The sequence below is a fragment of the Alkalimonas amylolytica genome (assembly GCF_900107845.1).
Taxonomy (GTDB): Bacteria; Pseudomonadota; Gammaproteobacteria; order Enterobacterales; family Alteromonadaceae; genus Alkalimonas; species Alkalimonas amylolytica.
The window spans coordinates 170,780-212,408 of sequence record NZ_FNRM01000007.1 but is presented as its reverse complement, the minus strand read 5'-3'; the positions used below and the strand labels follow the sequence as shown (position 1 = coordinate 212,408).

General features: G+C 54.8%; 35 protein-coding genes and 1 tRNA gene (1 of these 36 only partly in view). 13 read left to right on the top strand and 23 right to left on the bottom strand.

The window, feature by feature from the left end; genetic code table 11:
* Nucleotides 1-60: 60 nt before the first annotated feature.
* From BLW37_RS14525 to mbhE, 7 genes are all read right to left on the bottom strand, one after another.
* Nucleotides 61-137 (bottom strand) — tRNA-Arg (locus BLW37_RS14525).
* A gap of 87 nt (nucleotides 138-224) precedes the next feature.
* The gene (locus BLW37_RS14520) at nucleotides 225-587 is read right to left on the bottom strand and encodes a Na+/H+ antiporter subunit G (protein ID WP_091344121.1); all 363 of its coding nucleotides are present in this window, start codon (nucleotides 585-587) and stop codon (nucleotides 225-227) included.
* A gap of 9 nt (nucleotides 588-596) precedes the next feature.
* Nucleotides 597-866, bottom strand: a complete 270-nt coding sequence (locus BLW37_RS14515; protein WP_091344119.1) for a K+/H+ antiporter subunit F — start codon at nucleotides 864-866, stop codon at nucleotides 597-599.
* Nucleotides 860-1,369 carry a Na+/H+ antiporter subunit E gene (locus BLW37_RS14510; protein WP_091344117.1) on the bottom strand — a complete coding sequence of 170 codons (510 nt, stop codon included), beginning with the start codon at nucleotides 1,367-1,369 and terminating at the stop codon, nucleotides 860-862. The genes BLW37_RS14515 and BLW37_RS14510 overlap by 7 nt, the downstream gene beginning before the upstream one ends.
* Nucleotides 1,366-2,865, bottom strand: a complete 1,500-nt coding sequence (locus BLW37_RS14505; protein WP_091344115.1) for a monovalent cation/H+ antiporter subunit D — start codon at nucleotides 2,863-2,865, stop codon at nucleotides 1,366-1,368. Before BLW37_RS14505 ends, BLW37_RS14510 begins: the two co-directional genes overlap by 4 nt.
* A 2-nt stretch (nucleotides 2,866-2,867) precedes the next feature.
* Complete coding sequence (locus BLW37_RS14500; protein ID WP_091344113.1) at nucleotides 2,868-3,206, bottom strand: Na+/H+ antiporter subunit C; 339 nt, start codon at nucleotides 3,204-3,206, stop codon at nucleotides 2,868-2,870.
* Nucleotides 3,206-6,022 (bottom strand): hydrogen gas-evolving membrane-bound hydrogenase subunit E, encoded by a 2,817-nt coding sequence (gene mbhE / locus BLW37_RS14495; RefSeq protein WP_091344111.1) that lies wholly within the window; start codon nucleotides 6,020-6,022, stop codon nucleotides 3,206-3,208. The genes BLW37_RS14500 and mbhE overlap by 1 nt, the downstream gene beginning before the upstream one ends.
* Before the next feature lie 252 nt (nucleotides 6,023-6,274).
* Between mbhE and BLW37_RS14490 the strand changes: the two genes are divergently transcribed.
* The gene (locus BLW37_RS14490; protein WP_091344110.1) at nucleotides 6,275-8,221 is read left to right on the top strand and encodes an ATP-binding protein; all 1,947 of its coding nucleotides are present in this window, start codon (nucleotides 6,275-6,277) and stop codon (nucleotides 8,219-8,221) included.
* Nucleotides 8,222-8,357: 136 nt separating this feature from the next.
* Nucleotides 8,358-10,529 carry a M3 family metallopeptidase gene (locus BLW37_RS14485; RefSeq protein ID WP_091344108.1) on the top strand — a complete coding sequence of 724 codons (2,172 nt, stop codon included), beginning with the start codon at nucleotides 8,358-8,360 and terminating at the stop codon, nucleotides 10,527-10,529.
* 107 nt (nucleotides 10,530-10,636) lie between these two features.
* Here the strand turns inward: BLW37_RS14485 and pckA are convergent, their stop codons facing one another.
* The 3 genes from pckA to nudE all read right to left on the bottom strand — a co-directional run bounded on the left by pckA (nucleotide 10,637) and on the right by nudE (nucleotide 13,845).
* On the bottom strand, nucleotides 10,637-12,235 hold the full coding sequence (pckA, locus tag BLW37_RS14480; RefSeq protein WP_091344106.1) for a phosphoenolpyruvate carboxykinase (ATP): 1,599 nt from the start codon (nucleotides 12,233-12,235) through the stop codon (nucleotides 10,637-10,639).
* A gap of 238 nt (nucleotides 12,236-12,473) precedes the next feature.
* On the bottom strand, nucleotides 12,474-13,280 hold the full coding sequence (gene cysQ / locus BLW37_RS14475) for a 3'(2'),5'-bisphosphate nucleotidase CysQ (protein ID WP_091344104.1): 807 nt from the start codon (nucleotides 13,278-13,280) through the stop codon (nucleotides 12,474-12,476).
* Nucleotides 13,258-13,845, bottom strand: coding sequence for an ADP compounds hydrolase NudE (gene nudE, locus BLW37_RS14470; protein ID WP_091344102.1), 588 nt, complete (start codon nucleotides 13,843-13,845; stop codon nucleotides 13,258-13,260). The genes cysQ and nudE overlap by 23 nt, the downstream gene beginning before the upstream one ends.
* A gap of 94 nt (nucleotides 13,846-13,939) precedes the next feature.
* Between nudE and yrfG the strand changes: the two genes are divergently transcribed.
* Together yrfG and BLW37_RS14460 are read left to right on the top strand one after the other, a co-directional pair.
* Nucleotides 13,940-14,620, top strand: coding sequence for a GMP/IMP nucleotidase (gene yrfG / locus BLW37_RS14465; RefSeq protein ID WP_091344100.1), 681 nt, complete (start codon nucleotides 13,940-13,942; stop codon nucleotides 14,618-14,620).
* An 84-nt stretch (nucleotides 14,621-14,704) separates the two neighbouring features.
* Nucleotides 14,705-16,390 (top strand): M28 family metallopeptidase, encoded by a 1,686-nt coding sequence (locus BLW37_RS14460; protein ID WP_091344098.1) that lies wholly within the window; start codon nucleotides 14,705-14,707, stop codon nucleotides 16,388-16,390.
* Here BLW37_RS14460 and BLW37_RS14455 read toward each other — a convergent pair.
* On the bottom strand, nucleotides 16,387-17,268 hold the full coding sequence (locus BLW37_RS14455; RefSeq protein WP_091344096.1) for a LysR family transcriptional regulator: 882 nt from the start codon (nucleotides 17,266-17,268) through the stop codon (nucleotides 16,387-16,389). The genes BLW37_RS14460 and BLW37_RS14455 overlap by 4 nt on opposite strands.
* Before the next feature lie 128 nt (nucleotides 17,269-17,396).
* Between BLW37_RS14455 and BLW37_RS14450 the strand changes: the two genes are divergently transcribed.
* The 4 genes from BLW37_RS14450 to BLW37_RS14435 all read left to right on the top strand — a co-directional run bounded on the left by BLW37_RS14450 (nucleotide 17,397) and on the right by BLW37_RS14435 (nucleotide 21,721).
* Nucleotides 17,397-18,515, top strand: coding sequence for an S-(hydroxymethyl)glutathione dehydrogenase/class III alcohol dehydrogenase (locus BLW37_RS14450; protein ID WP_091344094.1), 1,119 nt, complete (start codon nucleotides 17,397-17,399; stop codon nucleotides 18,513-18,515).
* A gap of 10 nt (nucleotides 18,516-18,525) precedes the next feature.
* Nucleotides 18,526-19,377 carry an S-formylglutathione hydrolase gene (fghA, locus tag BLW37_RS14445; RefSeq protein ID WP_091344092.1) on the top strand — a complete coding sequence of 284 codons (852 nt, stop codon included), beginning with the start codon at nucleotides 18,526-18,528 and terminating at the stop codon, nucleotides 19,375-19,377.
* A 221-nt stretch (nucleotides 19,378-19,598) separates the two neighbouring features.
* Nucleotides 19,599-20,993, top strand: a complete 1,395-nt coding sequence (locus tag BLW37_RS14440) for a serine hydrolase domain-containing protein (RefSeq protein WP_091344090.1) — start codon at nucleotides 19,599-19,601, stop codon at nucleotides 20,991-20,993.
* A gap of 209 nt (nucleotides 20,994-21,202) precedes the next feature.
* Nucleotides 21,203-21,721: a hypothetical protein gene (locus BLW37_RS14435; protein ID WP_091344088.1), complete on the top strand. Its 519-nt coding sequence runs from the start codon at nucleotides 21,203-21,205 to the stop codon at nucleotides 21,719-21,721.
* Between the two features lie 98 nt (nucleotides 21,722-21,819).
* Here BLW37_RS14435 and BLW37_RS14430 read toward each other — a convergent pair whose 3' ends face one another.
* Together BLW37_RS14430 and BLW37_RS14425 are read right to left on the bottom strand one after the other, a co-directional pair.
* A complete protein-coding gene (locus BLW37_RS14430) occupies nucleotides 21,820-23,121 on the bottom strand; it encodes a sensor histidine kinase (protein WP_091344086.1) in 1,302 nt (433 codons plus the stop codon).
* Nucleotides 23,118-24,497: a sigma-54-dependent transcriptional regulator gene (locus tag BLW37_RS14425; RefSeq protein WP_091344085.1), complete on the bottom strand. Its 1,380-nt coding sequence runs from the start codon at nucleotides 24,495-24,497 to the stop codon at nucleotides 23,118-23,120. Before BLW37_RS14425 ends, BLW37_RS14430 begins: the two co-directional genes overlap by 4 nt.
* A 262-nt stretch (nucleotides 24,498-24,759) precedes the next feature.
* Here BLW37_RS14425 and BLW37_RS14420 point away from each other — a divergent pair, with 262 nt between their 5' ends.
* Genes BLW37_RS14420 through BLW37_RS14405 form a run of 4 tightly spaced genes read left to right on the top strand, consistent with a single transcriptional unit; the run spans nucleotide 24,760 to nucleotide 30,252 of the window.
* Nucleotides 24,760-26,007 (top strand): efflux RND transporter periplasmic adaptor subunit, encoded by a 1,248-nt coding sequence (locus BLW37_RS14420; protein WP_091344083.1) that lies wholly within the window; start codon nucleotides 24,760-24,762, stop codon nucleotides 26,005-26,007.
* A 10-nt stretch (nucleotides 26,008-26,017) separates the two neighbouring features.
* Complete coding sequence (locus BLW37_RS14415) at nucleotides 26,018-26,719, top strand: ABC transporter ATP-binding protein (protein WP_091344081.1); 702 nt, start codon at nucleotides 26,018-26,020, stop codon at nucleotides 26,717-26,719.
* Nucleotides 26,712-29,132, top strand: a complete 2,421-nt coding sequence (locus BLW37_RS14410) for an ABC transporter permease (protein WP_091344079.1) — start codon at nucleotides 26,712-26,714, stop codon at nucleotides 29,130-29,132. The genes BLW37_RS14415 and BLW37_RS14410 overlap by 8 nt, the downstream gene beginning before the upstream one ends.
* A 34-nt stretch (nucleotides 29,133-29,166) precedes the next feature.
* Nucleotides 29,167-30,252, top strand: coding sequence for an MBL fold metallo-hydrolase (locus tag BLW37_RS14405; protein ID WP_091344077.1), 1,086 nt, complete (start codon nucleotides 29,167-29,169; stop codon nucleotides 30,250-30,252).
* Between the two features lie 41 nt (nucleotides 30,253-30,293).
* On the opposite strand, the gene BLW37_RS14400 is transcribed toward BLW37_RS14405, so the two are convergent.
* From BLW37_RS14400 to BLW37_RS14385, 4 genes are all read right to left on the bottom strand, one after another.
* Nucleotides 30,294-30,764, bottom strand: coding sequence for a Dps family protein (locus BLW37_RS14400; RefSeq protein WP_091344075.1), 471 nt, complete (start codon nucleotides 30,762-30,764; stop codon nucleotides 30,294-30,296).
* 122 nt (nucleotides 30,765-30,886) lie between these two features.
* A complete protein-coding gene (locus tag BLW37_RS14395; RefSeq protein ID WP_091344073.1) occupies nucleotides 30,887-31,675 on the bottom strand; it encodes a putative porin in 789 nt (262 codons plus the stop codon).
* A gap of 171 nt (nucleotides 31,676-31,846) precedes the next feature.
* Nucleotides 31,847-32,647 (bottom strand): serine O-acetyltransferase, encoded by an 801-nt coding sequence (cysE, locus tag BLW37_RS14390; RefSeq protein ID WP_091344071.1) that lies wholly within the window; start codon nucleotides 32,645-32,647, stop codon nucleotides 31,847-31,849.
* 148 nt (nucleotides 32,648-32,795) lie between these two features.
* Nucleotides 32,796-34,049 (bottom strand): glycerophosphodiester phosphodiesterase family protein, encoded by a 1,254-nt coding sequence (locus tag BLW37_RS14385; RefSeq protein ID WP_091344068.1) that lies wholly within the window; start codon nucleotides 34,047-34,049, stop codon nucleotides 32,796-32,798.
* A gap of 258 nt (nucleotides 34,050-34,307) precedes the next feature.
* Here BLW37_RS14385 and BLW37_RS14380 point away from each other — a divergent pair, with 258 nt between their 5' ends.
* Nucleotides 34,308-36,644 carry a TonB-dependent receptor gene (locus BLW37_RS14380; RefSeq protein WP_245785749.1) on the top strand — a complete coding sequence of 779 codons (2,337 nt, stop codon included), beginning with the start codon at nucleotides 34,308-34,310 and terminating at the stop codon, nucleotides 36,642-36,644.
* 88 nt (nucleotides 36,645-36,732) lie between these two features.
* On the opposite strand, the gene BLW37_RS14375 is transcribed toward BLW37_RS14380, so the two are convergent.
* The 6 genes from BLW37_RS14375 to gspL form a co-directional block, all read right to left on the bottom strand.
* Nucleotides 36,733-37,098 (bottom strand): hypothetical protein, encoded by a 366-nt coding sequence (locus BLW37_RS14375; RefSeq protein WP_091344065.1) that lies wholly within the window; start codon nucleotides 37,096-37,098, stop codon nucleotides 36,733-36,735.
* Nucleotides 37,099-37,100: 2 nt separating this feature from the next.
* Nucleotides 37,101-38,141 carry a hypothetical protein gene (locus tag BLW37_RS14370; RefSeq protein WP_091344062.1) on the bottom strand — a complete coding sequence of 347 codons (1,041 nt, stop codon included), beginning with the start codon at nucleotides 38,139-38,141 and terminating at the stop codon, nucleotides 37,101-37,103.
* 66 nt (nucleotides 38,142-38,207) lie between these two features.
* Entirely contained in the window at nucleotides 38,208-39,341 is a 1,134-nt protein-coding gene (locus BLW37_RS14365) for a pyridoxal-phosphate-dependent aminotransferase family protein (RefSeq protein ID WP_091344061.1), read from the bottom strand.
* 100 nt (nucleotides 39,342-39,441) lie between these two features.
* Nucleotides 39,442-40,185, bottom strand: coding sequence for a type II secretion system protein N (locus BLW37_RS14360; protein WP_091344059.1), 744 nt, complete (start codon nucleotides 40,183-40,185; stop codon nucleotides 39,442-39,444).
* A 4-nt stretch (nucleotides 40,186-40,189) separates the two neighbouring features.
* A complete protein-coding gene (gspM, locus tag BLW37_RS14355) occupies nucleotides 40,190-40,672 on the bottom strand; it encodes a type II secretion system protein GspM (RefSeq protein WP_245785748.1) in 483 nt (160 codons plus the stop codon).
* Between the two features lie 10 nt (nucleotides 40,673-40,682).
* Nucleotides 40,683-41,629, bottom strand: partial view of a type II secretion system protein GspL gene (gene gspL, locus BLW37_RS14350; protein WP_091344057.1) — the 3' portion only. It continues 244 nt past the right edge of the window; 947 of the gene's 1,191 nt are visible here — the last part of the coding sequence; the start codon falls outside the window, past its right edge; it ends in the stop codon at nucleotides 40,683-40,685.

Sequence of the window (41,629 nt, the reverse complement as noted above, 5' to 3'; positions counted from 1 at the left end):
GAGGTTCAAATCTGAGGGTACAACAAAACAAAAAACCGCCGAAATGGCGGTTGTTTGTTTTGGCGCACCCGTCAGGATTCGAACCTGAGACCTCTGCCTCCGGAGGGCAGCGCTCTATCCAGCTGAGCTACGGGTGCATCATGGGCTGCATGAATGCAGGCGCAGATTGTAGGGAATAACCGATGCTTTGTCCAGCGCTGTTGGCTGGCTTTGCAGCGGGATGCTTAATTTTCCGCCGATTGCTGCTCCGCACCATTGCCAACGGGCTTTGGCGGGTTTTGGGTGCCTTTCACCCAGGGCAGCTGCCGATGCAGAGCGGCCTTGGCCAGCATGTTGGCACTGACCGGCGCTGTGGTAAAAATAAAGGCGGTAATCAGCGCTTCTTGCATGCTAATGCCATCATGGAAAAAGGTAAACACTAAAAAAGAGCCAAACAAGGTGGCACCAACGCCAAGGGTACTGGCTTTGGTTGGGCCATGCAGCCGGCTGTAAATATCAGGCAGCCGTACCAGCCCCAGCGCGCCGATAAAAGCAATCAGGGCACCAAACACCAGACACAGGCTGATGATCAGTTCAACCAGAAACATCGCTACCTCCTATTCAATCAAGTCGCCGCGCAACAGGTAACGGGTTAGCGCTACCGTGCTGATGAACCCCATTAAGGCAATCAGCAAAGCGGCTTCAAACAGAATGTTGCTGCCCATCAGAATCCCGGTGAGCACGATAATGGCGATCAGGTTGATGGCCAGTGTATCCAGCGCCAGAATGCGATCGACAATGTCCGGTCCCCTTAACAGCCGGTACAGACAGAGCAAGATGGCAGCAGCAAACAGCAGCAGGGCGATATAAACCGCATAGGTTAGCATTGGAAGATCTCCTTTAACGGTTTTTCATAGCGCTCGGCGATCTCATGGATCAGCGCCGCTTCGTCTTTGAGGTGCAGTACATGCAGCAATAAAGTTTTTTTATCCCGGCTGATATGGGCTGATACCGTGCCCGGCGTGAGCGTGATGGTACTGGCCAGGATGGTGATGGCGAAATCGTCCCGCAGGCTTAGTGGGTAGCAAACAAAACCAGGCTGCAGCCGTTCCACCGGGCTGACGATTTGCCAAGCCACCAGTAAGTTGGAGCGGGCAATATCAACGGCGAAACGGCCGGCATAACGTAACATCAACAACGGATGATGCATGCTGGACTGCTCGATCCAAAATTGCTGGGTACTGAACGGAATGAGCCAGGCCAGGCCAAGGCCGAGCAGAATTTGTGACATGGCGATGCTTTCTACCATCAACAACCACAGCACCAGCAAAAAAGCGCTAAAACGGGGGTGCGGTAAAAGCTTACGTGGATGATGCGTTGAGTTTTTCATAGCCCGCCCCCCAGTGGAATAGCATGCAGATAACGTTCGGTGGTCAGGATCTGTGTGGCCGTGCTGGTAGCAAAGGTCATCAGGGGTTGGGCCAACACACTGAACAGTACACTCAGCGTCAGCAAACAGACCACCAGCGAGGTTGCGCTGGCCGGCGCTTTGGCTTGCAGTGGCTCCTGCTTACTTTGCCGCCATAACAGGGCACTGCCGGCCCGGCTCAGTGCCACAATAATCACCAGGCTCGACGCCAGCAACAGCGGCCAAAACACCGCATAGCCCCAAAAGCTGGTGACACTGCTCAGCAGCCAGACTTTGCTGATAAAGCCCGATAACGGCGGCAAGCCGGCAAAGGCAACGGCGGCTGTGAAAAACAAGGCGCCAAGCAGCACCGGATGCCGAACCCTGGCGCCGGTCACAAAGTAATCTCGTGGGCCGGGCCGGTAACGCTGCACCAGATCCGCCAGTAAGAAAAAGGTGGCGGTGAGCAGGGTGCTGTGGCACAGATACAACAAAGCTGAGGCCAGCGCCGGAATGCTGGCTTCCGCAATGGCCGCCATCAGAGTACCAACCGAGACAATCACCATCCAGGCGGTTAAACCGCGCAGGCTGCGGGCGCCCAAGGCACCGATAGCGCCAATCACCATGGTGGCCAGCGCCAGTGGCCATAACCATTGCCATAAACTAAGGTGGATGCCGTCCTCGCCGCCAAACACCAGATAAAACACCCGGATCATGGCGTAGATGCCAATTTTGGTCATCACCGCAAACAAGGCCGCCACCGGCGCGGCGGCAGCGGCATAGGCTCGCGGCAACCAGAACAACAGTGGCAACAAAGCCCCCTTGATGCCAAACACCACCAGCAACAGTGCGGCAGCCGCATGGATCAGGGGCCGGTCTGCAGCCGGTAATTGCTGCACTTTCACCGCCATATCAGCCATATTCAAGGTGCCGGTGATGCCGTACAAGACCCCAAGGGCTATCAGGAAAAACGCAGAGCCGACCAGGTTCATAATCACATAACGCAAACCGGCCCGGCTGCGCTCGCGGCCACCACCATGCAGCAGCAAAGCGTACGAGGCGATCAGCAGAATTTCAAAAAACACAAAGAGGTTAAACAGATCCCCGGTGAGCACAGCGCCGTTTAAACCGAGCAGCTGAAACTGAATTAAGGCATGAAAGTGCGCGCCTTTGCGATCATCTCCCACGCAGGCGTACAAGGTGCTGAACAAAGCCAGGCCCGCCAACAGCAGCAGCATCATAGCGCTCAGCTGATCCAGCACCAACACAATGCCAAAAGGCGGCTGCCAGTTGCCGAGCTGATAGAAAAAGTAATCGCCACTCAGCGCCTGCTGCATCAACAGCAGCGCCACCAGCAACTGGCCCAGAATGCTAAGCAGGCTTAAGGCCCGCTGCTGACGCATCGACAGGCCGTACAACAGCGTAAGCAGCGCACCGGCAAACAAGGGGATAAGCACAGGCAGTATCATCAGATGCATGGTCAGATGGGCTCCTCTTCCTTATCGACCCCATCCACATGGTCGTTGCGTAACTCCAGTGCTGAACGCAGCGCCAGCACCACCACAAAGGCAGTCATGGCGAAGCTAATCACAATGGCCGTAAGCACCAGTGCCTGTGGCAGCGGATCGGCATGCTGCTGTGCCGCACCTATCACTGCCGGCGCATTGCTGTGCAAACGCCCCATACTAAATAAAAACAAGTTGACGGCATGCGACAACATGGTCAGCCCCAACACCACCGAAAAGGTACGCGGCCGCAGCACCAGGTAGACACCACAGGTGGTTAACACGCCCAGCATCAGGGCCACCAAAACTTCCATCAGCCGATCTCCTTACCTGGGCCATGAATGGTCATCAGGCGGCCCATATTGGCCAGAATAAGCATGGTCGAGCCCACTACAGTGGCATAGACCCCAAGGTCAAACAGCAAGGCAGTTGCCAGCTCAAACTTTCCGATCACAGGCAGTTCGAAGTAGCTAAACCAGCTGGTCAGGAAGGGGTGATCAAACAGCAGGCTGCCAAGGCCAGTCAGGCCAGCAATCAACAAGCCAGCGCCGATCAGCGGCCGGAACTGAGTGAGCATCCGTACCTGGGCCCAGCGAATGCCGCAGGCCACGTATTGCAGGCTCAGCGCGGCTGCGGTAATCAGGCCGGCGATAAAGCCGCCACCTGGCAGGTTGTGGCCACGCAAAAAGATATAGGCCGATACCAGCAAGGCCATTGGCAGCAAAGGCCTGGCCAGAGTACGCAGGATCAGCGGGTAAGGCTGAGCATAGCCATGCCAGGCATCGATGTGCTCTGCACTGGGGCTATGGCCTTTTAAACGCAGGTTACGGGTTAAGGCAAATACCGCCAGCGCTGCAATGGCCAGTACCGCTATCTCGCCAAGGGTATCGAAGCCACGGAAATCCACCAGGATCACATTGACCACATTGCTGCCGCCACCACCCGGCACGCTGTTGGCTAAGAAGTAGTCGGAAATGCTCTGCTGCGGCCGCGTCATCACGGCAAAGCTCAGCACCGCCACGCCAATACCAGCGACTGTAGCTACCACGGCATCCCGCTTTGCCCGATAGCGAACTTTCTCTTGTGGCGAGCTTTGTGGCAAAAAAGACAGCGCCAGCATCATGATGAAAATCGCCATGACTTCGACCGAGAACTGAGTCAGCGCCAGATCCGGTGCCGAAAACCGCGCGAAACCAACCGTAATCAGCAGGCCGGTGGCACCGGTAAAGAGCAAAGCAATCAGGCGCTGCCGATGCAACACGGCCACTGAAATGGCCATCACCATCAACAGTATCAAGGCGCCAGCAGACATAGCGTCTACCGGCATCAGGGCAAGCTCACCGCGCCATTGCTGTAACTGCCACAGTGGCCAGCTGGTAAAGACCAACGCCGTTAACACCAGATAAATTACATAGCGCTGCAAGGAACCATTCTCAACCAGATGCACACCTTGCTGAGAACGCGCAATCAGCCACTGCATACGACTTTCAAAAATATCCTTAGCATCCACGGTTGGCAAAGCGGCGTGCCAGGCAAACAATGCCTTGCGGGCGCTGTACACCGCCAGACCACCGGCAAAGGTCAGCATAGAAATGGTGGTCAGCCAGGGGTGCTGCTGCAGGATCGCCAAATCGTAAGGGCTGAAATCGGTCGTCAGGGCGACATTGCCCTGTGCCGCCTGCACCACCGGCTGTACCAGTTGATGCAGCAGCACCTCGGGCCAAAAGCCAATCCACAGGCACAGCGCCGCAAAGCAAGCCAGCGGCAGGTAGACCCAGCCACTGATAGCCGGTAAAGGCCAGTTTGGAATATCCCGAGGTTTGCCATTGAAAAAGGTATTGTGAAACAACCGGATGGCATAACCGACCGAGAAAGCAGCACCCAGAATCGCCAGCGCCGGAATAAGCACAGCTAACCAACCTGAGTCGGTACTTTGAAAGCTCTCGACAATAAATAGCTTTTTACTGAAATAACCATTCAGGTACGGCAAACCAGCCATCGCGGCCGTAGGAATAAAGCTGAGCACAGCCAGCCATGGGTAATGCCACGCCAACCCATTGATTTGCCGTAGATCGCGGGTACCAGCGGCTTTATCAATACTGCCAGCCATCATAAAGAGCGGTGCTTTAAACAGGGCATGATTGATCAAATGGAACACTGCCACGGTCAGGGCGGCTTCGCTGCCATAGCCCAGTAGTAAGGTAATCAGACCGAGATGACTGATGGTGGAATACGCCAGCAGCCCCTTCATATCGTGCATAAAAATCGCCACGAAGGAGCCAACCAACAAGGTCATAAAGCCGATAGCCACCACCCAGTAGAACCAAACTTCGGCACCACTGAATACCGGGTAAAGCCGCATCATCAAAAAGATACCGGCTTTGACCATGGTGGCCGAGTGCAGATAGGCCGATACCGGTGTTGGCGCCGACATGGCATGCGGCAACCACAAATGAAAGGGAAACTGCGCCGATTTGGTAAAGACTCCCACTAAAAACAAACCGAGGATCCAAGGGAAAACACTGTGTTGCTGCAGCAGGGCTCGTTCAGCCAGAATATCACTGAGCTGGAAGCTGCCCACAATCGAGCCCATCAGCAAGATGGCCGCCAGCAACGCCAGGCCACCTCCGCCGGTAATAAACAACGACAAACGGGCGCCACGACGGGAAATCTGCTTCTGGCCATAAAAGCCAATCAATAAGAAAGAAATCAGGCTGGTCATTTCCCAGAACACCAGCATAAACAGCAGGTTCTCAGACAACACGATGCCAAGCATCGCCATCATAAAACCAAGGATCATGGCAAAAAAGCGCGGTGCATCCGGTTTACCGGCAAAATAATGGTGGGCATAGAAAATAACGCTGATGCCAATACCGCTGATTAACAGCGCAAACAGAGCCGCCAGCGCATCCAGCCGCAAGGAGACCGCCAGCCCAAGTGCCGGGATCCAATCGTAATGAAACAGCAATACCTGACCCGCCAGCACCGCTGGCAGTAACTGCAGCAACAGGTAAAAGATAATGGCCGGCGCCAGCAGTGCCGACACGACCGCAGCCCGCGGGGCATGACGCAGCACCAAAGGAGCCGGTAGGAAAAGGATGGGCAGCAGTAATATCAGTAATAAAGTCATGTCGAACCTAGTTCTGACAGAGGTTAGCCAGCTTCCAATCAAAAGCCGATTTCTGGATGGAAAGACAGCCATTTGGCCTGGCGGCGCCATTTTCCTGCATTCCTGCTTCAGGTTCAACCCTACCTTAGTTGGATTGTTAGCCATCTTTACATCTTTTTGGAGGTACTACCCCAGCAGGAGTATTTTCAGGCTTGTCTTTTCGAAGCGCTGCTGAACCGCTATGCTAAGGCGTAATCTTGCATCGGAGCCTGCATGGAACCCTCAGGAAAACTGCTGTCTTACTGGCAATGGCTGTTACTACTACTGTGTTTAGTGGCTTGCGTGCTGATTACCGAGAATTTGGTGCGGCAGGATGTTGCTTATGCCAAAGGCCAGCAGCTGGAACAGCAAGTGGCCAATGCCGGCCATCTACGTTCATTTCTGGAAACTGAGCTTAACCGGGCTTTGTACCTGACCTTTGGTTTATCCGCTTATGTGCAGGCCAATAAAGGTGAGGTCTCTGCTACTGAGTTTAATCTGCTGCTGCCAGAGCTGGTGGAGCTGGGGCAGTACATCCGTAATATTGGCGTCGCCCCCGGCAATAGGCTGACGTATGTCTACCCTCTTGAAGGCAACGAAGCCGCTGTTGGTCTTTATTACCCCGACCTGCCAGAACAATGGCCTGCAGTACAAGCGATTATCGAAAGCAGGAAAGCAAGGCTGGTAGGCCCGGTACAGCTGCTGCAGGGCGGTATTGGCTTTATTCACCGCTTACCGGTGTTTATTGACGACCAGTACTGGGGCATTATCAGCATCGTGGTGGACCCTACCGAACTATGGCACGAGCTGCAACTGATCATGGATCGCTATGGCATTGAAGCTGCACTGCGCACCCGGCTGGAGAATGGCCGTTTCAGTGAAAGCTTTGTTGGCAGTAATGCGCTGTTTTATGACGACAGTCTTTTGCTGGATGTCACCATTCGCGGCGCCAACTGGCAGTTGGCCATTCGCTCGAGCGATCCGCTCAAAGGCCGTACCACGGAAATCCGGCTGGTTGGTTACTCGGTGACCTTGCTGTTGTTTGCGCTGATTAGCTGGCTGACCTTTTCCCGCCAGCAACTGCAGCAATCCAGCCGTGAACTGCAGGTGCAACAACAGTATCTCAGTACGGTGATGGACAACGTGGCCGATGCCATCATCACCACCGATGTTCATGGTCATATTGAGCGCATTAACCAGGCAGCGGCTGATATTTTTGGCCTGAGCATGCAGCAGCTGGAAGGCGTGCACTGGTCGTCCCTGCTGGATGACCCACAACAGCAACACCAACTGCTGCTGGCCACCAACACCCCAAGTAAGGTCGCCAAAACCGAGGGACGCAACCGCTTCGATCAACCCTTCCCACTCGAGTTGTCTCGCTCTGAAATTGAGTTTAACCAGCTGATAAAAAACGTCATTTTATTGCGGGATATGACAGAGCGGCATAAAGTGGATCGTCTGAAAAATGAGTTTGTTTCCACCGTCAGCCACGAGCTACGCACACCGCTGACGGCTATTAATGGCAGCATTGGCTTGGTACTGGGCGGGGTGATGGGTTCGGTCAGTCCACAAGTGCAGCAATTGCTGCAAACGGCTTACGACAACTGCAATCAGCTCACCCACCTGATTAATGATTTGCTGGATATGGAACGGCTGGAAGCTGGCAAAATGCGCTTCCAGCTGCAACCTATCGTGCTGGTCGAGCTTATTGAGCAATGTTTGCAACAAAACCGGCCTTTGGCAGCTGAAAATCGACTGCAGCTGAAGCTGGAGACCAGGGAGCATGCCCTGCAGGTGCGGGCAGATCCGCTGCGATTGCAGCAGGTCATCACCAACTTGCTGTCCAATGCCATCAAATACGCACCGCGCGATAGCACTGTAGTGCTGCGGCTGAGTTTGGATGTGAACAAAGTCCGGCTTGACGTGATGGATCAGGGCCCGGGTGTGCCAGAACATTTTCAGCCCTCCCTGTTTCAGAAGTTCGCCCAGGCCGACAGCGCCGATAACAAGCTGCAGCAAGGTTCTGGCCTTGGCCTTGCCATTGCCCGCTCGCTGATGCTGGCAATGGATGGTGACATCGGGTACCAGCCGTTACAGCCCCATGGTAGCTGCTTTTATCTCACCATGCCGTTAAGCGGCTACGCTAAAAAAGCCGTTAACCTCGCGGCACCTGCTGATTGACGGTAAAACATGATTTCTGCCATTTTTTTTGGCATACTCGACCAGATCACCTGCTCGTCTTGTCGTGCATTCACGAACAGGTACCTTAAAAAATAAAACGATGCATTCACAGACTTCGTCCCGAAGGAGAACCATTATGCGCAAGACCCTAATTGCTACTGCAATTGGTGCAGCACTGGCTTTAAGTGCCTGCTCTGAACAACCAAGTACCCCAGCCGACTTATCTGCCGATACTGCTGTTGAAGCCATGGTAGATGTGATCAGCGATAATCCTTTCTTCCAGCCGTTTGCGTTGCAATACGAAGCCCCAGATTTTCGCTTGATTGATGACGCCCACTTTATTCCAGCCTTTGAAGAAGGCATGGCGCGTCACATGGCTGAAATCGAAGCCATCGCCAACAACCCGGAACCAGCGACCTTTGAAAACACCATTGTCGCCATGGAGCGCAGCGGTGACATGCTGACACGGGTATCACGGGTATTCTTTAACTTGTCAGGTACCGACAGCAATGAAAAGCGTCGGGAAATTGCCCGCGAACTGTCGCCTAAATTATCGGCTCACTCCGATAATATCAGCCTGAACCCGGCGTTGTTTGCCCGGGTAGAAGCCATTTACAACCAGCGCGAAAATCTGGGGCTGGATGCCGAATCGGCCCGTTTGCTGGATATTTCTTACGATCGCTTCGTACGCTCTGGTGCTACCTTAACCGAAGAGCAACAAGTGAAAATCCGCGCATTGAACGAAGAGCACTCCCGCCTGACCACCGAGTTTTCGCAAAAACAATTGCAAATCACCCGTGAAATCGCTGTGATTGTCGATAGTGCCGACGAGCTGGATGGTTTGTCTGAGAGTCAAATTCGTAGCGCTGCCAATGCCGCAACAGCTGCGGGCCATGAAGGCAAATACCTGCTCAGCATCACCAATACCACCCGCCAGCCAATTCTGACCTCACTGAACAACCGTGAACTGCGTCAGCGGGTGTGGGAGGCTTCAGCCTTCCGCGGTACTCAGGGTGACCATGATGTACGGCCTATCGTATCGCGCCTGGCGCAAATCCGCGCCGAGCGGGCCCAGTTGCTGGGCTACACCAACTGGGCTGAGTATCAGTTGGAAAATACCATGGCGCAAACATCACAAAATGTATTGGATATGCTGACCAGCATGGTACCGGCCGTGGTTGCCAATACCAAGCAGGAACAAGCCGACATTCAGGAAATGATCCGTCGTCACGGTGGCGATTTTGACGTGCAACCTTGGGACTGGGAATACTACGCCGAACTGGTGCGTCAGGAAAAATACGATCTGGATGAAAACGAAGTGAAGCAGTACTTCGAATTCAACCGCGTGCTACATGACGGCGCGTTCTACACCATGAACCGCCTGTACGGTATTCGTTTCGAGCCACGGCCAGATCTGCCGGTCTACCATCCGGATGTGGAAGCCTACGAGGTGTTTGATCACGACGGCACCAGCCTGGCGATTTTCTACGCCGACTACTTTGCCCGCGAAGGCAAACGTGGTGGTGCCTGGATGACTGCTTTTGTGACCCAATCGCACCTGCTTGGTTCTAAGCCGGTGGTGGTGAATGTGATGAACATTCCAAAGGCACCGGAAGGCGAGCCAACCCTGATCAGTTACGATCACACCACCACCATCTTCCATGAGCTGGGCCATGGTATCCACGGTATGTTCTCCAATGTGAAGTACCCGAGCCTGGCAGGTACTGCTGTATCACGTGACTTTGTAGAATTCCCGTCTACCTTTGAAGAAGATTGGGCCGCCCATCCGGAAGTACTGGCTAATTATGCCAAACACCATGAAACCGGTGAGCCTATCCCAGACGAGCTGCTGGAAAAAATCATGCAGTCACGCAGCTTCAACCAAGGCTTCGACACGCTGGAGTACATCGCTGCTTCCTTCCTGGATATGGAGTGGCATATGCTAAGCGCTGATGCCCCACTGCAGGATGTCGAGCAGTTCGAAGCCGCTGCGCTGGCAAAATACGGTGTTGATTTGCCTGCCGTCCCACCACGTTATAAGTCCACTTACTTTAATCACTCGATTGGCGGTGGTTACTCGGCGGGTTACTACGCCTACATGTGGAGTGAAATTCTGGCTGCCGATGCCTTTGCCTTCGTGCAAAGCCGTGGTGGCTTAACCCGTGAGAACGGTGATCACTACCGCAAAAACATACTGGAAGTGGGTAACACCCGGCCAACCATGGAATCCTACATTCAGTTCCGTGGCCAGGAACCAACCACCGACGCGCTGTTAATTCGTCGCGGATTGAAAACCCAGCTGGATTAATGGTTCTCAGCTAGCAAACGGCGCCTGAGGGCGCCGTTTTTTTGCCGCAACAGCAGGCATAAAAAAACGCAGCGACCAGGCTGCGTTTTTTTATTCTGCGCTAACGCTTACAACTGCGGGCCGGCAGCGACCAGGGCTTTGCCTTCGTCGTTGTCGGTGAATTTCTCGAAGTTGTTGATAAAACGCTGGGCCAAATCTTTGGCTTTGGTATCCCACTGGGCCGCATCGGCATAGGTGTTGCGTGGATCCAGAATGCCATCTTCCACATCGTGCAGATGCGTCGGCACGGCCAGATTAAAGTATGGCAACTGCATAAACTCAGCGTTTTCAATGCTGCCATCTAAAATGGCATCTATGATGGCACGGGTTGCCTTGATGGAGATCCGCTTGCCGGTACCATTCCAGCCGGTATTCACCAGGTAAGCTTCTGCACCGGCCGCTTCCATCCGCTTCACCAATACTTCGGCGTACTTGGTTGGGTGCAGGCTTAAAAAAGCCGCACCAAAGCAGCTGGAGAAGGTAGGTGTTGGCTCGGTAATGCCACGCTCGGTACCCGCCAGTTTGGCAGTAAAGCCAGACAGGAAGTGGTACTTGGTTTGTTCTTTGGTTAGCTTTGAAACCGGCGGCAAGACACCAAAGGCATCGGCCGTCAGGAAGATCACCTTCTTGGCATGACCGGCCTTGGATACAGGCTTGACGATGTTGTCGATGTGGTAAATCGGGTACGACACCCGGGTATTCTCGGTTTTCGAGCCATCGTCAAAATCAACGCTGCCATCGTCACGTACCGTGACGTTTTCCAGCAGGGCATCACGGCGAATGGCTTGGTAGATATCCGGTTCGTTTTCCTGCGACAGATTGATGGTTTTGGCGTAGCAGCCGCCTTCAAAGTTGAAGATGCCATCGTCGTCCCAGCCGTGCTCATCATCACCAATCAGCTTACGCTTCGGATCGGTTGACAGGGTGGTTTTGCCGGTACCGGATAAACCGAAGAACACCGCCACGTTGCCGTCTTCACAGACATTGGCTGAGCAATGCATCGAGGCAATGCCTTTCAGTGGCAGATAGTAGTTCATCAGTGAGAACATGCCTTTTTTCATCTCACCACCGTACCAGGTGCCACCAATCAGCTGGATGCGCTCGGTCAGATTAAAGGCAATAAAGTTCTCGGAGTTCAGGCCATGCTGCTGCCAGTTCGGGTTGGTGCACTTGGCACCGTTCATCACCACAAAGTCCGGCGTGTAATGTTTCAGTTCGTCGTCGCTTGGACGAATAAACATGTTCTTGACGAAATGCGCCTGCCAGGCCACTTCGGTGATAAAACGCACCGATAAGCGGGTGTCCGGGTTGGCACCGCAGAAGGTATCCACCACGAACAAACGCTTGCCAGACAGCTGCTGGGTAACCAGGCCTTTTAAATCGGCCCAGACTTCCGGCGAAATCGGCTTATTGTCGTTTTTGCCCTGATCAGCCCACCACAGTGTATCGCGGGTGGTGTCGTCACGGACGATGTATTTGTCTTTCGGGGAACGGCCGGTAAAGATACCGGTATCCACGGCTACGGCGCCCAGGGTGGTGACTTTCCCCTGCTCATAACCTTCGAGATCCGCACGCGTCTCTTCCGCAAACAACTGGTCGTAACTGGGGTTATATACGACTTCCGTGACATCGGTGATGCCGTATTGGCTCAGATCCAAATCGGACATGATGTAGGCTCCTAAGGGTACTGTAGGTGTAGGGTGCAGTCTCTAGGCGGACTTCAACGTTCATCTTTCAAGGTGCCGGCAGCTCCGCTGCCTAAAAAACACCCGCGCATGATACCGTTTTTGCTGCCAAAAAGATAGGTTTTGATCGCAGCCAAATCGGCGCTAACCAAGGCAGGCCGCGGCCTATGCGGATTTACTGCATAAGCATGCGCATTTTTTTGTTGCAAGGGCTGAAAGTTTACTGGGGTTGTATCAATTGTGGCCAGGGTAAATCCGCCTGCCCCATCACCACAAAGTTCGGGTTGGCCAGACTTTCGCGCTGATTGTAACTGAGTGGTGCAAAGCTGCTATCGAGAATTTTGCCGCCAGCTTCTTCGACGATAATATGCACAGCGCCGGTATCCCATTCACCCGTTGGTCCCAGCCGGACATAACAATCGGCACTACCTTCCGCCACCAGGCAGCTTTTTAGCGAACAGCTGCCAAGCGGAATGTAGTGCACCTGTTGGCCATGCGGTAACAGTTGCTCGATGGGTTCACGGGCCTGGCGCCGACTGACCGCTACCCGCAAGGGGTCGGGTTGCTGATGCTGATGCACCTGAATGCGGCGGATTTTAGAGCCTTGTTGTTTGAAGGCACCATGGCCACGAGTGGCGTAATACAGCACTTGTTCCTTGGGCCAGTAAATCACCCCAAGTGCCGGCCAACCATGCTCTACCAAAGCAATACTGACGGCAAAATCACCGCTACGGGCAACAAATTCCTGGGTGCCATCCATCGGATCAATCAGCCAATAGCGCGGCCAGTGCTGGCGTTTTGCCAACGGCAATAACTGCACTTCTTCAGAAATAATGGGGATAGTTGGAGTCAGCACCTGCAGGTGCTGCATAATGATGTCGTTGGCGGCCAGATCGGCGCTGGTCACCGGGCTCTGGTCGTCTTTGGTTTCTTGCTGATAATCACCACTCTGATACAGCTGCCAGAGCCGATCGCCGGCCTCTTTGGCTGCCGTTTTGATCGGTTCAAGCAGTGAGCTCAAAAACATCGGGATTCCTTGCCAGGTAAGCGTCTGCCAGAAAAAGAGCGGCTACACTGCGGGCTTCGGTAAAGTCAACCTGCTGCAGCAGCTCGTCCAGATGGTGCCGGGGCCAGCTGACCTGCTCCAGCGGTTCGGGTTCATCGCCAGTCAATTGCTCCGGGAATAAATCCAGCGCCAGCACTATATGCATTGTAGCATTAAAATAGCCCGGAGCCAGTGCCACCGACTTCAACGGGATCAAACGCCTGGCACCAAAACCAATCTCTTCTTTCAATTCACGGTTGGCCGCAACCAAAGGATCTTCGCCCGGGTCGATCAGACCTTTTGGAAAACCCAATTGATAATCATGGGTACCGGCACAGTATTCGCGCACCAGATAAAAATGCTCCGGATCCGGCATGGCCACCACCATCACGGCGCCACGACCAGTGCCACGCATGCGTTCATACAGCCGCTCTTCACCATTGCTAAAACGCAGTTGTAATTGCTCAATTTTAAACAGCCGGCTTTGCGCCACCACTTCCTGATGAAGGATCTCTGGTGCTTGTTTTGTCTGCTTTGATTCAGCCATCCGCTTCCCTCTGTTACAATAGCGCCGCCAGGCGGCTGTTGCCTAAGCAACGATGCGCTCTGCCCCATGATAAAACGAATGACAGGAAAAAACGATGCTGAACTGGGATCAAATTGATACCGTGCTGCTGGATATGGATGGCACCCTGCTGGATCTGCACTTTGACAACTACTTCTGGCTGGAGCATCTGCCACGACGCTGGGCCGAGCTGACGGACCGCAGCGTGGAACAAGCCAAGGCAGAGTTACGGGCTGAATACGCCGAGCTGACCGGTAAGCTGGAGTGGTACTGTCTGGATTACTGGGGCAAGCGGCTGCAATTGCCAATCACCGAGTTAAAACGCGAAGTGATGGATAAAATCCGCATGCGCGATGATGTGCCAGCGTTTTTATCGGCCTTAAAAGATAGCGGCCGCCACATTGTACTGGTGACCAATGCCCACCCGGATAGCTTGTCGCTGAAAATTGAGCATACCGATTTGGCCAAGTACATCGAGCAATTGATTTCCACCCACGAATTTGGTGTCACTAAAGAAAGCTGGGCCTTATGGCAAAAGCTGCAGGACCGGCTCGGTTTTGATCCTGAGCGAACCCTGTTCGTGGATGACAGCCTGCCCATTTTGCAAGCCGCTCAGGAGTTTGGCATCCGCCACCTGCTGGCGGTCGCCAACCCGGACAGCCAACAAGCTCTGCGAACTATTGAACAGTACCCGGCCATCAGCGATTACCATCAGTTGCTGGCGGCCATTGTCGCCACACCACGTCATCAGGCGTAACTGCTTGGCGATTGACCGATTCTGACTGGTCTTTCGCTGTCGGGCCAGGTTATAAACCGCTCATTACCCACACAGGTTTCTATTATGAAATATCTTAGTCTGATGGCTGCAGCCTCAGTGTTATTGCTTGGCTGCAGCTCGCTTTCAACCGTTAAGCAGCTTGAGCCGCAAGCCAGTGCCGCTGCCATTGAAGGCCATATGCTGTTTCTGGCCTCGGATGAGCTGGAAGGCCGTGACACCGGCAGTCGTGGTCATGAAATTGCTTCCTTGTACATTGCCACTCAGCTGCAAGCCCTGGGCCTTGAGCCAGCCGGTGATAACGGCACCTTCTATCAACGGGTGCCGCTACGCAGCAGCCGCCTGGTACCGAACAGTGCCCGCATGGTGTTGCACACGGCCGATGGCGATCAGGAGCTGGCCTACCCGAAAGCTTTTTTCAGCGGTGCCGATCCGGTTGCCACCGAGTCCAGCATTACAGCGCCGCTGGTGTTTGTCGGTTATGGCCTGATCTCGGACGAATTTGGCATCAACGATTACCAGGGGCTGGATTTGAACGGTAAAATCGCCATCATGCTGCCGGGTCTGCCAGAGCATATTCCCAGCGAAGAAGCCGCCCATTTAGGCCGTGAGCGCAGTCGTTTTGCTGCCGAGCAAGGCGCTGTGGGCATCATTACCATTCATACGCCGCAGCGAGAGGCGATGCGTCCCTATGCCAACAGTATCCTGTATCTGAATACCCCTTCGATGCGCTGGCTGGATAGCGATGGCCAGCCAGGTGGTGTGCAGCGCCAGCTACGCGGTGGTGCTTATGTGCATCATGAAGCGGCGGAAGCCTTGTTTGCCGAAGCAACCACGCCACTCAGCACTATTTTTGCCATGCTGGATGCTAAAGAAATGCCACAGGGCTTTGAGCTCAATATCAGCGCCACCTTAAGCCGTCAGTCCACGCATGACGACATCAGTAGCCCCAATGTGGTGGCGGTGTTACCTGGCTCAGATCCAAGCTTGCGTCATGAATACGTGGTACTGACGGCGCACTCGGATCACATCGGTGTGATCCAGGATGTCCGTAGCGACAACCGAGTCAATAACGGTGCCATGGACAATGCCGCCGGTGTGGCCATTTTGCTGGAAACTGCCCGCATGTTCACCGAATTGGCAGAACCCCCAAAACGCTCGATTTTATTTCTGGTGGTGACCGGCGAAGAAAAAGGCCTGCTGGGAGCGGATTACTATGCGCACAACCCAACCCGGCCCATTGAGAGCCTGATTGCTAACGTCAATATGGACATGCCGGTGTTGCTGTATCCGTTTGCTGACTTGATTGCTTTTGGTGCCAATCATTCGTCACTTGGCCCGGTGGTAGAGCGTGCCGCCGCCCGGGAAGGCATTCGTCTAAGCCCGGATCCGATGCCAGAGCAGGCTATTTTCACCCGCTCCGATCACTACACGCTGGTACGTCAGGGCATTCCAGCGGTGTTTTTAATGACCGGCTTTCAGTCGCAGGATCCAGAGCAAGATGCAGCCGCCATCTGGGGCAGCTTCTTTAGCAAGCATTACCACAAACCTACCGACTCCATTGCCGATTTAACCCGCGAATACGGTGCCATCCGCTACGATTTTGGGGCTATTTTTACCCAGATTAATTTTAATATTGCCGTGGATTTGGCCAACGAGCCACAGCGCCCTTTCTGGCTGCAACAGAGCTACTTCCACGATGTGGTTGGCCAGCCCCATACGCAGCAAGCAGTGCTGGAGGCCGCCAACTAACTGACATCAAGCGCCAGTTGCTGATGCAGAAAATCTATCAGCAACTGCACTCTCGCTGTCAAATGACGATTTTGCGGATACAAGGCCCAGATCCCTTCGGGTTTGGGCCTGAACTCTGACAAGACTTCAATCAGTTCGCCTTTGGCAAGTGCCGTGCTCAGATAATAATCTGGCAATTGCACCAGGCCAAGGCCACAGCTGGCAGCATCCAACAAAGCCAAACCACTGTTGCACTGCACCCGGCCCCGAGGGCGGAAGCTGACCGCTTTCCCTGCTTCCTGAAACCGCCAGTGATCCAAAGTACCCGGCAAACAAGAGTGATGTTGCAGCTCGGTCAAATTTTTTGGCGTACCGGCGGTTGCCAGGTAAGCCGGTGCAGCCACCAGATGCAACTGACGGGAGGTTAAGCGCCGGGCCATCAGACTGGAGTCCTCCAACTGCCCCAATCGTATCGCCAAATCGTAGCTGCCCTGGATCAGATCCAGTCGCTCGTTACTGAGCTGCAGTTGCAGTTCCAGCTCGGGGTACTGCCGTAAAAACTGATGCAGCAAAGGCGCAATGCGGTACTCGCCATAATACACCGGTGCGGTAATACGCAAGCGGCCCCGCGGGGTCTGATTAAAGTCAGCCAGTAGCTGATTGGCTTCCTGCAAACCGGTAACCAAATGCCGGCAATGCTGCAAATACAACTCACCTTCTTTGGTCAAGGTGACACTGCGGGTCGAGCGAAACAACAACTTTAAACCTAACCTGTGCTCCAGCGCGGCCACATTGCGACTGACTTGTGCCACCGAACAGTCCAGCTGCCTGGCAGCTGCGGTAAAACTGTGCCGCTCGGCCACAGCAACAAATTCACTGATGCCCTGCCAATCACTCATACAACCTCATTTATTGCATATATGCAAAACTGATTTGATAAACAGCCAGATTATCCTGCAATCAGAAAAAATTACAATGCACTAAACTTAGAGCACAACGACAAAATCACTGATTACAGGAACAGAGTATGCAACCGATTAAAACCCGTGCGGCGGTAGCTTGGGGCCCAGGCCAGCCCCTTTCGATAGAAGAAGTTGATTTAATGCCCCCCCAGCAAGGTGAAGTGCTGGTACGCATCATCGCCACCGGGGTCTGCCATACCGATGCTTATACCTTGTCTGGCGATGATCCGGAAGGCATTTTCCCGGTCATATTAGGTCACGAAGGCGGTGGCATTGTGGAGGCCGTTGGCGAGGGCGTCACCTCGGTGGCCGTGGGTGATCATGTGATCCCGCTGTACACTCCGGAATGCGGCAAATGCAAGTTCTGCTTATCCGGCAAAACCAATTTATGCCAGGCCATCCGGGCTACCCAGGGCAAAGGCCTGATGCCGGATGGCACCAGCCGTTTTTCCAAAGATGGCAAGCCGATTTACCATTACATGGGCACCTCGACCTTTTCCGAGTACACCGTGCTGCCGGAAATCTCGCTGGCCAAGATCAACAAAAGTGCGCCACTGGAAAAAGTCTGTTTGCTGGGCTGCGGGGTCACCACCGGCATGGGCGCCGTGATGAATACCGCCAAAGTACAACCAGGCGATACCGTGGCCGTATTTGGCCTGGGAGGCATTGGTTTGTCGGCCATTATTGGTGCTGTGATGGCCAAAGCAAGCCGCATCATCGCCATCGACATCAATGAAAGCAAGTTTGCTATCGCCAGGCAGCTTGGCGCGACCGATGTGGTCAACCCTAAAAAGTACGACAAACCCATTCAGGAGGTGATCGTGGAGATGACCGATGGTGGTGTGGACTTTTCCTTTGAATGCATTGGCAATGTGCAGGTGATGCGCTCGGCGCTGGAATGCTGCCACAAAGGCTGGGGCGAGTCGGTGATCATCGGCGTGGCAGGAGCTGGCCAGGAAATTTCCACCCGGCCATTTCAGCTGGTGACAGGCCGGGTTTGGCGTGGCACTGCCTTTGGTGGGGTCAAAGGTCGCTCGGAGCTGCCGGATTACGTGGAGCGTTATCTGGCCGGTGAATTCGAACTGGATACCTTTATCACCCACACCCTGCCACTGGAGCGGATCAACGAAGCCTTTGACTTGATGCATGAGGGCAAGTCGATTCGCACCGTGATCCACTTTTAAGGAGGCCGGCATGCAAGCCTTAGAAAAAATCAGCGATCAGCGACTGTTTGGCGGCCGCCAGATGCGCTTTGCCCACGACTCCAAAGTGCTGAATTGCCGGATGCAGTTCTCGGTGTTTCTGCCGCCGCAAACGGCGCAACAAGACGTACCATCCCTGTATTGGTTATCAGGCCTGACCTGCACTGATGAGAACTTCTCGGCCAAAGCCGGTGCTCAGCGGGTTGCTGCAGAGCTTGGCATTGCCCTGGTGATCCCGGATACCAGCCCGCGCGGCGATGCCGTGCCAGACGATCCTGAAGGGGCCTACGACTTTGGCCTGGGCGCTGGTTTTTACGTCAATGCCACCGCGGCACCTTTTGCCAAGCACTACCAGATGTACGATTACATCAGCAAAGAGCTGCCAGCGCTGGTGGAAGCCGAATTGCCACTGAGTACCAAGCGGTCGATTTCCGGCCATTCGATGGGCGGCCATGGTGCCCTGGTAATGGCACTGCGGGAAAGCGGTCGTTATTGCTCGGTATCGGCCTTTGCCCCAATCAGCAACCCCATCCATTGCCCCTGGGGCCGCAAGGCACTGGCCGGTTATCTAGGCAAGGATGAAAGCACCTGGCAGGCCTACGATGCCTCGGTGTTGTTGGCAGCGCAAAAAACTGCACTACCGATCCTGGTGGATCAGGGCGATGCCGATCAGTTCCTGGCCGAACAATTAAAGCCAGAGGCCCTGCTGGCAGCCAGTACCATCAGCGGTTCTGACATCGAACTGCGTATTCAGCCAGGCTACGACCACAGCTACTACTTTATCGCCAGCTTTATTGAAGACCATCTGCGTTTTCACAGTCGTTATTTGTTGCCTCAGTCCTGAGGCAGCAAATCGAGCGAACAGTTATAAAGTGATGCGCGGATTTTATGCGCTGACTATTCACACTATACTCTGAATAGTTTTGGTTTAAGGGCCTGATGATGAATCAACAAACCAAAAACCGTCTGTAACACCGCTATCGGAGCTGCGGGATCTGACCCCGAAGGTTGAAGGTTGAAGGTTGAAGGTTGAAGGTTGAAGGTTGAAGAAGGTTGGAATGATATATGAAGAGCCAAGAATTGCTCAGTTTAATCTCTGAACTTGCCGATGAACTCGAAGTCCCAGGCGTTGCTGTAGGCTTATGGCATAAAGGCACAGCTACCTATGCATGTTATGGCATAACCAGTATCGATAACCCCCTACCTATAAATGAGCATACGCTATTTCAGGCTGGCTCCATAGGTAAGAACTTTACGGCTACCTTGCTGATGCTGCTAGCAACCCAGGGACGGGTTGAGCTGGATGCGCCGGTTCGCGATTACTTGCCGGATCTGGAACTCAAGGATAAGGCGGCAAGAGATCAGGTTACCTTGCGGCAGTTACTCAATCATACTGCTGGCTGGGAAGGCGATTTTTTCCCCGATACCGGGGATGGGGATGAAGCGCTGATGCGGTTCGTTGAACGCATGAAGGAGCTGGAGCAATGGATGCCTCCGGGTGCGGCTTTCTCTTATAACAACGCGGCTTTCTGCCTCGCCGGCCGAGTTATCGAGGTGGTGACCGGGGTTAGCTATGAGGTTGCAGTTAGTAAGCTTTTGCTTGAACCCCTTGGCTTGCGTGAGTCTTTCTTTTTCCGCGATCAAGTGATGACGCGCCGGTTTGTGGTTGGCCACAAGCCTGCTGTTGATGGCATCTTGCAGGTTGCCAGACCTTGGGCCTTACCACGAAACGGCGCACCAGCCGGTGGTATTGTCACCAGCATCACCGACCTACTCAGTTGGGCACGATTCCACTTGGGTGATCTTTCTGATGGGTATGAATTACCACAGCTAACTGGCTCTAGATTAGCAGCGATGCGTAAACCCACTGTGCATATGCCCGGCTGCGGATTCGGTGATGCTTTCGGTATCGGCTGGTTCTTGAGCAAGGTTGGTGGCAGCTACTTGGTTAGCCATGGTGGAAGTACCAATGGACAGGAAGCCAACTTGTCGCTGCTTCCTGAACACAACTGGGCGCTCGCGCTCCTCACCAATTCGAGCCCTGGTGGGCTCGCACTTTGTGAAGCAGCACGGACGCGGGTACTCTCGGCCTGTACCGGGCTCGCAGAGACAGAAGCTAGACCGGCTTCTGTAAATACTCTCGAGTTAGCCGCGTATGAGGGGGAATATCGTGCTCTTGGGATGCATTGCCAGATAAATGCCGGTGATAAAGGAAAGCTGTTGTTTACACTTTACAACGATCCCGAGTTGCTGCAACTTATGACTGGAGAGGAACCCGTCATCAGGGCAGAGCCAGCAGTGCTGGAGGCATGGCCTGTTGAAGGGTATCCCGATCGGTATGTGTTTGCCAGCAATCCAATAAAGGGGATTACCGGTTATTTTGATCGTAGTCTTGCTGGCCAAGTACAGGCCGTAAATCTGTTTGGTCGCAGACTACCAAAGCAAGTCTCCAGACGCTGATTGCAACCTGTAGTTCTATTTTTTGTGCGGACATTACAAGCTTTCAAGCTTCGGGATCTGACCCCAAAGATCAGAAAAACATGGGCATACTGCAAAGTTGAGTTTGATAAATGAATAAGCGAAGATGGCTGTTCGTAACTGCACCATTCATTCTATTTACGTTATACACTTCCGTCATCTCGTCTTCATTCCCAGAGTATCCGGAACGTATGCGCTGGTTGGTTTCGATATTCTTCGGTTTATCATTATTGTTACTTATTGCTCAGAAAGCAGTAAAAGACGAAAACTATTTCGTCCCAACCATGCTGTTCGTATTGTTGGTGAACATGCTTATTCTATTTGCTGTAGACATCAGCCAGTTCAAAAGTCCTGAAAGCATGTCGCAAGCTGTCACCCTTCTTCTGGAGAGGCCTCAACTGATTTTATATTTTGGCCTGTTGCTAATGGCTCTTGTACCACCAATTTTATGGAGAGGCAGTTTTACATACTATTTCTCACGTCTCGAATACCCAGCAGATGATTGGAACGATCCTGCATTTATCAGGATCAATAGAAACATCAGCTTTTTTTGGGTTTTTGTATTCTTGCTCTGCTTCTTCACTCAATTGGTGCCTATGCTCGTTGTGCAGTTATTTGCACCGATTTTCATTGTTGCAACGCTTGGTACATGGGGCACAAAGCGAATGATCAATACCTTTATCAACCACTTGGAGGTGAAGGCTGGATAGTGTTCTTTAACGATGGCAATAGCTGGCGCTGCTGGCACAGGTCGCTTGCCAGATTCGATTAAGTTACGCAGCAATGCAGCTGTTCTTTTGTCCCAGCATTAACTCAACCGCAACCGAAAGCAGGCGCCTTCTGGTTTGGGCAGGTAGCGCAACTCGCCGCCCTGCGCCTGCATCAGGGCCCGGGCCAGGCTCAGGCCGATGCCAGAGCCGCTGGCCTTGGTGGTAAAAAAGGGCACAAACAACTGCTCGGCGGCGGAAGCCGTAATGCCAGGGCCATTATCGGTGATATCCAGCAACCAGTGTGGGTGCTGGTAATGCGCCCGGCATTCAATCCGTGGTTTTGGCGTTTCCTGCAGCGCTTCGGCGGCGTTTTTTAACAGGTTAATCAGCACCTGCTCCAGCAGCGCCGGGTCCAGCCAAAGTGACGGCAGCTCAGCCGGCAGCAAAGTACACAGCTCTATGCCGGCAAGCTCCTGCTGCAGCAAACGCTGCACCCGAACAAGGCTGTCGGCAAGGCTCACGGCAGCAAGTTCAGCCTGCACAGGGGTGCTTAACGTTTTAAAGGCAGCAATAAACTGGCTTAAGTGCTCACCACGCCGGGCAATGGTGCTGCTGGCCAGTTGCAAGTCGGCATGGCGCTCGGCATCCAGCACGTTATCTGGCTCTGGCAACATCGCCAGGCTGCTTTGCGCCAGCGACACCATCGGATTGATCGAGTTGGCGATTTCATGGGTCAAAATACGGGTCAGCTGCTGGTAGGCCCGCACTTCCTGCGCCAGCAATTGCTGCTGAATGCTTTGCAAGGTCAACAGTTTACGCGGTTGGCCCAGCAGCTGGCTTTGCACCAAACTAAAGGCTAACCGGTCCTGGCCCCCTTCGCTCTGCCACAGCAACTCGCCTTGTTGCAGCGCTTCTGGTTGCTGCAGCTTTTGCCACAGCAGCGGCAACGAGCCTGGGCTGTCTTCACAAAGCCCCTGCCGGGCCTGCTCCAGCCGCGGGCTGCCCAGCAAGCGTTCGGCAGCCGGGTTGGCCTGCTGCAACACATTGTGCTGATCAAACTCCAGCACCGCCACTTCCAGCTGGGTCAGCAAGGCATTGAGGTACTGCGCTCTGGCCTCGGCCTGCTGCCGGCTCTGCATCAATTGCTGCTGCACCTGCTGCCACAACGCCTGCAATTCGGGCTGCTGCGGCAAGCGGAAACTGACATCCTGATTGCTGAGCGCCTTTAACAATAACGTGGTTTGCCGCTGCAGGTGCCGGCTGTGTTGCAGCAACAACCAGCAAGCCAGCCCCAACAATAACAGCAACAGTAAGGTGACTGCATTGAGCGCCAGCCCCAACCAGCCAAGCAGCAAGGCGCTGCCCAGCAGCAAACTAAGCGGCAACAACAGGCGCGTCATAGCCGGTACTTTTCCATGCGCCGGTACAAGGCCGCCCGGGTCAGACCCAGCGCCTTCGCCGCCTGGCTGATGTTGCCCTGATAATACTGCAGCGCCTGGGCAATGGTTTTTTGCTCAACGTAATCGAGCGTAGCGCCCAGTACAAAATCACCGCCCTCCGGGCTCTGAGCAGCAGCGGCAGGCGCTGAGCCGGCGGAGCTTTCCAATTGACTAAAATCCAGCTCGCTCTGCTCGGCCAGCACCACAGCCCGCTCAACAGCATGCGCCAATTGACGCACATTGCCAGGCCAGCGGTAACGGCACAGCTGGCGCTGATCGCTTGGCCGAATGCGCAAGCCGCTTTGCTGGTACTTGTCGCTGTAAAACTTCAGGTACCAGTCCAGCAACAGCGGGATATCTCCCTCGCGCTCGCGCAGTGGTGGCAAACAAATTTCCACCGTATTGATGCGGTACAACAAATCCTGCCGAAACTCGCCCCGCCCCACTTTTGCCAGCAAATCCTCGTTGGTCGCCGCGATCAGCCTGGCATCAAACGGCTGGCTCTGACTGCTGCCGACCGGCACCACCACCCGGCTTTGCAGCGCGGTCAGCAATTTGGCCTGCAGCGACAGCGGCACATTGCCCAGTTCATCCAACAGCAAAGTGCCGCCGCTGGCCTGGCGCAAACGGCCGCTGTAATCGCTTTTGGCATCGGTAAAAGCGCCTTTTTTATGGCCAAACAGCTCGCTTTCAAACAAATTACTGTGTACAGCGCCCAGATCCACCGTCACCAGAGGGCCCTGCCGGCGGGGTGATGCCTGGTGGATGGCTTCAGCCGCCAGTGCCTTGCCGGTCCCACTTTCCCCGAGCAGCAAAATATTGGCCTCGGTGGCAGCGGCTTTTTCAATCAGGCGCTGCACCTGTTGCATGGCAGCACTTTGACCCAGCATCGGCGCAGCGGGCTGTGCCGAAATCGCTTCCGCCGGGACTGCACCGTTCTTGTCTCTGGTTGTTTGCTCGCTGCTGTGCTTTTGCAAGGTACGCAGCAACTGCTCGTTGCTCCAGGGCTTGGCAATGAAATCGCAGGCGCCCAGCTGCATGGCCCGCACCGCCAGTGGCAGTTCGGCGTAAGCGGTCATCATCACCACCTTCAGATCAGGCTGGCATTTGAGTGCCTGCTGCAGGTAGTAGATGCCCTCTTCGCCACTGCTGACATCACGCTGAAAGTTCATATCCAGCAGCAGCAACTGCACCGGCTGCTGCTGCAGGCAGGATTGCAGTTGGCTGGGATCGCTCAGTGTCAGCACCTTGGCAAAATAAGGTTTCAGGCAAAGCCTGGCCGCCGTCAGTAAGTCGGTATTGTCGTCCAGCACGAGCACTGTGGCTGCATTGTTCATCGTCTTTGAGTCGCATCAGGGTGTTAGCAAAACGTAAGCGTCACCCTAAACAAAACGGCTGGCCCATGCAAGAGGCGGATACCGTCCAACCGGGTCACAGCACAACCCCGCAACACGAAAGTGTTCATTTTCGGACAGTCGGCTGTACCACCAGCGGACACTTTTCCGTGACAGTAAATATTAAGTATTTGTTTTTATTAAGTATTTAATTTGGCATGGCCTTTGTATTTATCCAGCCAATGCTATTGAACGGAGTGTGACCATGGATAAAAAAATTAGCCGCCGCTCGAAACGCCCTCACTGGTTGCTGGCTGCCGCTGTGGTGATTACCGCTGGCTTATGGTGGTTTAGCAAGGGCCAGGCCAATGCCTCGGTGCAGCTGCACTTACCAATGAGTTCCGTCAGTACCGCTGTGGTGAAACCGCAGCCACTGCAGGAAAGCATTGCGCTGCGCGCAACGGTGATGCCACAGCACAGCGTCTTTCTGGATGTGATTGAAGGCGGCAGGGTCGAGCAGCGCCTGGTCGAGCAAGGCAGCTATGTCGAACAAGGCCAGCCGCTGGTGCAACTGACCAACACTCAGCTGCAGCTTGATTTAATCAGCCGCGAAGCGCAGGTCACCGAGCAGATGAATTTTCTGCGCAACACCCAGATGACCATTGAAACCAACCGCCTCAACCTGCAGCGCGATGTGCTGGATATTGAGTTTCGTATTGCCACCTTAACACGGCATTTGCAGCAAAGTGAGCCGTTGGTGGCAACGGGCGTGCTGGCACAGGAGCACCTGAACAACCTGACTGAAGAGCTGCACTATCAACAAAACCGCTTGCTGCTGACGCACGAGCGCCAGCAGCAGGAAGAAGCCATTCGCCAGCTGCAGTTGCAGCAGCTGTCGGAAAGCGTCGAGATGCTGAGCCGAAACCTGGATTTTGCCCGGCAAAATGTACAAAACCTGCTGGTCCGGGCACCGATCAGTGGCTACCTGAGCGAGTTTAATGTCGAAGTGGGTGAATCCCGCTCACCGAGCAGCCGGCTAGGCCAAATCGACCAACCCGATCAGTACAAGCTGGTGGCCAGTGTTGATGAGTTTTACCTGGGCCGCATTCAGCTGGGCATGACTGCCCGGGTTACCTTGCAGCAGCAACCACTGGAGCTTCAGGTAAGCCGCATCGACAGCCGGGTGGTGAACAACCAGTTCCAGCTGGAGTTTGTCCTGCCCGAGCAGCTGCAGGCCAAGCGTGGTCAGTCGGTCAACCTGACGCTGCAGCTGGACGATCAGCAAACCCCGGTGCTGACCCTTGCCCGGGGCCCTTTTCTAAGCGATGGCGGTGGTCACTTTGTTTATGTGCTGGACCCGACCACGGCCACCGCTCGCAAACAAGCCGTGCAACTGGGCCGGCAAAGTGCCCAGCTGGTGGAAGTACGCCAGGGGCTGCGTGAAGGCGACATGGTTATTACTTCCGGCTATCGCGAATTTCAACAAGCCGATATCATTCAATTACAACGCTAAGGACCATCCCATGATTCAGTTACAACAGATCCAACGGGTATTTCGCACCGCAGAGCTCGAAACCACAGCCCTGAACACCATCAACCTGACCATTGAAGCCGGCGAGTTCGTCGCTATTATGGGGCCGTCCGGTTGTGGCAAGTCTACCTTGCTAAGCATTCTGGGCATGCTGGACAGCCCAAGCGACGGCGTTTACAACTTTAAAGGCCAGGACATTGCCCGTTACCGCGAAAAACAGCTGGCGGAACTGCGCAAAAGTCAGCTCGGCTTTGTCTTTCAGAGCTTTAACCTGATTGATGAGCTAACAGTTTTTCAAAACGTCGAGCTGCCGCTGCAGTACCAGGGCGTCGCTTCGAGCGAGCGCAAACAACGGGTCGAAGCCATTTTAAAGCGGATGCAGCTGGATCACCGTGCCGATCATCTGCCCTTGCAGCTGTCAGGGGGCCAGCAACAGCGGGTGGCGGTGGCCCGGGCCCTGGTGATCAATCCGGCGCTGATCCTGGCCGATGAGCCAACCGGCAATCTGGACTCAAAAAACAGCGAAGAAGTGATGCAGATGCTACGCCAGCTGAATCAGGATGGCACCACCATCGTGATGGTGACCCACTCGGAGCACGAAGCCCGTTACGCCAGCCGTATGGTGCAAATGCTGGATGGCCAGATTGTCAGCGAGCGGGCACTGGCCCCGGCAGCGGAGGTGAAGTATGCGTAACGCCCTTTCCATGCTAGGCAATTACCTGACCACCGGCGTTCGGGCCGTGCTGCGGCATAAAACCCACTTGGCACTGAACCTGGGCGGTCTGGCCATTGGCCTGGCCGCAGCCTTGCTGATTTTGCTTTTTGTGCAACACGAACAAGGCTTTGACCGGATGCACCCCGATGCCAGCAGCACCTTCCGACTGGAGCAAACCTTTATTCCGTTGGAGCAACGTTTCCCGGTGACCAGCCCGGCCATGAAAGCTTTACTGCAGGATTTCGATGCCCGCATTGAGGTCACCCGGCTGGCAGGCTTTGCCGAAGATGTGCTGATCCAACTGGAAGGTTCGCCGCTGCAAATCGCCATGACACACGCCTTCCAGGCAGATGCCAATCTGACCGACTTCTTTCAGTTTGAGGTGCTAAGCGGCGATCTGCAGGCTGCACTTCGCCAACCCAATCGACTGGCACTGGCTGAGCACGAGGCCATTCGCCTGTTTGGCCACAGCGAGGTGCTGGGCAAGCAGCTGCAACTTGATGGCAGCAACCATCAGGTGACCGCCGTTTACCGGTTGCCGGCACAAAGTCATCTGCAGCTAAACTCGCTACGCCGTCTAAGCGATGAAGTCAATGCGCATCCTCTGCCGATGAACACTGTGTACAGTTACGTCAAGCTGCCCGGCGGGCTGGATCTCGAGGCCTTTTTGGCGCATTTTACTGAACAGGTAAATGCCCAGGCCTATCAGGGCCAGTCCATGATGGCGCTGCAGCTGCAGCCGTTAACCTCTATTCACCTGCACTCGAACTTGAGCTTTGAGATGAAAGTGAATGGCTCGGCCAGCACCGTGGGCATTGGCCTGCTGCTGGCGGCCTTATTGCTGCTGGTGGCCGGCATTAACTTCATCAATATGAGCACCGCCCGTGCCGGTCAGCGCGCCAAAGAGGTCGGGGTACGGAAAACCCTGGGCGCCAGTCGCTGGCAGCTGTTTGCCCAGTTTATGCTGGAGTCTCTGCTGATTGCCGCCGCTGCTGGCTTGCTGGCTCTGGTCCTGGTCGAGCTGCTGCTGCCCTGGTTCAGTGGCCTGGTCAATCGCCCGCTGGCGCTGAGCTATCTGGGCGCTTTTGGTGGCCTGACCCTCGCGACCGTGCTGACCACAGGATTGCTGGCCGGCGTGTACCCGGCGCTTTTTATCTCGGCCTTTGATGCTAAAAAAGTGCTGAGCGGCGATTTTCAGCGTGGCAGCACCGCCATTTGGCTGCGCAAAGGGCTGCTGGTGCTGCAAGGCGCTATCGCCATTGGCTTGCTGGTGGCTACCGCCGTGTTGCAGCAACAACTGCAGCTGCTGCAGCAACAAGACACCGGCTATCAACGCGACGCCCGCCTGCTGGTGCACAATATTGCCAACGAGCAGCTGTTTTGGGCCGAGCAACAAGGCCTGCTGAGCAGCCTGCAACGCATTGAAGGCGTGCAGAATGCCAGCATGCTGGATATGCAGCTGACCGACACCATTTCGCAAGCCATGTCGATCCAGTTACCGGGCCAAACCGAGGATACCAGTCTGCCACCTATTCCCCAGCTAGGTACCGGTTTTGCTATCGTGCAAACCGCCGGCTTTACTTTGCTGGCTGGTCGGGATTTTAGCAGCGACTACCAAAGCGATTGGTACCAGCAACACGACGGCCAGGCCACCGCCGCCGCTATCATTACCGAGACACTGGCCCGCCGGGCTGGCTTTGACACCCCTGCCGATGCCATTGGCCAGCAGTGGCTACTGCAGGATTATCTGCCACTCACCGTGACAGTCGTCGGTGTTGTTGCCGATGTCCAGGTGGGTGCGGCCACCCGCCAGCCCGAACCCTTGTTGTTGATTTGTGGTCGCTCGCCGATGAACATCGGCCATATTCTGCTGCAACTGGACCCGCGGCAGGCCATGCAAAGCCGGCTGCAGATTGAGCAGCTGCTGACTGAGCGCTTGCAGCGCCAGGATATCCGCTTAAGCTGGCTGCAAGATGATTACAGCGCCCTGTACCAAAACCAGCAGCGCCAGGGCACCGTCATCGCTATCTTCGCCACTTTGGCCATAGCACTGACCTGCGTTGGCTTGTTTGGCCTGGCGGCCTTTAGCGCTGAGCAGCGCTCGCGTGAAGTGGCCATGCGCAAAGTGCTGGGTGCCAGCCCCTTCAGCCTGGTGAATCTGCTGGCCAATGAATACCTGAAGCTAATGGCGATCAGTGCTATGCTGGCCATCCCCGGTACCTATCTGGCGCTCGATGCCTGGCTGGCCGGTTTTAGTGTGCGGGTAGAGCAAAGCCCCTGGCTTTACGTGCTGGCAGCAGGCATTACCTTCGCCATCTGTTGGTGCACGGTGGCGGCTTTGGCCTGGCAGGTTGCAGGGCGTAAGCCCGCCATGGTACTAAGACAGTACTAAGCGGAACATCAGCATGAACTTCAAGGGACGATGGATGAAACTAACGATTGGCGCACTGGGCTTGCTGCTTGGCAGCACCCTGCTTCTCAATGCCTGCAGTACCCCCAATAGCGTGCAGCAGCTGATCAGCGAACAAGCAGTGATCGAGCAGATCCCGGATGGCAAGCACCAGGGCATGTACCGCAATCTGTATCGTGGTCAGCAGGACTATCCGATCACTTGTGAAGAAGACTGTTACCCCGCTCACCCCAAGGTAGCCTGCCAAAGCCATGGCCAGGATTGCCAGTTTACGGGTGAGCAAAGCGCGCCCGAGCTTGGCAGCGGCTTTCTGGTGCATTGGGTAGGCCATGCCAGCTTCTTAGTGAAAACCCCGGATGGTCAGCAACTGCTGTTTGACCCTGTGATGGGCCAGTTTGACCGGCCGGTTAGCTGGGCAGCGCATCTGATTGGACTGCGCCGCCCCATGCCGGCGGGCTTGGCTCGGGAACAACTGGCTGCCAGCGATGCGGTGCTTTACTCGCACCTGCATTACGATCATTTCAGCCATGCCACCATCCGCCAAATCGGCACCGCAGCGCTTTACTATGTACCACTGGGGATGGCCGATTACATGCCGAAAGGCGGTTATCAGGTGTTGGAAAAAGCCTGGTACAGCAGCAGTGAACTTGGAGAACTAACGGTGCACTTAGTCCCGGCGCACCATTTTAACAGCCGCAAATTGTTCAATGATCACAATCGCGCCAAATGGGGCGGCTGGGTCATCGAGCATAGCGGGAAAACCTTGTTCTTTGCCGGCGATACCGGCTATTCACCTCACTTCCGTGCTATTCAGCAGCGCTATGGTGCGATAGATATCTGCCTGCTGCCCATTGCGTCTTACCACCATGAGGATGAAGGGGAATGGTACCGCTATGTGCATACCACGCCGGAAGATGCGCTGGTGGCCGCCGAAGAGCTGGGCTGCAAGGTGATGATCCCCTGGGGTTACGGCAATGCCAGCTGGCAGATGGGCGATATCAGCTCGCACTCACCACTGCTGCGCTTGCTGCATATGCAGCAACAGATGCAAAGCCAGGTACCGCTTTATATTTTAAATGAAGGTGAGGAAGTGGTCCTTTAAGAAAAGCCCGGCAAAAAAAGCCGGGCTATCACTAAGCAAACTTACTTATTCAGTACCCGCAGCATCCAGGCGGTTTTTTCATGCACCCGCATCCGGTCGGAAGCCAGTGCCGCGGTGGACTCGTCATCACCGGCCTGGGCATGTTTCAGCACCTCACGGCAGGTTCGTACGATGGTCTCATGGCCTTGTGTCAGCAAGTCGACCATGTCTTTTGCCGCCGGCACCCCATCCACTTCCTTGATGTTGCTCAAGCGAACGAACTCTTTGTAAGTACCAGGCGCCGCCACATCCAAAGTACGAATACGCTCGGCGATATCATCCACCGCCACCGCCAGTTCGGTGTAGTGCTCTTCAAACATCAGATGCAGCTCGCGAAACTGAGGGCCTGTGACATTCCAGTGGAAATTATGGGTTTGCAGGTAGAGGGTGTAAGTATCCGCCAGCAAGTGTTTCAGACTTTCTGCAATGGTCTCACGATTTGCTTTGGTAATACCGATGTCCATTTGTGTCATCATTAGCTCCTCAGGTTGTGTGTTTTGCATGCCGCCATGAAGGCGGCATTAACTATCAGTTAGCCTAGCACTTCAACACGCCTTAGGCTATGACCCAAGTCATAGCTGCGGCTAAAAGGCCATTAAAAGCGCCAGCTGACACCAAGGTCCCAGGTATACTCCGAGTCCGACTTATCTTCCAGTGACAGACTGCCGCGCAGCTGAACGTTTGGCGTGATAAACCATTGCGAGCGGACGCCCAGCCGATTGGTACTGACCAAATAATGGCTCTGCCGGTCGCGAGTAGCAAAGACGCCAAATGACAAGGGCTGCCCTATGTAATAGTCTACACCCAGATCCCAGCCATCCCGGCGCGGTCCTCTGGCTCTTAGGTAGCCAAAATCAAAACCGATAAAATGACCATGTTGCAAAGCCCAAAGCTTCTCAGTGCTGATGCCGGTGTGCCAGTGGTTTTTGCCCCCAGAAAACTTTTCGTGCTCGACATCGACCGTCACCAGCCAGTTATCCTGCAGAAAATATCCCAACTTGCCCTGGGTGCGGTTGCCCGACCAGGAGCTCATCTGGCTGTGCTGCAACGAGGCATAAAGACTGTGCTCACTGGATTGATAAACCCCGCCGACTTGCCAGGCTTTCAAGCGCTCGGAGTGATCCAAACCATAAAGCCGCCAGGAGAAATCCGCTATCAGGTACTGCGCGGATACTGAGCTGCGACCAGCAAAGGTGGTGTACGCTCCATACGGCAAGGGCTGCGATCGTTGCTGACCCGGAATAAAATAACGGTAGCCAAGAGTATGACTGGTAAAGCTGTCGTAATTGGTATCGAAACGGTCGAGGCTTACCTCAGATGAAAAAGGTGCTGCTAATACAGCTGCGCAACAAAAAAAAGAAAAGCTGGCTACCAATGTCTTCATACAACATCCATGAGTAAATTAAGAGTAAATTAATTATTGACTCAGGAGGTTATACAAACATAGCTGAACGAATGATGAACCGATGAGGGCAGTACCATGGGCTAGCCCTCACGCTCAGTTAACCTTGTTCAATAGAAGTTCTTACCAAACGATGACTTCGTCAGTAATGATCTATCCGTTTTGGTCCGAAATTGCAGTACTTTGCAAAAAATTTTGATCCATCGACTCAGCAGGGCATTCGCAGCTGCTGCCGGTGATCTTAGCGGGAACCCCAACGGCTGTGCAATGAGCTGGTACAGAATTCAGTACCACTGAGCCGGCACCAATGCGGGCATCTTCGCCAATTTCGATATTACCCAGGATCTTGGCACCCGCCCCTATCATCACGCCGGAGCGAATTTTCGGGTGGCGATCGCCTTGCTGATTGCCGGTACCACCTAAAGTCACACCCTGTAAAATCGACACATTGTTGCCAATTTCGGCCGTCTCACCCACCACTATACCGGTGGCATGGTCAAACATCAGGCCATGGCCGATGCGACAGGCAGGGTGGATGTCGACGCCGAACACTTCCGAGCAGCGACTTTGCAGAAAGCGCGCCAGCTCTTTGCGGTTTTGCCGCCACAAACAATGCGCCAGCCGGTGGGTTTGAATGGCGTGGAAGCCTTTTAAGTGCAGCAATACATTGAGGTAGGTATCGGCTGCCGGATCGCGATCCAGCACAGCTTTGATGTCATGGGCGACATGGGTCAGCATCTCGTCGCAATTGACAAAAGCCTGATCAAACAGCTCACGAATGGTAAAGGCAGAGACCACCGCATCGGATAGCTTGTTGGCGACAATAAAGCTGAGCGCCGATCCCAGGCAATCGTGGTTCAGCACACTGGAATAAACATGACTGGCGAGCAAAGGCTCTTTAGTCACCAGCTCGAAGGCTTCCTGTTTTAACTGTTGCCAGATCTCATGCCGCATGCACTTGCCTCACCGTGTTGCATCCGCTACCAGACCTATCTGGCGGCGCTTTAAGAGATGGATACGATAACGGATCCGGGCCAAACTGGCAATGGATCAGCTATAAAAAAGACATCCAGACATCCATTTCACCCTTTTATGCTCAGCCCTACAACATGCAATTGGCATACAAGGTGGTGGTGGCTGGCCAGTCGGAAAACACGCCAATGACACCGACCTCCTGCGCCAACACATGCAGCAGTTGCAAGGCGACGCTGTCATCGGTGGTGAGATCAGCAATGCTCTGATAGTACCAGCCGCCGCCTTCATCCAACCGGCCGGAGCGCTCCAGCGTCCAGCTGATGATCTCCAGCCCCGCAGCTCGCGCTGCTTTGGCGTAGGCCGATGGCCGGATCTGCCCATCGTCACTGGTCACCAGCACCCAAAGCGGCGGGGCGATAATCGTCAGGCCGGCGGCTTTGAGCTCTGCCATAGCGGGTTGCCAGCTGTCTGGCTGCATCGGATCAAAGGTCGGCTCTTCGTAGCGCCCATCCAACCAGACTGCTTGTTTGGCGTACTCCGGTTCTGCCTCCAGCCAATAGACAATGTCCTGCCAGTCGAACGACTGCAAAAACACCTGCTCCGGCGGCACCCCAGCGGCTTTGTACTCATCGACCAGCTGTTGGGCATAGTTGCGCTGGCTGTAGTGCCCCTGAAACGGCATCGGCACTTCGGCGGCTTTGAGTTCCGGTGTCATTTTGCGGCCCAGCTGCTGAAACAGTTCGATGCTTTGCTGGTGCGACAGCACCGCCGGGCAGGCACCCGCGTACAAATCGGTGCGCCAGTCCGGTGTGCCCTTTAGATACTGCTGTACCGTGCTGGCGGCAGGGTTGACTCCATCCATTTTGCCGCATAGGGTTAAAAATTCATCCAGATCGATATCACTGGTGCAGCAGCGGGCACTGGCAGGCTGTCCCGAGACTGGGTCGGCCGGCGTAAAAGGCACGCTGCAACGGGCTGCCAGCTCCGGGCGCAGTAAAATATCGGTAGTCTGGTGCAAATCGCACTGGGCATGACGGCACACCAGCTGGCGATCGCGGGTAAAAGTGACATCGCATTCCAAAATGCCGGCTCCCATCAAGGCGGCAGCCCGAAAAGAAGCTTCGGTATGCTCCGGGAACATCAAGGGTGCACCACGATGACCTATGGAGAAGTCGTGTGGCGAAAAAGGACCTTCACAAGCGCTTAGCTGTTCTTTTAGCGGCCCTTGCGGCAATTTCGCCACTAAAAAGGCTGGCCTGGGTCCAAGCTCCACCGCCTGCACGCCAGCACGTGCCTCTGCTGGCACAGGCCTACTAGCTTGATGGCATCCAGCCAGTCCGATCAGCGATACCCCCAGTGCGAACAACACAGCTTTGCTCATTTTAGTCACTCTCTTTTCAACTCCAAAACTTAAAACCAGATGGCTTACGACAACAAACCGTGCAGCCTGGCATTGAATAATGACAACAAGATGACAAAGGTTACAATGTAACAACTCAAGATAACCCAAAGTAAAATTTTTGATTTAAATTCACGAAAGCGTCATTTTTACCCGCCATACTTGCCCGCTGTCGGGATCTGATCCGACCACAAAACAACCATAACGCGCCACAACATTTTTGATCAGACGGAGAGCCCTGTGCAGTCTTTTAAAACCAAACGCCTTAGCCTGGCGATTATCGCCGCCTTATCGGCCACCGCTTATGCCGGAGAAGTACAACAAACAGCGCAAGACGAAGCGATGGAAGTCATTTCCGTGTTGGGTAAGCGGGTCAGCTATGCCAACAACAGCACCGATGACAGCATGAAGCAGCAACAAGCCCCCATCGGCAATGTGATGGACTTGATTGATCATCTGCCGGGCATCAATGTTGGCCAGGGCGATGCCTTTGGCGGTGATGACTACACCACCACCATCAGCATGCGTGGTTTTGTCATTGACCGCGCCGATCAGCAACTGGGCATCACCATCGATGGCATCCCGAATGGCGGCTCGGCCTATGCCGGTGGCAGCAAGGCCAATCGCTTTCTGGATATTGAAAATACCCGTTTTGTCGAGGTAGGCCAGGGCAGTGCCGATATTGCCTCCGCCTCACTGGATGCACTGGGTGGCACCATCAACTTTGTCTCCGACAACCCGGAGCTGGAGCGCGGAGCCCGCTTTGCTTACACCACCGGCAGCCACAATGCCCGTCGTTACTTTGCGCGCTTTGATACCGGTGAGCTGTTTGGCCACACCAGTGCTTATTTCAGTGTGTCCGACAGCTTCAATAACCGCTGGATGTTATCTGGTAGCAACGGCCATGCCGACCGGCTGCATGTCGAATTTAAAAGTGTCACCGAGCTGGCCGACAGCCGTTTTACCGCGCGCTTGTCCTACAACGATGCCCACGAAGACAATTACCAACCGGTCTCACTGGCACACTTTAACAAAACCCCACGCTGGGATGGCCTGACCAATGTCTGGACCGGCGATCCGGATATCGATCAGAACTTTGCTGAAGCCTGGTCGACGCTGCGGGAAAATACGTTGTTTTATGTCAAAGGCGAATTCTATTTAACCGATACCCTGGAATTGGACATCACGCCTTATTTGCACCTGCAAAATGGCCGTGGCGACTGGCTGCCGCCTTATCAGGTGTTTGCTGCTGATGCCGATGGCAATCGCATTGCACGCGGCAGCGGCGCTAGCCGCACTACCTACACCCATGTCGACAGTGCCGGCAATCCGATCCTGGATGGCAACAACGGTCAGCCAGGGGCGAAGCGGGTTTCGTCTTACCGGCATACTCACTACGACAAAACCCGTTATGGCGCGACGACCAACCTGAGTTGGGAGCTTGGTACTCACCGGCTGCGCACTGGCCTCTGGCTGGAGTCGCAACAGCGCAATCAAACCCGCGACTGGCACGAAGTGATCGACCCACAGGTCTACCACCACTTTGATGAACACCCGTACTGGGTGCACTTTGATGACGATTACCGCCATAAGGTCGCCAAGTTCTATCTGCAGGATCACATGACTTTTGGCGATTTGCAGCTGACAGTGGGCTTGCAAAAGTATCTGGTGGACATCAGCCGCACTGACAATCTAAATGGCCTGGGCAAAGACAGCATCAGCAGCAATTCGTCCTGGCTGCCAAGTGCTGGTTTGGTCTATGGTCTGACGGATCGGCTGGAAGTCTTCGCCGGCTACTCGGAAAACTTTAAAGCCATTGCCGACAGCATTTTGGAAAGCCAGAAAGCCGACGATCTTGGCGACTTGCGCCCGGAAACCGCCACCAACATGGATCTGGGACTGCGCTACTTTGGCGATCGCATCAGCTTTTCTTCCGCACTGTACAATGTCCGTTTCAACGATCGGGTAGTATTGCTTCGCTACGCCACCGCAGAGGATGGCACGCCGAACTACCTGGCAGCCGGGGATGGTAATTTTGACAACGTCGGTGGTGTCCGTGCCCGCGGCCTGGAAAGCAGCCTGAGCTGGCGCTTAAGTCAGAACCTGAGCCTGACCAGCTCACTGACGCTGAACAAGGCCGAGTACTCAGAAGATGTGCTGACCAGCAAAGTCAACCCGGCTGGTGAGCCGGTGCTGGTACAGGATTACCGCAAAGGCGACAAGATTGCCGGTATTCCGCAGCAGATGCTGTCGCTGGCGCTGAACTACCATGATGGCAACTACCGGGCAGGCTTCAGCGGCAAGTACACCGGCAGCTACTATGGTGCCGCCAAACACAGCTTTGCCAGCGATGGCAGTGAGGTCTGGAACCGCGACCGCATTTCCGGCCACACCATTTACAATGCTTACCTCGGTTATGAAAAGTCGCTTGGCAACGGCGGTTTGTTCCAAAGCGTTGATCTGGCTTTTGTGCTGAACAACCTGACCGACAAAAGCTACATCACCGGTGGCAGTGAAGGCGCTTACCTGATTGGTGCCGGCCGTACCGCCAGCTTTACCATTAGTTTAAGCTTCTAATCGCCCTACTTTGCCGAAACACAGCGCACAAGTTACCCCTTGTGCGCTTTTTGCCAACAATGAAATTACCACAAACCAAGGCCTGACTTCACTCACAGTCCCAACCTGGTAAAATACGACAGCCAAGGAATACGACTATGGCCAAGACCATCATTAGGAAGAAGGACCAAGATATCCAGCGAGCCAGCACAATATCCTTAGGCCGCCGTAAACGCATAATCGCTTCACCTGGTACAAAAGGCTGGTGCTCTGGCCGATTGGATAAAATAGCCAAAACATACCAAGGGAAACGCATGCCGAGGCCATCCGCTTCAGTCATATCTACCCCCTGTGCCAACAGCTCTCTATCTAGGTAACGCACCGTAATACGGCCAAAACAAAGCGTAGCCGCGGCAACATTTATAATAGTTAACAGGGACACCAAGAGTAATACACTTTCAATCCCCCACTCCATCGTTAACCTCCTGTCGCGAACAAACGCTGGCTCTGATCATACAAAGTGCCAGCAGCCCACTTTCCCCATGCATCAGCTAAATAACCTGCAGTCAAGCCAACAACTACACCACCAACAATCACATAAACCCAACCATACGGAGTTGCCATTAACATAACGGTTAAGGCTTGAACCGCCAAACCACCTAAACTCATGGCTGCGGCACCCCCAAGCCCAAAACCAGTCATTTGCTGCGCCAGGCTGCGATGCCAGTCACCACCATCCTGCTGCACCTGCCGTACATCACTGACCCGGATGCCGGCATCCAGCACCAGCATGCCTCGCCCCACCTGATTAGCCGTTCGCAGAAACTGGTGCATGCGCTGCAGATTGGTGTGCTCTTGCAAACGGATGGCCTGATCGCTGCGGCCAGAGCGGGCCTGATTCAGTGCCCGGTTTGGATCCGTCCAGGCATTGGCTTTGGCATTGGTGGTCTGCTGCTGCATCACCAGCCGCTGAATTTCACTGCGAAACTTGGCATTTAATTGCTGATGGGCCTGATGCACATTCTTTGCAAGCTGGCGAAGTGGCGCCCCACGTACCTTGGACTGGAAAGCTACCCGATAGTTTTCCAGCGCTTGCTGATAGCGCAAGGTGTATTTGCCAAACAAATCCAACCGACGCTCAACCGATGTCATCACTGCACCGGTCAAGGTTGGCATTTCTTTACTGAGCTTTGCAGATTGCGTGCGCAGCGCTCTGGCGGTTGGCACCATCTGCTGCGCATAAAAGGCTGACAACGCATTTAATTGTGGCTCACCGTACTGCTGGTGCAAGGTCACATAGTCGCGACGAATGGAGGGAGCTAAACGCTGAAACTGTTGAAATTGCTGCAGCACCCTGTGATCCTGCGCATGATTTTCAGGACTCTCTATCAGGTAGGGAGTGCCTGTAGCCAGCACCTGTGGCACAGTCTCGTTCTTAGTCGAAAATTGATAACCTTCCGGGCAAGTAATCCACTCGCGCGTAACGGGATTCGTGGTAATGCAAATCTCCAATGCCATACAAAGCTCCTTCTCTATAATAGCATTGGATTTTATGTTTAAATATTGGTTAAATCAACTTGAAAACTATGTTCTGAACACATCCGACAGGGCTTTTAAACACAGCGCGATATTCTCCCGCCGGGCACCATAGCCCATCAACCCAATGCGCCAGGCTTTACCGGCTAAATCACCGAGGCCAGCGCCAATTTCCAGATTGTAATCCTGCAGCAAGCGGCTGCGTACCGCGGCATCATCCACCCCTGCTGGGATCCAGATTGAGTTCAGCTGTGGCAAGCGATGCGCTTCCTTCACCACAAAGCTGAGCCCCAGTGCTTCCAGGCCGGCTTTGAGCTCCTGATGCATGGCAGCATGGCGCTGCCAGGCCTGCTCCAGCCCTTCGCTGGCGAGCAGACGCAGGCTTTCGTGCAAGGCATAAAGTGCATTGACCGGAGCGGTGTGGTGGTAGCTGCGTTTGGCACTGCCACTCCAGTAGCCCATCACCAGGCTTTGATCCAAAAACCAGCTTTGCACCGGCCGCGTGCGGCTTTGCATCCGCGCTACCGCTCGTGGCGAGAAAGATACCGGCGATAGGCCCGGTACGCAGGACAAACACTTCTGGCTGCCGGAGTAAATCGCATCGATGCCCCAGGCGTCTACTCTAAGTTCCACCCCGCCTAAAGAGGTCACCGCATCGACAATGGACAAGCAATCGTACTGTTGCGCCAGCGCGCACAGCGCCTGCGCATCCGACAGCGCACCGGTTGAGGTTTCGGCGTGGACAAAAGCCAGAAAATGCACCTGTGGGTGCTGTTGCAGCGCGGCTTCAACCTGCGCCGGATCGACCGGCTCACCCCAGGGAAAGTCCAGCACAATGGCGGTAGCACCGCAACGCTCGACATTTTGCCGCATGCGCTCGCCAAAAACACCATTGCGGCACACCAGCACCGTATCGCCGGGTTCCAGCAGATTGACGAAACAGGTTTCCATGCCGGCAGAACCCGGCGCAGAGACGGCCAGCGTCATCGGGTTCTCGGTTTGAAAGGCATACTGCAGCAGACTGCGCAGTTCATCCATCATGCCAATAAAGAGCGGATCCAAATGGCCAACCGTCGGCCTGGCCTGGGCAGCCAACACCTCGGGATAGACATCGGACGGGCCGGGCCCCATCAGAATGCGGCGCGGCGGGGTAAAAGAAGCAAATTCAGGGGCTGGGATCATCAGGGTCTCCTGCAACAAAAGCGGAAAACCCCTAGCCTAGCAAAGCCCGCCTCATTTCGCTGCTGATTGCGCTTGATAGCGGGCATTCATTGCTGAAATACTAAAAGCGGATGCGAAAGCGTCCTTCGGCATCGGGGCTGCCAACAAACTGCATGGCCTGATGCACTTCTTCCGGCATGCTGGCATCGGGTTTTAAGGTACCATCCACCGCGAAGCGCCCTGCTGCCTGCAAGCGGGCGGTGACATCCAGCCCCAGCGGGTTCTGGCCATCGGTGATCAGCACCAGTTCGCCATTGTCACAGGCCAGGCTGGCAAAAATATGCTGCAAATCAATCCAGCCGGTCGGCGGTTGCAAGCGCGCCTGTTGCCAACTGGCCTGGCCATTCAGGGTTTTACACCAGGGCGCGCCCTGCTGGTAGTGATCAATATCCAGCATCAACATGCCATCGGCACCAACCGGTAAGGGCAAACGCAGCATGGGTGCTATGTCCCGCACCGGATAGCGTACTAAAGTATCCTGCAGCTGCAAGCCGCTGAAACCATAGCGCAACTGGCCTTTCAGGTAAGCGCGTTCTTGTTCGGCCAGATCGCCGGCCTGAAGCTGCACTGCCAGTTGACCGGCCAGCAAACGCCATGGACTAAGCTGCCACTGCAGCTGGTGCAGCTCCAGCTGCTGATACGACAACACCTGAATGCGGCCCTGCCATAAAGTACCTTGAACCTGCCCCAGCCGCACATCAGCTGGCATCGGCGCCAGTTTCAGCCACCAACTGGCCGGAGTAAGCACCAGCAAACACAGCAGATAACTGACAACACCCAGCACCACCAATTTCTTTGTCGACATAAGCTTATTCAACCAAAATTCGTCGGACCTGCACTACGCCAGGCTGATTGGCAGCGTTGACATCCAGATTCACCAGTTGCAGGCCATGCTGGTAATGCAGCGCATGCAACCAGCTCACCAGCTGCTCGAAACGAACATCATCCAGCACCAGCTGCATTTGCTGGTTTTGTGGCTGCATCCGGCTAACGCGGATGCCATGCTGGCGAGCACTGGTGGTGAGGACCTGCGACAAGCTGCCGGAGCTGCGCTCAACCGAGCTTCCGGCCTGTTGCAACTGTGGCAAAACTGAGTTCAGCCATTCCAGTTGCTGCTCTGCCTGCTGCAGCGCCAGTTGATTGCGTGCCTTGCTTTGATGCACCGGCTGCCAGATCAGGTAATAAAACACAAACACCAGTAAGGCGATGGCGCAGATCAGCACCAAATACTGCTCACGTTGTTGCAGCCCACCCCACCACTGCTGGAATTGCTGCTCCAGTTGCTGTTTCATGCTCCAGTCCTCATGCTGCCGTTCTCATACTGACGGTGCCTTGCACCTTGCTGCCATCGTTGCTCAGGGCACCCTGGTCTACCTGATAGCCGGCTTGTTCCAGCTGATTTTTCAGCCGTTCAAAACTCTGAAAACCATCGGCCTTGGCCTGAAAGCGCAGCTCGGTGCGTCTGGCATCAAAGCGTAAATTCTCCAGTTGCATATCCGAAACGCTGGCCAGGTTGTTTTGTAAATCGAGCAACAGGGCTAAAAAGTGCTGTTCTTGCTGTGACAAACCGGCTTGCTGCAGTTTACGCTGCACCAGTGCCCGTAAATTTACCACCGACTCACCGGGAAAAGCCGCTTGATATGTCTGCACCGCTTGCTGCTGTAAGACTCTGGCCTGCTGGCCATAGCGCCAGCCCTCTACCGCAGTTAAGGTTAGATAGAGCGTCAGGCATACTCCCGCCAATACCGCCGCTGGCTGCCACAGCTGCCAGCTTTTATTCACAGCGCGCTTCGGGGCGTACTCCCCCTGCAGCAGGTTCAATGCTGGCTGCTGAGCCTGGCGAGCTAACAGCGCCAGCGGTAACTCGGGCTCCGCCAGCTGATGCGGCTGAGCAATGTAGCCTGGCCAAGGGCTGTAACTGGTGAGCTCAGGCAATGCGGCCAGCTCCAGATAATCCGGCCACCATTCATTTTCTACACTGGTCGCCTGCCAGTCGCCCTGACGCAGCAACCAACTGCCATTGAGTTCAATCGCAGCCGGTAACGACTCAGCGGGAAGCAACAACGCATCCGGCACCAACTGCCGTGGCTGAAAACCAGCCTCGGTTAACCAGCTAAGCCATTGCTCGAGCTGCGCTTTTTTGCACAGTGCCACTTGCTGCAAATACTGGTCCTGATCTTTACGCACCGAACCAAGCGCCAGCCACAGCTGTTCAATGTCTTCCGTGACATCGTCTTCCAGCATATAGG

What these genes read in the sequence shown, in the direction of transcription:
- BLW37_RS14520 (WP_091344121.1), bottom strand. Translation starts at nt 587, where the DNA reads ATGTTTCTGGTTGAACTGATCATCAGCCTGTGTCTGGTGTTTGGTGCC.
- BLW37_RS14515 (WP_091344119.1), bottom strand. Translation starts at nt 866, where the DNA reads ATGCTAACCTATGCGGTTTATATCGCCCTGCTGCTGTTTGCTGCTGCC.
- BLW37_RS14510 (WP_091344117.1), bottom strand. Translation starts at nt 1,369, where the DNA reads ATGAAAAACTCAACGCATCATCCACGTAAGCTTTTACCGCACCCCCGT.
- BLW37_RS14505 (WP_091344115.1), bottom strand. Translation starts at nt 2,865, where the DNA reads ATGCATCTGATGATACTGCCTGTGCTTATCCCCTTGTTTGCCGGTGCG.
- BLW37_RS14500 (WP_091344113.1), bottom strand. Translation starts at nt 3,206, where the DNA reads ATGGAAGTTTTGGTGGCCCTGATGCTGGGCGTGTTAACCACCTGTGGT.
- mbhE (WP_091344111.1), bottom strand. Translation starts at nt 6,022, where the DNA reads ATGACTTTATTACTGATATTACTGCTGCCCATCCTTTTCCTACCGGCT.
- BLW37_RS14490 (WP_091344110.1), top strand. Translation starts at nt 6,275, where the DNA reads ATGGAACCCTCAGGAAAACTGCTGTCTTACTGGCAATGGCTGTTACTA.
- BLW37_RS14485 (WP_091344108.1), top strand. Translation starts at nt 8,358, where the DNA reads ATGCGCAAGACCCTAATTGCTACTGCAATTGGTGCAGCACTGGCTTTA.
- pckA (WP_091344106.1), bottom strand. Translation starts at nt 12,235, where the DNA reads ATGTCCGATTTGGATCTGAGCCAATACGGCATCACCGATGTCACGGAA.
- cysQ (WP_091344104.1), bottom strand. Translation starts at nt 13,280, where the DNA reads ATGTTTTTGAGCTCACTGCTTGAACCGATCAAAACGGCAGCCAAAGAG.
- nudE (WP_091344102.1), bottom strand. Translation starts at nt 13,845, where the DNA reads ATGGCTGAATCAAAGCAGACAAAACAAGCACCAGAGATCCTTCATCAG.
- yrfG (WP_091344100.1), top strand. Translation starts at nt 13,940, where the DNA reads ATGCTGAACTGGGATCAAATTGATACCGTGCTGCTGGATATGGATGGC.
- BLW37_RS14460 (WP_091344098.1), top strand. Translation starts at nt 14,705, where the DNA reads ATGAAATATCTTAGTCTGATGGCTGCAGCCTCAGTGTTATTGCTTGGC.
- BLW37_RS14455 (WP_091344096.1), bottom strand. Translation starts at nt 17,268, where the DNA reads ATGAGTGATTGGCAGGGCATCAGTGAATTTGTTGCTGTGGCCGAGCGG.
- BLW37_RS14450 (WP_091344094.1), top strand. Translation starts at nt 17,397, where the DNA reads ATGCAACCGATTAAAACCCGTGCGGCGGTAGCTTGGGGCCCAGGCCAG.
- fghA (WP_091344092.1), top strand. Translation starts at nt 18,526, where the DNA reads ATGCAAGCCTTAGAAAAAATCAGCGATCAGCGACTGTTTGGCGGCCGC.
- BLW37_RS14440 (WP_091344090.1), top strand. Translation starts at nt 19,599, where the DNA reads ATGAAGAGCCAAGAATTGCTCAGTTTAATCTCTGAACTTGCCGATGAA.
- BLW37_RS14435 (WP_091344088.1), top strand. Translation starts at nt 21,203, where the DNA reads ATGCGCTGGTTGGTTTCGATATTCTTCGGTTTATCATTATTGTTACTT.
- BLW37_RS14430 (WP_091344086.1), bottom strand. Translation starts at nt 23,121, where the DNA reads ATGACGCGCCTGTTGTTGCCGCTTAGTTTGCTGCTGGGCAGCGCCTTG.
- BLW37_RS14425 (WP_091344085.1), bottom strand. Translation starts at nt 24,497, where the DNA reads ATGAACAATGCAGCCACAGTGCTCGTGCTGGACGACAATACCGACTTA.
- BLW37_RS14420 (WP_091344083.1), top strand. Translation starts at nt 24,760, where the DNA reads ATGGATAAAAAAATTAGCCGCCGCTCGAAACGCCCTCACTGGTTGCTG.
- BLW37_RS14415 (WP_091344081.1), top strand. Translation starts at nt 26,018, where the DNA reads ATGATTCAGTTACAACAGATCCAACGGGTATTTCGCACCGCAGAGCTC.
- BLW37_RS14410 (WP_091344079.1), top strand. Translation starts at nt 26,712, where the DNA reads ATGCGTAACGCCCTTTCCATGCTAGGCAATTACCTGACCACCGGCGTT.
- BLW37_RS14405 (WP_091344077.1), top strand. Translation starts at nt 29,167, where the DNA reads ATGAAACTAACGATTGGCGCACTGGGCTTGCTGCTTGGCAGCACCCTG.
- BLW37_RS14400 (WP_091344075.1), bottom strand. Translation starts at nt 30,764, where the DNA reads ATGACACAAATGGACATCGGTATTACCAAAGCAAATCGTGAGACCATT.
- BLW37_RS14395 (WP_091344073.1), bottom strand. Translation starts at nt 31,675, where the DNA reads ATGAAGACATTGGTAGCCAGCTTTTCTTTTTTTTGTTGCGCAGCTGTA.
- cysE (WP_091344071.1), bottom strand. Translation starts at nt 32,647, where the DNA reads ATGCGGCATGAGATCTGGCAACAGTTAAAACAGGAAGCCTTCGAGCTG.
- BLW37_RS14385 (WP_091344068.1), bottom strand. Translation starts at nt 34,049, where the DNA reads ATGAGCAAAGCTGTGTTGTTCGCACTGGGGGTATCGCTGATCGGACTG.
- BLW37_RS14375 (WP_091344065.1), bottom strand. Translation starts at nt 37,098, where the DNA reads ATGGAGTGGGGGATTGAAAGTGTATTACTCTTGGTGTCCCTGTTAACT.
- BLW37_RS14370 (WP_091344062.1), bottom strand. Translation starts at nt 38,141, where the DNA reads ATGGCATTGGAGATTTGCATTACCACGAATCCCGTTACGCGCGAGTGG.
- BLW37_RS14365 (WP_091344061.1), bottom strand. Translation starts at nt 39,341, where the DNA reads ATGATCCCAGCCCCTGAATTTGCTTCTTTTACCCCGCCGCGCCGCATT.
- BLW37_RS14360 (WP_091344059.1), bottom strand. Translation starts at nt 40,185, where the DNA reads ATGTCGACAAAGAAATTGGTGGTGCTGGGTGTTGTCAGTTATCTGCTG.
- gspM (WP_245785748.1), bottom strand. Translation starts at nt 40,672, where the DNA reads ATGAAACAGCAACTGGAGCAGCAATTCCAGCAGTGGTGGGGTGGGCTG.